The organism is Anthropogastromicrobium aceti (genome assembly GCF_020687335.1).
Taxonomy (GTDB): Bacteria; Bacillota; Clostridia; order Lachnospirales; family Lachnospiraceae; genus Anthropogastromicrobium; species Anthropogastromicrobium aceti.
The window spans coordinates 1-57,671 of the sequence record NZ_JAJEQN010000011.1 but is presented as its reverse complement, the minus strand read 5'-3'; the positions used below and the strand labels follow the sequence as shown (position 1 = coordinate 57,671).

The window sequence follows — 57,671 nt, the reverse complement described above, 5'->3', positions numbered from 1 at the left end:
ATGAAGCTTGTCCATATGACTATTTAAAAGATTCTTTGCCTTTTCATACTGCTTCTGCACAAGAGCTACTACGAGATCATCGATCTTTGCAGCTGTCTCCTGCGAACAGCTCATACTGGTATCTCCACCTAAGTAAACATTATTTAAGCTTTCCATTGCTACCATACCGAACTCACTCATGCCATATCTGGTGATAATTGCACGTGCAAGCTTCGTTGCCTGCTCAATATCGTTTGATGCACCTGTTGTCACATCTCCGAATACAAGCTCCTCTGCCACGCGTCCTCCGGTAAAGGTTGCAATCTTGTTTTCAAGTTCTTCCTTTGTCATCAAATACTTTTCGCCTTCATCAACCTGCATTGTGAAGCCAAGCGCACCTGATGTACGCGGGATGATCGTAATCTTCTGCACTGGTGCAGAATTTGTCTGCAGCGCTGCTACAAGCGCATGTCCGACCTCGTGATACGAAACGATCAGTTTTTCTTTCGTTGAAAGAATACGGTTCTTTTTCTGATAACCAGCAATAACTACTTCAACACTTTCCATTAAATCAGTCTGTGTTGCAAATTTTCTTCCATCACGGACGGCACGAAGTGCTGCCTCATTAACAATGTTGGCAAGCTCAGCACCAGATGCACCTGCTGCTGTTCGCGCAATTGCGTTAAAGTCAACATTATCTGCAATCTTAATCTTTGCCGCATGTACCTTCAAAATATCCTCACGACCCTTAAGATCAGGCAGTTCAACCGGAATACGGCGGTCAAAACGGCCTGGACGAAGAAGTGCAGGGTCTAGAGACTCCGGACGGTTTGTCGCTGCCAAAATGACAACACCCTTAGAACCATCAAAACCATCCATCTCTGACAGCAGCTGATTTAACGTCTGCTCACGCTCATCATTGCCGCCGATTTGACCACTCTCTCTTTTCTTTCCAACTGCATCAATCTCGTCGATAAAAACAATACATGGAGCCTTTTCATTGGCCTGTTTAAACAGATCTCTTACTTTTGCGGCACCCATACCAACGAACATCTCAACAAATTCGGAACCTGAAATGGAGAAGAACGGAACATCTGCTTCACCAGCTACTGCTTTGGCAAGCATTGTCTTACCAGTTCCAGGAGGGCCTACAAGAAGCGCACCTTTTGGCATTTTCGCACCGATCTCACGATACTTTTCCGGATTATGAAGGAAATCAACGATCTCCTGAAGAAGTTCTTTGGCTTCCTCCTCTCCGGCAACATCTTTAAATTTAATACCATCAACAGACTTTACATAAACTTTGGCATTGCTCTTGGAGCCGCCGCCCATGCCAAAGGTCATCATGCTCTCTCCATCGCCCATCTTGCTCATCATTTTTCTGGAAAGAAACCATCCCAAAAGAGCAAAAAGAGCAATTGGAAGAATATAGCTTATCAACATATATTCAAGCATGCCCATCTGCTGAACAATTGGCTTACTAAATACAGCACCAGCTTCCTCAAGACGATTTACAAGATCAGGATCGTTCATTGTTCCTGTCTTGTAAATATGCTCACCACTCTTGTCTGAGAAGGTAATCTGCGTATCTTCTACGCTGACTTCTCCAATGTTCTTTTCCTCGATCATTTGGAGAAATGTGCTGTAATCCGTCTGCTCTACCTGTCGTCTAAACAGATTCGGAAATACAAATGTATTTAAAAGCAAAAACACAATGATGGCAATGACCCAATAGGTCAGCATCGGTTTTTTTGGCCTGTTCGGCCTGTCATCTACTTCCATAAGCACCTCACATTCTGCCTTGGATTTCCAAAGCTTTTGGCATATTTTAGCCTATTCGTATCATACCCCTTTTCATTAGCACTGTCAAGGTGAGAGTGCTAAATTTTGTGTGAAATAAATATGAATTATTCTATTTTTCCGACTGTTTACGTGCTTTTTTTGAATGATCTGTGGCCATTTTTCTTTCGTAATAAAACATATATTGCTGCATGACACCGGCAAATCCTTCGTATTTTTCTACTGGGAAGCTTCCATTATAATAGGTTTTCTGGATTCGGTCAATCCATACATCTACCGGAAATGCACCTATACGATGATATCCAAACAGCGCCACACAATTTGCAACCTTTTCACCAACGCCATAACATGAAAGAAGTGCTTTATGCAAGTCGTCATCACCAAGCATAGCCCATTTTTTTATGTCTAATTCCCCGGATGCTACCTTTTGGGCAGCTTCATACACATATTTTGCCCGATATCCCAAAGAAAGATCCTGCAGATCAGACAAGCTTAATCCTGCTAGCTGCGTTGGCGTTGGAAATGCAAAAAACTTATTTTCCTTATCTATACATGTTCCGCATGTCGTCGATAAGCTTTCCACTGCCTGACGTATTGCTGGAATATTTTTTCTTTGTGAAATTATAAAGGTGATGAGCATCTCCCATGGATCCTGGTTCAAAATGCGGATACCTTTTCCATATGCAAATGCAGACTTTAGATAATTGTCATCCGCATCAATTGCCTTTTCATAACTGCGGTAATCAAAATCCAAATCAAAGTAATGACACCAGAACTGCTTGTATTCCTCTTTGCTGCAAAAGAATATCAGATGGACACCATTCTGGCAAACAAAAACTTTTTTATCTGCAGCCATGACTCGATACCATGCCATGCTTTCACAATTCTCCAAACCCTTGCTTTTGCAAAGCTTTTCCTGCTCCTGCAAAGAAAGTTTATAAATTCTGAAGCATTGTCCACTCTCCATGATCTGTTCAAGGTCAAAGCAATCTGCCTCAACATGAACACATTTTGATTCTATATACTCACATAAATTTACATTCTCACTCATTGATACATTTCCTTTCTGCATGCGACTTTTCACATACAATACCATGATAAAGCAAATGCAAATATATGTCAATTGTGTTACAAACGAAGGGCACCGCCCCTGCATTTGTCATTGCCGAGGCGGTGTCCTGCTTATTAGCAAACTTTCTTTACTGCGTGATTTGTTATGCCTTTTTGCTGCGCAGATACAGCCAGATCAGTGCTGTAAGCATAATTGCTCCGAATCCAGCTAGTGCCATACCAATGGTTCTGCTCATGTCTTCAATACCAAGAATTACTCTTTCAGATGAAGGCGTTGTTGTCGGCGTTTCACTAACCGTTGTTTCCGCAGCAGTTGTTGTTGTATTGGCTGCTGGAGTGGTAACTTCTGGTGTTGATTCTTCATCATCTGGTGAAGGCAATGTTGTTTCTTCTTCTGAAACAGTTGTCTCTTCCTCAGAAACAGTCGTTTCTTCTGGAGATGTTTCTTCCTCAGAAGTCGTTGTTTCCTCCGGTGTTGTTTCTTCCTCAGAAGTTGTTGTCTCCTCTGGTGTTGTTGTCTCAGACTGATGAGGATCTGTCGGTCCATCAGGTTCTGTTTCTTCTTCCTCTTCAGGGTTTCTGACATCGCGAATAAGGTAAATCACATTGCCTGCCTCATCTACTACTTCTTCAATTACATTCTTGCCATTCTCATATTTCCAATCCTGACCTTCTGTAATTTGAATCTTTCCATCGGCAGTCACATTAAACAGAATGTCTCCCGGAATCTTATGATAACCACCAGTCGCCTTATCTTCTCTTAAGATGTATGACTTTCCGCAAGAGAGCTTTAATCCAAAGTTATGAACTTCCTTCCATCTGGATGTCCAGCTATCTACAAGAACCTCACCTTCATCTGTAATTTCATATACACTCAGAATGGTATCATACAATTCATGATCATCTGTTGCACTTACCTTATTTACAATAAAGTCGATGCGACGGGTATCTTCTACTAATAAGACTCCTTCTTCACTTACTGTTGTCGTTGTCTTCTCTGTATCGATACTTCCATCTTCCTTAAGTTCAAAGGTGGTATCTGATGTAATGCCATAACCTTCCGGTGCTACTGTCTCTCTTAGGATGTATGTCTTTCCTGTTGTAAGACCTGTTACTTCGTGGGCTTCATTTGTCGATGTCCACTCTTCTACAACTTCTCCTGTCTCCTTATCGATGAGCTGAATAGTTGCTCCTTCCAGTTCCTCTCCATCGGCAATATCTACCTTGCTGATCTTAACTGATGTGATTGTATTAATCAGGTTGGTTTCACTTACAGTTGTGATATAGCCTTCTACTGGCTCTTCATCTACTGTATAGGTGTAGGCTGTTGATCCATCTTCGCTGTATGCTGGAAGTTCTGTAAACTCATAGCTCCAGTCGTCGGCTGCCGTTACTTTCTTTCTAGCAACTGGCTCGTCGTTACGATTTAGGATTACTGTGATGCTTTCTGGAAGTTTGGTTCCTTCTGGCACTCTCCAGGTCTTGGTTCCTGTGATTTCAATCTTCTCACTCTTTGTGTTGATCAGATCGTATCCATCTACTTCCTTATTGTATCCTGCTACTGGCTCTTCATCTACTGTATAGGTGTAGGCTGTTGATCCATCTTCGCTGTATGCTGGAAGTTCTGTAAACTCATAGCTCCAGTCGTCGGCTGCCGTTACTTTCTTTCTAGCAACTGGCTCGTCGTTACGATTTAGGATTACTGTGATGCTTTCTGGAAGTTCGGTTCCCTCTGGTGCTCTCCAGATCTTGGTTCCTGATACACTTGTGGTTCCTGTGATTGTGTTAATCAGGTTGGTTCCACTTACAGTTGTGATGTAGCCTTCTACTGGCTCTTCATCTACTGTATATGTGTAGGCTGTTGATCCATCTTCGCTGTATGCTGGAAGTTCTGTAAACTCATAGCTCCAGTCGTCCGCTGCTGTTACTTTCTTTGAGTCAACTGGACTTCCGTTACGATTTAGGATTACTGTGATGCTTTCTGGAAGTTCGCTTCCCTCTGGTGCTCTCCAGGTCTTGGTTCCTGATACACTTGTAACTCTGTATGTATTCGTTACAACTAAGGCTCTTACATCACTTTCAACTTCAGGTATATCTGTCATCACAATGTTATAATATACAGATGCTGTCAGCTTGCGTTCAGCATTCATAGATACCACTACTGTTACTAGGTATTCTGTTTCATCATAACTCATTCCAACAGTTGAACCCTTGGTTTCCTTTACAGTGTAGTAATATACGCCTGTATCCGTATATGTGATTGATCCGAAGCTTCCAGTTTCACCTGCCTTTATAGAAACCTTATTGCCAGTTTCTGTTGGCATTGGTGTACCTTCTTCTGCTGCACTTAATGTAAATTCAAAGGCTTCATCTTGATTGTAACCAGTTCCGTCTACTATCTTCTGTACAGAGATAACTGCACTCGTCTCTGGTATCTCATAGATATTGGTCACAGTTACATTTACCGCTACAGTACCTGCTTCTTTGTCAATTGTTCCTGTTGCATTTGTTGTAAGTCTTGATGTATATTCTTCCTCTCCAGTTAAAGCTGTTCCATCAAAATTTACCTCTTCCACAGTATACTTCGTTCCTAATGGAAGACCTGTAAATGTAATAGTTGCATCCTTTACAAGCTCATAGATAGCTGAACCATTTTCAAGTCTTATTCCATTGAAGCTTCCCGTTAAAGGCTTATCTGCTGCATCTGTAAGAGTAACCTTGATATAATAGTGCATACCCTCTTCCATTTCGTATCCTTCAACCTTTTTAGTAATAGAAAGAATACCTGGGTACTTACCATTCTCAATTATATATGCACCATCACTATTTGCCTGCAAACCATGCGCATCAACTACACAATCATTATTTACTGTAATTCTCCATGGTTCACTTGGTGTTACATATCCCGTCGGAGCACTTGTCTCATAAAGTAAGTATTCACCTGGAATCAGTCCTGAGAATGCAACTCCAGTTCCACTAGCATTACTAATTGCTGTTGCAATTGGTAAACCAACTCTAATAAACTGATTCTGGTCATTCTTCACTGCACGGTATAGTGCAAAACTTGCTCCTTCAAGTGGCTGTGGCGTTGACGTTGATGCATCCACCTTGTTGATACTAAACGAAGCTGTTTTCACTTCCTCATCTGCCTTATTTATTACAACAATTGGATTTCCTCCAACACCGGCTAAAACGCCATTATTCTGATAAGAAATAGTATAACCATACAAACTAAACTCTGTTACATAGTAATAAATATCTTCTCCGTCATTTTCCTTTGTCGGTAAACCAGATACTACTGCTGTCCAGTTATTATGACTATCAATAGTTACATTCTGAACAAATTCCATATCACCTGCGGCTAATGTTGCTATTGTTCCATTAACCTTGCCTGGCTTGCTACCATCCAAAATTGAATTATATGTATTGGCTGTAACTACGATACTAATCTTATTCAGTGTGCTACTTACAATCTCGCTATGCGTTACTGAATATACATTTTCAATATTCAGCTCACCGCGATCATCTCCATTGATATACAAACGTGCTGTCATTTGTGTTGAAGCAAAATCCCAGCCTCCCCAGTTCTTTCTCCAGCCTTCATTTAAATATCCTGTAACTGTCAGCTTTGTACCAATCCTATAGTATTCAGTACTTGCAAAAGCAAGCTGCGGACTGCTCATTCCGTTTCCTTTATAGGAAACTTCAACTTCAACTGGCTGAGCATCTGTATAACGATGATGTGTCTTATACAATCCCACTGATATACTGCTCTCAGATGCCTGCATTTCACTGCCATCATGATTCAGCCATACTTTCTGGATTCTGACTGCTCCATCTTCAATCTCATTCTCGATATTTACAATTGCATTTGTGTTGGCAAAATGTACATCGTCTACTGTAATGTCTGCTGTCTCTACTGCTTTTGCAACTGCAGCTTTTAAATCCTTGATTGATTTTCCGTATGTACCTAATGCAAAGTAAAACTTTTCATGTCCTGCTTCAATCTTATATCCACTTGGAGCCTGGACTTCTTCAAGATAATACAATACATTCTCTTCAACTGCAATATCAGTTGCAGCCATCATGTCTTCATCTGTTTTATCAGAAACAAACTTACATCCAGTAACAGGAATTTCAATGTCATTCTGAATCAGTGAAAAACTACCATCATTATATTTATAGAGGTTAAATTTTGCACCACTCAGTTTTTCATCTTCATTTCCCTTTTCTACCTTATAAACAATTAAAGAATTATATTTTGCAACTGATCCGCCAGCACTCTGATTCTTCCACTGTGTACTGATTTCTTTTTTGTAAGAACCGACCAGTTCTACATTATTCTTAATCGTAATTGTTTGTCCTGCGTAATTTGATGTAAATTTAAAACGATATGTATACTCTACAACAAACGCTTCTGAATCAGGAAGTATCATACTAATATTATGTGTTTTCTCATTATACTGGTATGTATAAAAGTTTTTGCTTACAGGTGCACCCTTACCATCAGGTTTGCTCGCATCATATTCATACACAGAAACTATATTTCCTACCAGTGTAATGTCCTGAATCTTCGACTCATCTACATCACATTTCAAAACATCATTCAGTGTAATCTTATTCACATTTGGAATCAGATCTAAACGATTTTTGTTTACTACAATTGTATAGGTGATGTCACTGTTATTCTGGAATCCCTTCTTATCAATAACATCGTCCTCTTCAATTTCTTTTTCCTCAAACAGCACTGGAACAGTTACACTTGCTTTATCTTCACCAGAAGTTGCTGTATTTGTAAAGTATACAAGCTCCTGCTGTGAACCTGACAAGTTTGCGTTGGAAATCTGAATTGCATAATGAATATACAAAACATCATGCTTATAGCTTCCATCTTCATTGACATATACTTCCTTTGGAATAGTAAAAGTCAAAGTTCTGCCATCTTCACTGACACTCATCTGGTTCAATGTTGTCGGACTTGCATTAAATGAATCTTCAACATAAACTGCACCCTCTGGAAGTTTATCTGTAACAGTAAATGTATCGTTCAAATTTCTCTCAGCTGGCTTTATTTCTAACTCGTAATAAAGCTTGCCATCTGTCAAATCACTTTCTTTTACTTCATCAATGCTCGTTTGATAACCACTTGAATATCTTGATACCTTTTTCAGTAAAAATGCGTGCTTTGTATATGTATATGAATCTGTCTTTGTCTGATTGATTGAGCCACTGGCGAAAACTGCTACATTATCATACCTAAATGTTCCGGCCGGATAACTTGCAAACTCAGCTTTTACCTTGTACTCAAAGTTGATCTTTTGTGCCTTTTCAGGTGTAATCGCCTTAAATGTCACCTTAAAGCCAATCATTCCTTCTGCAAATTCATTAACTAATACTCCGTCTTTACCTAAATATTGAATTGTATAATCAGATGCTTCTATACCGTTTACAGTAACTGGTGTTAATAACGACTGTATATGATCCTGATTTAGTGTATCAGTAAGCGTTGCTCCTTCTGCAATACCATCATTCACTGTTACTGTGACTAAATATGGAACTTCAACATATCCGTCTTTCTTAACAACCTGATTTTCATCATGGGTTTTATCAAGATAGCCAATGATACCAATGGTGTCTTCTACTTCTCCCCAAGTATTAGGACCAATTTCTATGCGGTTTACAAGTTTCTTCTCAGCATTTGTTTCATTAGCCAACGGATAATACCTATATGTAATCACAATTTTGTTATTAAAATCGTTCTCAAATTTATATCCGGTACTAAAGAAATTTTCCTTTGTGATTCCAGGATTGCTTCCGCCCTGCACATCAACATAAAAACCTTCAATATCATTGATATCAATTACTGTGCCATCTAACTTAAAAGTATCTTTTATAGTAAGACCCTTTAAATTTTCCTGACTTTCATTGATAGTGACAGTATACTTATAACTTCCATCTTCTTGTTTTTCAGAAGTCTTTTTAATAACATTTCTGCTATATTCTGCTTCTGCATATGAACTATGCTCATTTTTGCCGCTTCTTACATAGAAAGTATTTCCATTCAGCTTAAGCTTTGTTGTAGCTGATGTTGAAAGCAGCTGCTTATTTACTAATGCTACACACGTTATTGTATATTTTTGACCTGCTTCCAACTTTGGAAGTGTTGTCACAAAGCCACCATTTCCATATTGCTCAAATTGAATATTTTCTACATAGTTACCGTTGTTATCCCAAATATAAATACGATCCAGCAAAATAACCTGTTTCATCTGACTGCCTACAACATTATCATCTGAAAAGTAATCGAAAACCTCAATATCTTTGCCTGTTCCCTTTTTAGATGAAATGGTCATTGTATAAGTTACATACCATTCACCATCTCCATATTGAACTACTTCACTCGCCGTTTTCGTAGTCTTTATATCAAACGCTAAGGAAGACGGCTTTATAGTAAATGTTACCTCTCCTTTTCCTGGAAAGCTAAATGTTACCTCTTCTTGAGTTTTCCTTGAACCTACTTTACATTCAAAGAAAAAGTCTCCGCTAAATGATTTCTCATCTTCACTAAATTCCTGGCTGTATTCGAATGTAACAAGACCATTTGCATCAATACTGAATGTTCCGACTGGCTGCTCTGAAGAATCCTTCAATACACCCTCTAATGGCGGATTATCAATTTTAATTACGTCAGGAAGCTGATACTGGATTTTACGTGACTGACTTGTAATAAGTCCCTCTGGAAGGGTATACTTCAAATCAATTCTCGCATTATGGCCTGATGTAATTTCATTCACCTTGACCCATGAGTCTCCTCTTCTCTTACTTATAGTAACATCTTTAATGTAGTCATCTAACCTTGGAATTGCCCCTCCTGCTGTGAGCATTAACCCGTTAGCGCCCCTTAAGCCAAATGTTACTGGATCATTTGATAACAGATCATCCTCATCAGTCTCTGGCTCTGTTTCTTCTTCTGTCACGTTTTCTGTTTCTGCCTCAGTTTCTTCTTCGGTCTCTTCCACTGACAGAATAGTCTCCTCTTCGTCGGTTGTTTCGGCTTCCTCTATCGTAGTTTCCTCTACTGTTGGTTCCTCTACTACTGTTGGCTCTGGTGTAGTAGGTTCCTCTGCTACTGTCGGCTCTGGCATTGGCGCTTCTACTACTGTTGGCTCTGGTGTAGTAGGTTCCTCTGCTACTGTCGGCTCTGACGTTGGCGCTTCTACTACTGTTGGCTCTGGCGTTGGCGCTTCTACTACTGTCGGCTCTGGCGTTGGTGCCGCTACCACTATCGGCTCTGGCGTTGGTTCCTCTGCTGCTGGTGCCACTGGTGCAGGTGCTTCTGCTGCTAGTGCCGCTGCTATAGTGGATTCGACTGTTGTCTCTTCCTCTGGTGTTTCCTCTGATAGCTGACTGGCAATTTCTGTCTCATTGGCATCTGTAATCACAGTTGAAAATCCTGGAATACTGACATTCAAACTAGATACGCCAACAAAAGCTGCTAATGCCGCTGCCGCTATACGCCTTTTGATTGACATTTTTTTCTTTTCTTTCCGCATACTTTTTCCTCCTTTTCCAGCACCAAGGAGTTTCTCTCTGTCACATCATCTAATTTCCCATAAAGACGACACATAAAGAGTCTCCTAATGGTTACTATATTTTATACTGCTCAAACGAGTGTTTCATGTTAAATTTTTACACGTTTTTCATGAAACCTATTCTAATTTTAAGTATACGGTCACTTACACAAAATGTAAATCATACCAAAGTATGAAAAAAGAGCGCACTTTCGTGCGCTCCTTTCAATAATCTAGTTATTACACCAGTTTTTTTATTTTTATATCTGATTACTCTACTGTATATGGCATAAGTGCGATATGACGAGCTCTCTTGATAGCTACGGTCATTGCTCTCTGATGCTTTGCACAAGTTCCGGTAATTCTTCTCGGAAGGATCTTTCCTCTCTCGGAAACATACTTCTTTAACATTGCAACGTTCTTGTAATCGATAACGCCGTTGTTCTCTCCACAGAATACGCAAACCTTCTTTCTTCTGCGAGGTGCTCTTCTCTTCATGGAGGAATCAGTTTTTTCTGCCTTATTGTAAGCCATGTTCTTCTCTCCTTTTTGATTTTCAATCTATCAAGCGATTTTCGCTTTGATTATGGACGTTTTCTCCGTCTGTCTTTGACATCATTAGTTAAATGGAAGTCCTTCGTCTTCTACGCCGTCTGGGATGTTCATAAATCCGCTTGCAACTGCGCTTGCCGGCTCTGGTCTGGACTGAGACATTGCCGGTCTGTAACCGCCATTGTCTGAACCTGCACTTGCTGACTTGCTCTCTGCAAACTCCTGATCCTCAACAATCACATCTGTCGTATAAACTTTCTGGCCATCCTTATTGGTATAGCTGCCGGTCTGAATGCGTCCGGTAACCACTAGCTTTGTTCCCTGATGAAAATATTTCTCAGCGAACTCTGCTGAACGGTCAAATGCTACACACTGAATAAAGTCAGCTGTCTGCTCACCATTGGATGTATTTGCGCGTCCTCTGCGATCTACAGCCAGTGTATATCTTGCAATAGCCATCTGGCGTTCTCCCTGTGAGTAACGAACTTCTGGGTCTCGGGTAAGTCTTCCCATTAAAATAACTTTATTCATAGTTAATAACCATGCCCTTTCTAAAATGCTTAAGCCTGATGCCTAAGCGCCCTGCTTACGCTTCCTGCTTAACGCAAAGATATCTGACAACCGGTTCCATAATGCGGATGTGTCTCTCAACTTCACCTGGACACTCTGCATCACCATCAAACTGGATGAAGTAATAGTAAGCCTCTTTAGACTTCTGAATCTCATAAGCCAGTCTCTTCTTACCCCAATCATCAACGTTGGTAACAACGCCGTTGTAACGGGTGATGTAGCCCTGTACCTTCTCGATTGCTGCAGCTCTCTCTTCTTCCTCAAGCTTTGCACTTAATACAACTGCTAACTCGTACTTATTCATGTTTTCTACCTCCTTCTGGTCTCTGGCCCTCCACCTACTGGAGAGCAAGGATATGATATTACATCACAGTTTTCAACTTTACCATATCTGCAAAGAAAATGCAAGCACTTTTTTATAAAAAAGTTCACTCGTTCAGATGTGTTCGTACAAATCCCATGCTTGCATGAGGATTGGACGAATCAGCTGAACGAAGTGAACGCCCGTTAATGAACAAAACAAAGTTTCGAAGCAACGAAAACACGTTAGTGCGGTTTTGTGAATGGGCGTTCCGTGAACTTTTCTTGGACTCTCATTCCGCCTTTTTAATACTTTTCGTGTTTTTCTCTACAAGCTTTCTAGGCACCATGATCTGGTGATCGCATCCACAGCAGCGAATACGAAAGTCTATTCCAACACGCAAAACTTCCCATTCCTTGCTTCCGCATGGGTGCGGTTTTTTCATGATAATTCTATCTCCAACCTCAAAATCCATTTTCATACTCCTAAGACAGGCCTGTAAAAGCTTACTCTACTGCCTCTGAAAGTGCCTCTCCTATCTTTCTTTTTATAATCAAATCTGCTATGCCATCCCTCACTGTCGCTGCCATATTGATTAAAACAAGCTTGTTTCCCCGGTAATAATCAATCAGTCCTGCTGCTGGGTATACTGTCAGCGATGTTCCGCCTACAATTAGCATGTCAGCCTGACTAATATAGCGCACAGATTGCTCCAATGTCTTCTGATTTAGACTTTCCTCATACAAAACCACATCCGGTTTAATGATTCCTCCGCAGCTACACTTTGGCACTAACTCTTTCTTTTCCATAAGATCTTCCAGGCTATAGAATCTGCCGCAGTGCTCACAATAATTTCGAAGTACGCTTCCATGAAGCTCTAGCACTTCCCTGCTTCCTGCCTTTTGATGCAGACCATCAATGTTTTGTGTGATCACTGCCTTTAATTTTCCCTGCTGCTCCAGCCTTGCAAGCGCTTTGTGCGCTGCATTTGGCTGTGCATTTGGAAACAGCATTTTGTTTCGATAAAACCTAAAAAACTCCTCTGGCTTTTTTTTGTAAAAGCTGTGACTAAGAATTGTTTCAGGCGGATAGGCGTATTCCTGATTGTACAGACCGTCTGTGCTTCTAAAATCCGGGATATTGCTCTCGGTTGACACGCCTGCCCCTCCGAAAAATACAATGTTTTTGCTTGTCTTTATCCATTCTTTTAAAAGTTCCATCTCGTCTGCCATAAAATCACACCTTTCTTAAATCAGACCTTAATTTAACTTAAATCCCTTAAGCAATGCGCCAAGACCTGTTGCTGCTGCACCGTTATCCTCGTACTCAGCTGGTCCTTCCTCCTCTACCTCACGGCTTGTAAGCTCAGCTGCCTCACGGATACTTAAGGAAATCTTATTGTTCTCGATCTTTATAATCTTTACCTTAACCTTATCGCCTTCCTTTAATACCTGACTTGGATGCTTTAATCTTCTGTCACTGATCTGTGAAATATGAACCAGTCCTGTAATTCCATCACCAATATTTACAAATGCACCGTAATCCTTTAACTGTTCAACTGTTCCTTCCATAACAGTGCCAACTGTATACTTGTTGATCTTCTTGTTCTTTTCTTCCATAACTTTCGCCAAAAGAAGCTCCTTTGCAGACAGAACTACTCTCTTTGCTCCCTCATCCACTGATATTACCTGAACATCAAGCTCCTTATTTAAGTAATCTGCCGGCTCCTCTACATATTCTAATGCAAGCTTTGATGCCGGGATGAATCCGCGCACGCCTTCTACATAAGCTACACATCCGCCATTTACAGCACCTGCCACCTTTACATGGTAAACCTTCTTTGTTTTCTGTGCTTCCTGCAGTTTATCCCATGCCAACTCCTCAGCTGCATCCTTACATGAAAGAAGCATATTTCCGGCACCATCATCTGTCTTTACAACTGTTGCAGTAAGTGTATCACCAACTGCGACATTTTCCAGTACATGATATGTTGGATCATCACTTAACTCAGTCACTGGGATTCTGCCTGGTGCATAGTAATTAAAATCAATTGTCACATCCTGATCATTTACATCGATAACTGTTCCTGTCACGATATCACCTGGACGGATTCTGCGATAGGATGCCTCAAGTGCCTCCTTGTAATCCTCCATTGTTTCAGTTGTTCCCATAGTTGTATTCTTTTCTTCCATGATCTATTCTCCCTTATTATTTAATTGGTAATTATTCAAACCAGAAATAACTAATGCCCATAACACCCTTCATAGAAAGCTTCAATGTAATGATTTCATCCACATATCCCCAGACTGCCATTTCCTCAGAAAGGTTTATGCAAACCTCCTGAATCATGCCCTGCGTGTTTAGCGCAAACATCTGTGAATCTTTATCATTTATGGTGATTTTTAACTTACTGCCTTCTATCGCATAAAGCTTCAAATGAAGCTCGCTGCCAAGGCTGTCATTATCACCCATTGTGTACTCCATCATCGCTTCCTGCGCCTTATTGCTGATGCAGACAACTTGAACACCCTCCCGTTTTGAGATTCTCACATTTCTGCACTCATCATAAAGCCAGGCTCCTGTAATATTGGCAAAATCACGACGAATACGAATATCACCCTCAAGGCAGACAATAGCCTGCGCTGGACGCTTAGTGCCATCACTTTCTATTATCTGTGCCTGTGTATCTGCATCCTCTCCTATCCAGATTCGATATCCGCCATCGGAAAGCATCATGCTTTCTGTAATCACATCATAAATCATCAGCTCTCTAAATGGAATTTTAATTGTCACTTCCTTAGCTTCATTTGCATGGAGCATAACAAATGCAAAACCGACAAGCTTTTTATCTGGTCGTGTAAGTGACGCTTCCTCCTTTGCCGCATAAATTTGGATAACCTTTGCACCATCACAATTTCCAGTATTTCGCACACGAAGCACAGCCTTAAGCTGCTCCTTTTCCTGCTCCACTGCGAAAATATCATATACAAACGAGGTATAGGACAATCCATATCCAAACGGATATTGTTTTTTGCCTCTATAATATTGATAAGTCTGGCGCGTGCGAATAATATCACATTCATTTTTTGCCGGAAGATCTTCAAATGATGAATACCATGTCATATTCAGTCTTCCTGACGGATTATATGAGCCAGACATAACATCTGCAATAGCTCTTCCCAGTTCCTGACAGCCAGACGGCGTAAAGAGAATGGCTTTTGCTTCCTGTAACGGCATCAGATCATGCGGATAGTTGCTTACAACAACGACGATCACCTGCTCATTCACCTTTTTCACAGCTTCAAACAATGCTATCTGAGCACTTGGAAGTCCATACTTCTCCCTGTCCTGTCCTATCTGACCATTGATCACTGGATTTGTTCCAAGTACAATAACTACTTTATCAGCCTCTGATGCTAAAGTCACTGCACGAGCCGTACCATCCCAAGTCTGCTCAATTCCAAATAATGCACGATTTTCGCCTGGCCAGCCAATGCCAACCTGCTCATCTGTTGCTGCACGAAGCATACCCTCGCTGTCCCAATACACATCACGTCCACGCCATGTTGTCAGGCGAAAACGTCCATCTGACAGCATCTCCACACAAAAGCATTCTTTTACATGACGCCCAAACGCTTCACTGCGGTTTGCAAATAACTTTCCATTCTCATCTACGCTTGTCAGATAGCATCCTGTCGATGCCGCCTGCAGATTCATTTTTCCCTGTCCCCAGTCAGTTATAACAAATTCCTCAGCCTCTGAGCGCGAACCCAGCGCCAGTCGTCCTTCTTGCGTCAGACAGACAAACCTCTCTCCACAACGAAGACAAAGACGCTTTTTTCCATCTGTGTAAGTCACACAATCTTCACCAAATGCATCTCTTATTCCTTCATACGGTGAAATACGATATGGCGGGATACCTCCATTCCAATCCTTAAACCATTCATTTGCCAATGGTCCTATCACTGCAATTTTTTCTTTTTCTTTTGGAGAAATAGGCAATATCTGTTCTTCATTTTTCAAAAGTACAATTGCCTCTCGTCCAGCCTGACGTGACAAAGCAGCATGATCACTGCCGCCTAAAAGTGATTCATCTGGATTTGCAAATGGATCGTCTTCTTTTTTATTAAACATACCAAGACGAATCCTTGTCGCAAAGCTGCGGCGCACCGCCTGATTAATGTCCTGCATTGAAAGAAGATTTCTGTCGTAAGCACCGCGCACCGCTGCTTCCACAAACTCAGGCTCATCAGCAAAACAATCCACGCCTGCCTTTATTGCAAGCGCTGCTGTCTTTTCCCTGTCAGAAAAACGCTCATCCTGACACAGTTCTTCTAGCGAACATTCATTTCCAACGATATGACCGCTAAAACGCCACTCTTTACGAAGTACCTCCTGTAAATGATCGCCAAAAAGTGCTGGTGTGCCATTGATTGCATTACTTGCTGTCATAACGCCTTCCGCACCGCCTTCTATGATGCACCTGCGATACGGCTCCAAATAATATTCATAAAAGCTGCGCGGATCAATTGATACACGAAGTGGCCGATCTTCTGAATTATAACCGGTAAAATATTTAAGCGTAGCTGCTGTTTTTATATAGTTAGGATTATCACCACGCATCCCCTTTATATAAGCAGATGCCATTTGACCACCCAAATGGGGATCTTCGCCAAATCCTTCTTCTGTCCTTCCGAAACGGGGATCACGCTCTGGCTCCGCCATCGGTGCCCAACGACATAGACCGCCATGTTCACCCTCTCGATAATAGAGGATTCGTGCCTCATCTCCAACGGCTGCCCCCATTTTTTCCATAAGCTTAGTATCCCAAGTCTGACTCATACCAAACGGCTGTGGAAATGTCGTTGTAGGCTTCGGTGCTCCCCAGTTTACGCTTCGATCATGCTTTGCTTCCACACCATGAGCAGCTTCTTCACCCAGATAAGTACTTCGGATTCCAAGACGCGCCACTTCTGGTGTAAGCGTCGATAACATCCTGCATTTTTCATCCAGATTCAGTGCCTCAAGCAGCCAGTCTAACCGTTCATTGATGTCAAGCGAGGCATCCCACAATGGTGTATTCTGGTTTTCCATAATTCTTCAGATCCTTTCACCTCAATAAATGAGAAAGATGCCGCAGGGAACTCTGCAGCATCTTCTTACTTCTTTTCAAGCTCCTTTATCGCAGCTACAACCTCAGCTGCATTCTTCTTTGAAATTCCTTTAGCCAAGCATGCATACTGCACCAGTTCTTCGAGAGATCCGTCAAACCAGAAATTCATGAATTGTTTTACCTGTGCTTCCAAAAACTTCTTATCATTGATTGCTGAAGAATAGTAGAACACACGTCCTTCTCTTCTTCCATTTACATAACCTTTTTCAATCAAATGTGCAATAAATGTACATACCGTTGAACGTTTCCAGTCCTTCTGGTATTTCTTTTCAAGTTCATCCATGATGCCAACCAGACCAATTTCATTATCAGCTTCCTGAATACATCGATAAACTAGCATTTCACAATCCGTAATATCCGAAAACAGCATAACTTCTCCCTCTCTTTCTCCTAATTTATTGCTTAATGCAGGCTAAACTTCATAAGAAGCACAAAAACAAGAGCAAAACCAGCTAAAAACAAAATCGCCTTAATTTTTCCAACTTCACCGCCTACGTAGAACAAAATACCAAATACGATAATCGCCACCACACATGCAAGCAGCAGGTACGCACCTGCAAATGTAACAATAATAGGTGAAATTACTGCACTAAGACCTATCATAAGCAATAATCCAAGATTTCCAGTAGCGAGTGTCAAATGCATTGATACTGGTTTTTGTGTGTTCATCCAGTACTTTCTTGCTACACGCACATACTCTGGAAGTACAAGGCCTACGCCGATCACAGCAACACCAAGCACACCCTGCTCTATGTTCAGCGCATGGGTAAGCGCTGCCGTATTATTCATAAAAAGAACACCGCCAAGACCTGCCAGTGCAAGTCCCACAAGTGTAAACACAATTGCCGGAACAAAATCCGTATCAGGACGGCGCTGAAGCTTACGGTTTTTTCCCATAAAATAAGGAAGCATCCACACAGTAAACGCTACTGCAAGAACACAAAGAAAAAGACCCATTCCCCTAGAGATCGTGCTTGCTGGATGACCTTTACTCCAGGTGTAGTTAGTACAAACAATCAGAAGCACAACGCAAACAAGAAGAAGCACAAGATCGCGAAGTGCATTGCCTGCGAGACGGTACGTTCCAGTGATTCCAAGCATTCCATAGATCAAAAGAAGCTGCAGTACACCAGCTGTCAGCGCTGCTGTAAATACCATGTTCCCAAGACCTAATACACCACCTGAGATTGCTATGCTTAAAAATGGCATCAAGCTAAGTGCAAACCAGGAAAAAATTCGCTCCTGCGCATCGGATGTCGGTCCTTTTCTCATAATAGAAATTCCGCCTCCATTGACTAGCTTTGTACTAAATAACAGTAGAACATATCCTAATACCAATAATAAAATATTCGTTATCCCCATAGAAATAACCACGCCTTTCTGTACACATATATACTTATTCTACCTTTATCTACTATTGATTGTCAAGTAAAAAAGATAGCTGTCCGAAGAATTTTCGGACAGCTATGCATTCTTTTATATTTTATTAAGTATTCAGAAGCACATTCACAATCACTTTTGTTTTTAGATTTCAAACAGAAGATCGCCATATGTTGGCATCGGCCATACCTTGCGCTCTACTAATACCTCAAGCTTATCAACTGGTGCACGTAGCTCATCCATTGCTTCCTTTACAACATCCTTATAATAGAATGCCTGCTCTTTTCCTTCCATAGCAACAGCCTTTGCGTGAACATCACTTAACTTCTTTAATGCCTTATATGTTTCACCAAGAAGCTCGGCAATCTCATGAAGCATACCCTCCTGAGTGGAGATGTTTGCTGCTGCGTATGCAGACTTAATAGTATTTACAGATGCAGCCAGATTGTTCTCATACTTGATAACAGCCGGAATGATCTTCTTTGTTACCATATCAATCATTGTACCTGCTTCAATATTTAAAGTCTTGCTGTATGTCTCATAGAAGACTTCTGCACGAGCCTCAAGCTCTCTCTTTGTTAAGATGTGGAACTTCTCATACATCTCTACTGTCGTTGGCTCTGTAACAGACTTGATGGAGTCAACCCATGTCTTTACATTTGGAAGACCACGTCTTTCGGCCTCTGCAACCCACTCGTCAGTATATCCGTTTCCGTTAAAGTAGATATCCTTGTTCTCACGGATAAACTCTGCAGTCACTTCGCGAACAGCAACATCTGTGTGCTTACCTTCTCTAAGCTTTGCCTCAATTGCATCTGCTGCATCAGAGAATGCTTCTGCCATCATTGCATTTAATACAATGTTTGGCTCTGCAACGTTGCAGGATGAAGCAACCATTCTAAACTCGAAACGGTTTCCGGTAAATGCAAATGGTGATGTACGGTTACGGTCGGTCGGATCCTTATCAACAGCCGGGCACTCCTTTACACCAAGATCAAGCATTCCAGCTGGAATAGATGAATCTGCATATCCCTTCTCGATAATCTGATCAACTACACCACCAATCTGATCACCTAAGAAGATAGAAATAATTGCTGGCGGTGCCTCATTTGCACCCAAACGATGATCATTTCCTGGGTTAGAAGCAGCGGTACGAAGAAGAAGTGCATGCTTTTTCACTGCCTTCATAACGCAGCCAACAACTAACTGGAAGCGAGTATCAGTCTCTGGCTTCTTGCTTGGCTTAAACAGATTAATACCATCATCTGTGGAAAGAGACCAGTTGTTGTGCTTACCAGAACCATTTACGCCTGCAAATGGCTTCTCATGAAGCAAACATACAAGACCGTGACGTGTTGCAACCTTCTTTAAGGTATCCATTAAAAGCAGGTTGCTGTCTGCTGCAACGTTTGTCACAGAGAAAATCGGAGCAACCTCATGCTGTCCTGGCGCAACCTCGTTATGCTGTGTCTTTGCAGTGATACCAAATCTCCACAGCTCTTCGTTTAGCTCCTTCATAAAGGAACCAACACGCTCCGGAATTACACCAAAATACTGATCATCGAGCTCCTGTCCCTTTGGAGCCGGTGCGCCAAACAGTGTACGACCTGTAAATACAAGGTCATCTCTCTGTAAATATTTATCTCTGTCTACAATGAAATACTCCTGCTCAGGTCCAACACCTGCAGTCACCTTTGTAGATGTAGTGTTTCCTAACAGACGAAGAAGTCTGACACCCTGCTCACTTACTGCGTCCATAGAACGAAGAAGCGGTGTCTTTGCATCAAGTGCTTCACCTGTGTATGAGCAGAATGCTGCCGGGATACAAAGAATGGTTCCAATTGCATCCTCCTTTACGTAAATCGGTGAAGTCATATCCCATGAAGTGTAAGATCTTGCGCGAGAGGTATCACGAATACCACCTGACGGGAAGGATGAACCATCTGGCTCGGACTCACACAATTCTTTTCCGGTAAAATCCATCATGACCTTACCATCTTCATCTGGAAGCGAAACGAAGGAGTCATGCTTCTCTGCAGTAAGCATTGTCAGTGGTTCAAATACATGTGTAAAATGTGTTGCACCTTTCTCAATTGCCCAGTCTCTTACTGCCTGTGCAACGATGTCTGCAGATCCCTTATCCAGCTTGCACGCCTTCACTTCATTATAAACCTTCTTCGGAAGACGAGCCTTCATCTCAGCATCTGTAAAAACATTGTTGTTAAATAACTCTGTAATTCTGCCGCTCATGTTTTCAACCCTCTCATTCTATACTGATATAACGCTCTGTCTGCTGCCTTTTCTTCTGTTAAGCTATTCTGCAGAGCCACCTGACTGAACTGATATATTATCGACCACTTTACTATGATAAAGTAAAAGAAAGAGCGCCCTTATCAACTAAGATAAGAACGCCCTTGTTCCAGTCAGGTCGTGATTGTCTGTTTCAATCACTGATGACAATAAAATACACCTTTTCATTCAGAAAAGCAAGTGTTTTTCCAGAATCGTTTCACTTTTGTGAAATGTTCCTCTTTTTCACGCTAAACCTGAACGATAATTGTCTTATTTGTTTCAAGCCTTACCTACAGAACCGAACAGCTCCATCTTTTCCTTAACGGTAGCCTTGATTGCCTCAGCACCTGGTGCTAACAGCTTTCTTGGGTCAAAGCCCTTACCCTTCTGATCCTTGCCAGCCTCGATATACTCACGAGTAGCTGCTGCGAAGGACAACTGGCACTCTGTGTTTACATTGATCTTGGAAACGCCCAGAGAGATTGCCTTCTTAATCATGTCAGCCGGGATACCTGTACCACCGTGAAGAACAAGCGGCATATCGCCAACCTTCTCGCTTACTGCTGCCAGTGTCTCAAAGCTTAATCCCTTCCAGTTAGCCGGATATACACCGTGAATGTTTCCGATACCTGCTGCCAGCATGGTTACACCAAGATCAGCAATTTTCTTGCACTCTTCTGGATCTGCACACTCGCCCATACCTACAACGCCATCTTCCTCGCCGCCGATAGAACCAACTTCTGCCTCAAGAGACATTCCCATGCCCTTGCATACAGCAACAAGCTCCTTGGTCTTCTCGATATTCTCTTCGATCGGCAGATGAGAACCATCAAACATGATGGAGGAGAAACCAGCCTTGATGCACTTATAGCATCCTTCATAGGTTCCATGATCCAGATGCAGAGCAACCGGAACAGTGATGTTCATTTCCTCAATCATAGCCTTTACCATAGCTGCTACTGTACCGAAACCGGTCATATACTTACCAGCACCCTCGGAAACACCAAGGATAACCGGGCTCTGCAGTTCCTGTGCGGTTGCAAGGATTGCCTTGGTCCACTCCAGGTTATTGATATTGAACTGGCCTACTGCATACTTGCCGGCCTTTGCTTTCTTAAGCATCTCTTCAGCTGTTACTAACATTGAAGTACCTCCTTTAATTGCTTGTGTGATTATTTTTTCACAATCTTCTGTAAGTATAGCATCTTCGCCGATAGATTTCAACTGGATAGTTACAAAAATTTAATGATTTCCTGTTTGCAGCACTTATTGACTTTTATACATAGGCACGGTATCATTTTAATTAAAAATAATATTCGCAGAAAGGCAATGATATGAAATTCAGCATGAAAAAGGATTCTCCTTTTCGCAACAACATTTTTCCGTGGCTTATCTACGGCTTTGGCACAGGCTTCTATATCATCCTATTACTTGTAAAGATGATTAAGCGTCCAGAACTGCTTTCCCCATGGATCACCATTTTACTTGCGGCTGCCGGCATAGCGCTTGGTGCAGTCTACATGATGTATTTAAAAAAGAAAGTGACAAACCGCCGTCCATACCTTTCTTTAAAACAGGGTATGATCATCGTGTGGGTCGTAGGTCTTTTATGTATTCTTTTGACTCAGATTTCCCACTGGACCTATTGGCTCTGTATTTTCCTGTCAGGAATGAGTGTCGGTTACTTCTTTATTTATATTCCTAAATTCATTGAGATCAAAAATTACCTGACGGATTTGATGAAAGACTATGAAACAGAAAAGTAATGCTTCAGTAAATTTTTCAAATCGGTATAAGTCATAAGCACCGTTTTTATAATTTACTGGAACAGTACTGGCTCTGGCCTATATTCGATTTTAATGACCGCGTATGGATAACTGATATTCGCAGGTTCTTCTCCTTCCGGACCAAGCAATACACTTGTTACAACAATATTCTCTTTTGTCAGATATACGTCTGGAAACTGAATACTGTATCCGCCGGTCAGCTGTTTTCCATAACCAACCACTATGTAGAGTTCATCCTGATCAGCATAGGTCAGTTTGAACTCTCCTGTTTTTTTCTGATCAATGATTGTCTTTAATTCTTCTGGAATCTCATCATCATCCACTACTGTAAAATCAATCTCCTGCAGACGTTCTTCCTTTTTTGATGTACAGCCAAAAGACAGGCAAAAAAGAGCACACAGGCAGATACTAATGACTCGGCAAATCAAGTGATACATATTTCGATACTGATTTCGATATTGATTTCTTTTGTTGTTCATTCTTAAATTAGCAGCAGACATAAAAAGCCTCCATAAATATGATATCTATCTCATATTTATGGAGGTTTTTCTTAAATATGCCAATCAAAGCATTATTCATTCTTAATTGCTCGGAATCTCTTCGCCCTGCTTTACATAACTGCCTGGATTTCTCTTATATGTAACAGTCTGTCCTTTTTCTGGATACATCATGCCTAGCTCGTTGACTGCGTAATCGTAAATACGCTCATAATCAACTGACCCTTCAATTTCACTGCTTTTAGCGTTATTGTCCTCAACAAGGGAAGCATATGTTTTTTGCAATGACGCAAGCTTTGTATTGCTTTGGTTTAACTTTGCCTGCTGACCTACGTAAAAAATACATGCAAATAAAAGCACAGCACACAAAACACCGACTACTGATGCCTCAGCAAAGGTCAGTGCATTTGCTCTTCTTCTGCGCTCTTCAAATTCCTTCTGTACTGCACGTTTGTGAATCTGTTTTTCCCAGCGTTTCTGACGCTCCTGCTGACGCTCAAGCTGTTCCTGCTGGTAGCGATCCAGATAAGGAACTGCCTTGCGCACGGTATTATCGCCGGACACTGCTGTATTAAATTGTCTTTTAAAACTTGGCCAGATTATATTGTCTTTTGGCTCCATGGCGTCCTCATCTCTTCCTGTATATTTCTCGTTCTCACAGTCGTTTCACCGCCATTTCAAGCCGCAGCCCCACGCCATGATCACAAAATTAGTCCATCTTATACGATAAACTATTGTACTCCATAAACGTGAGCTTGTCAATGAAAAGATTACGAAATCCATTCGCCTTCGGGCTTTGCTGTAAAATTAAGCACTAACCTTCCCGATAAACTCTCTTACGCGGGCATTTTCAGATGAAAACAGTTCATCTGGCGTTCCTTCTTCCACGATCACTCCCTGTTCCATAAAGACGATGTGATCGGAAACTTCTTTTGCAAACTGCATCTCATGTGTGACAATAATCATTGTCATATGATTTTGAGCTAACTGGCGGATGACCTTTAACACCTCTGCTGTCAGCTCTGGGTCTAGCGCAGAAGTTGGTTCATCAAAGAAAAGAATCTTTGGCTGCAATGCAAGTGCTCGTGCTATTGAAACTCGCTGCTGCTGACCGCCGGAAAGCTGGCATGGATAGGCATTTTCTTTATCAGAAAGCCCTAGCTGCGCAAGAAGCTTTTTGGCCCGCTCTTTTGCTTCATTTTTACTCACATGATTCACACATACAGGCGCATCGATGATGTTTTTCATAACAGAGTAATGCGGAAAAAGATTAAAGCTTTGGAAAACAAGACCGAAATAAGATCGAATCTGCTTAAGCTTATCCTTTGGCGCATAGACGCAGCGCTTTTGCCCTTTTTTATCATCCTGCTCCCACGCTGCCTTTTCGCCAAGATAAATCAGCTCTCCTGCATCCATCTTTTCAAGAAGCGTTGCACAGCGAAGCAATGTAGACTTTCCAGAACCGGACGGTCCTATAATGGAAACCACCTGACCTTCTCTCACTTTCAGAGAAATATCTTTTAAAACACCACTTTTGTCAAAGCTCTTTTTTACATGCTTCATCTCCAGAAGGACTGTGCCTTCCGCTTTATTATTTTGAACTGCCATATTTTTACCTACCTATAATACGAAAGCCGTTTTTCGATATACTCCATCACTGTTGCCACAATCAGGTTAAATACATAATAGAAAATACCTGCTGCCAAAAGCGGCATTACGCTTGTCTGTGCTGCACCAATTTGCTTGGCGACAGTGAACATCTCTGCAATTGAAATCGTAAATGCAAGCGATGTATCCTTAACAAGTGTAATAGTCTCATTTGTGATGGATGGAAGCACTAGTTTAATTACCTGCGGCAGAATAATGCGAATGAAAGTCTGCGCTTTGTTGTAACCAAGCACCTGTGCTGCCTCGTACTGTCCATTTGGCATGGATTCTATACCAGAACGATAAATTTCTGCAAAATATGCTGCATAATTGATAACAAATGCGATTATAACTGCCGGAAAACGGTAGCTAGGTCCCATCTTCATACGAAACATATAATATGGTGCAAAATATACTACGATAATCTGCAGCATCAACGGTGTTCCTCTCATAACAGAGATGTAAAGCTTTGCAATCAGCTTTATTATTTTGCATCTGGACATGCGCCCAAATGCCACCAACATGCCAAGCGGCAGAGAAAATAAAAGCGTAAGCACAAATATTTGGACAGTCACAAGAAAGCCTTCCGCAAGCTGTGCTGTCATTGCCATTATATCCATAGTCGTTGCCTTTCCAGCTTATGTATTATTTTCCGAGGCAAACACTGTCTGTAAGTCCCCACTTTTCTGCAATCTCTGCAAAGGTTCCATCCTTTACCATCTCATCAAGTGTATCCTGAACTTTATCGCGAAGCTCTTCATTTCCTTTTTTGAAGCCAACTGCATACTGCTCAGATGCTAACTTGTTGTCATCACCTGAAAGCATTACATAAGCGCCCTCTTCTCTTTTATCAATCTGATACTGTGCAACACCGATATCAATAGCAACAGCCTCAACTGCTCCCTGCTCAAGATCCATAAATGCTGTATTATAATCAGCATACTCAATAAGCTGTGAGAATGAATCTTTCAGCGCAATATTGTCCTTATTTTCTTCGTCATTAAGTGCTGCCAGTGCGGAAGAATCCTTCTGAACGGCCACTACCTTTCCTGCTAAATCTGATTTATTTTCAATTCCTGAATCTGCTGCAACAACAAATACCTGACTGTTATCAATATATGGATCAGACCATGTGTAATCATCCTCACGGCTATTCATTGTGAATCCATTCCAGATACAATCAATTGCACCAGTGGACAGCTCCATATCCTTAGAATCCCAGTCAATTGGCTGCTTTACTAACTCCCAGCCCTGTCTGTCACAAACCTCTTCCGCTAAATCAAGATCAAAACCAACATACTCTCCGCTCTCATCGCGATATCCATACGGCGGAAACTCTGCATCAAATCCTACTGTAAAGGTCTTCTGATCAGAGGTGGATTCGCTCTCTGCCTCATCTGATTTTGCCTTTTCTGTATCTGCTTCATCTGCCTTAGAAGATACTTCCTTAGTCTTTTCTTCTGTAGATACAGCCTCAGTATCCTTCTCTGTCTCTTTTTCTGTTGCTTTTTCTGTTTCTTTTTGAGTTTCCTTTGATACCTCAGCAGTTGCCTTTGTCGTCTCCTTTGACTCACTCTTTGAACTAGAACATCCTGTTACTGTCATTGCTGCCATTCCTACAGCAAGTGCTGCTGCCACGATTTTTCTCATAATAATAATCTCCTTTTCTTGGCCGCAGAACGCTGCAGCTGCTTTATTATGCTAACGTATTAGCACTGTGTTATAGTAGCATATAGAATTCATTTTGTCAATCACCTAAAAGCCACCCGGGACAGTAAAAGAGCCAGCGTACCTGTCCCGAAAAAAAACCCCGGCAGTCAAACACTGCCGGGGTTTTAATTTAAGATATTCTCTCTTTAATTACCTTTAGTCTCGTGAACTCCTCACGCTCCTTCTCTTCAAGCGCATTTGTAATGTTCTTTACAATTGCTTCGTAGGTCGGAATCGTGATATTCTTTAACGCATTTGCACGCTTCTGCGTCTTTTTAATGTTTGTTGCCAGACGGATCGCTGACGTCTCTATCGTGGAAAGCTTAATGGTTAGCTCTTTAACACGATTGAATGCCTTTTGCGCCTCATCCAGGCTGACTCTGGTGCTGTAGAACGCATAATTCGGCGTTCCTTCGCTAGCCTCTTTATCATACTCCACAAGCGGAATTTCAGTACCCATGATGCTTCGCGTCTTGATCTTTACAGTATTTTCCACTGGAACTGTCTTCGCGATGTCCTGCACCATATGAATACCCATCTCGATATTGGCCTGCTGCAGCGCTTCATATGCTGCACGGAAAGTCGTATCAATTTCAGTCTGAATGGTGGACGCCTGATCCACAAGATCCATCATTTCTCGCACCAGGATGTTTCTCTTTTTGTCCATCAGGTCATAACCCTGTCTGGCAAGCGCTAACGAGTTCTTGGCTGCGATCAGATTTCCCTTTGTAGGGAACATATTAATATTCATAGCGCCTTCCTCTCTACAGCTTATGCCTGCTTTTTGTCACTGTCTGTATCTGCATCCTTTTTATCGTAATAAACATCGAGAATCTTAGTGTCAATACGGTCGAGTTCTTCTCTCGGCAGCATACGAAGCAGATCCCAGCCAATTTCAAGCGTATCAATGATGCTTCTGTTTTCCTGATCACCCTGTCCTACAAAATGACCCTCAAATGCCTTACCAAATTCCAGATACTTCTTGTCAAGATCAGAAAGCTCATCCTCACCGATAACACTTGCTAAATTTCTGGCATCTCCTACCTTTGCATAACAGGAGAACAGCTGGTTTGCAACAGACTGGTGATCTGCTCTTGTATAGCCCTCACCGATACCATCCTTCATCAAACGTGACAGAGACGGCAATACGCTGATCGGCGGGTAAATATTGTTTCCAAAAAGGCTTCTGTCAAGAACAATCTGACCCTCTGTGATATAACCTGTCAAGTCTGGGATTGGGTGGGTAATATCATCGTTTGGCATAGTCAGAATCGGAATCTGTGTAACTGAACCATTGATTCCGCGCACAATACCAGCACGCTCATAGATAGTAGCAAGCTCAGAATACAGATAACCCGGATAACCTTTACGAGAAGGAATCTCGCCCTTTGAAGAGGAAACCTCACGAAGAGCCTCTGCAAAGGAAGTCATATCTGTTAAAATAACAAGGATATGCATATGCTGCTCAAAAGCCAGATACTCTGCTGCTGTCAGCGCCATACGAGGTGTGATCAGACGCTCTACAACAGGATCATTTGCTAAGTTTACAAACATAGTAACATGTTCACTTACGCCGCTCTCCTCAAATGTTTTGCGGAAGAACTCAGCAACATCATACTTAACACCCATAGCAGCAAATACGATAGCAAACTTTTCATCAGAATTATCACCAAGTGATGCCTGCTTTACAATCTGTGCTGCCAGCTTATCATGCGGCATACCATTTCCAGAGAAGATCGGCAGCTTCTGTCCACGAATCAGCGTGGTCAGTCCATCGATTGCAGAGATACCTGTACGAATATAGTTACGCGGATACTCTCTCGTTACTGGGTTTAACGGCAGTCCGTTTACATCACGCTTAATTTCGGCGTTGACAGGACCCAGTCCATCAATTGGACGGCCGATACCATCAAAAGTACGTCCCAAAATATCTGGTGAAAGCGCTAACTCCATTGGATGACCGGTCAGGCGGGTATGAGTGTTAGTCAAAGACATGTTCTCAGAACCCTCAAATACCTGAATCATCGCCTTATCCTCATAGCAGGCAACGATACGGCCAAGCTTTTTTTGCTTTCCATCTACTACAATTTCAACAACTTCATCATATGCGGCATCCTTCATGCCCTCAATGGCAATCAGAGAACCGTTGATCTGACTTAAACCTAAATATTCAATAGCCATAACGGCTCCTCCTTACGCATTTTTCTCGATGACTTCATCGTAGAATGTATCAATATCTTTCATATACTGATCAAACATATCAAGACGATCATTCGGCACATCATACTTGATATTGATGACACGGTCAAAGATGTTGCTCTGCTTTAAGACGCTCATCGGATGACCCATCGTTACTAGTGATCTAGCACGGTCGTATAAGTAGAGAATGACACGCATCTGCGCTGCCTGCTTTTCAATCGGCACGCATGTATCATCCTTGTGGAATGCATTCTGCTGCAGATATCCCAGACGAACAACTCTTGCGATCTCCAGCGTCAGCTTCTGATCATCAGGAAGTACATCAGAACCGATCAGCTTTACGATTTCCATCAATGCACTTTCCTGATTTAAGATTGCCATCAGGCGATTTCTGTTTGCAATGAAATCCTTTCCAGCCTTTGCATTATACCATGGTGCCAGATCCTGTACATACTCACTGTATGAGGTCAGCCAATGGATAGCCGGGAAATGTCTTGCATAAGCAAGAGATTTGTCCAGTCCCCAGAAGCAGCGCACAAAACGCTTTGTGTTCTGTGTAACAGGCTCTGAGAAATCGCTTCCCTGCGGGGAAACAGCGCCGATAATAGTAACACTTCCGACACTTCCATTTAAATTGTGCATCATGCCGGCACGCTCATAGAATGCAGATAGCTTTGATGCTAAGTAAGCTGGGAAACCTTCCTCGGCCGGCATCTCCTCCAAACGTCCTGACAACTCTCTAAGAGCCTCTGCCCAACGTGATGTAGAGTCTGCCATGATGGCTACATGGTAACCCATATCTCTGTAATACTCAGCCAGTGTCAGTCCAGTGTAGATACTTGCCTCACGCGCTGCAACCGGCATGTTGGATGTATTTGCAATCAAAACAGTTCGATCCATAAGTGGATTGCCGCTCTTTGGGTCAATAAGCTCTGAAAACTCCTCCAGAACCTGAGTCATCTCGTTTCCACGCTCACCACATCCAATATAAACAATAATATCGGCATCAGACCACTTTGCAACCTGATGCTGAGTCATCGTCTTTCCTGTTCCAAATCCACCAGGAATAGCTGCGGTACCACCCTTTGCGATTGGGAACAATGTATCAAGAATACGCTGTCCTGTAATAAGCGGCTCTGATGCTGCATAGCGCTTATTAGTTGGTCTTGGCACACGAATTGGCCACTTCTGAGTCATAGACAGTTCTTTCTTTGTTCCATCATTCTGAATGATCGTTACAATAGTCTCATCAATGGTGTATTCACCATCATTTGCAACGCTCTCTACTGTACCCTCAGTGTCAGGCGGAAGCATACACTTGTGTACAATCATTGGTGTTTCTTGAACCTCAGCGATTACTGTTCCGCCAAATACATGCTGTCCTGGCTTTACTGTAATATGTGCCTGCCACTTTTTGTTGCGGTCAAGTGCGTCTACACTTAAACCTCTTGTGATATACATACCACCGGCCTTTGCGATCTCGCTCAGCGGTCTCTCTATACCATCAAAGATGTTATGAAGGATACCAGGTGCCAGTGTTACAGAAATTGCTGCACCTGTTGAATATACCTCATCGCCTGGCTTTAATCCTGTTGTCTCCTCGTAAACCTGAATGGTCGTTCTTGAACTGTCAAGACGAATGACCTCTCCTACCAGTTTCTGCGGTCCAACATAAACCATTTCACCCATACGAAAAGCAGTCTTTCCTTTAATATAGATAACTGGTCCGTTAATACCGTAGATGATTCCTTTTACATCAGCGGCCATCGTATTCACCTCCGTCAAACTGGAACTCATTTCTAACCTCAGCAATTCTTGAATCCATTGAATTGTCTATGAGTATGCTTCTTGCTGGAATGACAGCTCTCATGCCGCCGCCAAAGGAATACTCGCTCATCGTCAAGGTGCACTTTGTTTCCTCTTCAAGGTCATGCTTTTTAGATGCATCAGCTGGATCCAGATAAATAATAATGTCATCATTTTTTGCAAATGATTTTGCATCTATAATCTGTTTTTTGATCACCTGAACATACTCAGGTGTCTTTTTATAAGCTTCTACAAGAGCAGCAACCTCTTGAAACAGCTTATCTTTAAATTCGGTTTCCTTCTGGCTTAACGCACGTTTATTAACCAGATGCTCATGTGCCAGTTTCTGATTTCCCTGTCTCTTTACAGCTTCCACTTCAACCGCAAGATCTTTCTCTTCCTGAGAAAGAATCATAGCTTTTCGCTCCTCAAACTGCGCATCAAGCGCAGCCTGATATTCCTTAAGCGAGGCATCCATTTCCATTGTGGCATCCTGAACAGATATTTCCATAAAATGGTTTAATTTTTCTTCCAGTGTCAATTAAATCACCTTCCATTCTTTTTCACATTACATCATACTATGGATTATAACTTTAATCCTATTGCTTCGTTTACGTAGGAAGTAATGAAATCTGGCTTGCGGCCTGTTCCATGACGATCAGGAACCTCAATGATCAGAGGCAGCTTGTGATCCAGCTTCACTTTATTGATCAATTCTGGATACTCTCTTCCGAACTTTTCCGTCAGCAGCAGGATTCCGATCTCCTTATCTTCCAGCGCATGGTCTATTGCTTTCTTTAATTCACCCTGTTCGTGAACGACGCAGCCTTCAATTCCGGCCAGACGCATGCCCACAAGGGTATCTACATTGTCACTGACCAAATATATTTTCATATTGAATATGCCTTTCCTGACGTTGTTTCTACTTCTTTACAGCTGACCAAGAATCATGAAGGAAATGATCAAACCATACAGGCAGACACCCTCTGCCAGACCTACGAAGATCAGGGACTTACCAAGAATAGAAGAATCTTCACTGATTGCACCTAATGCTGCGCTTGCTGCACTTGCTACGGCGATACCACCACCGATACAGGAAAGACCAGTTACAAGAGCGGCTGCCAGATAACCCATACCAGTGGAAAGACCGCCTGCTGCCTGTGCTGTCTCTGCTGCTGCCTCTGCTGCCTGTGCGTTTCCACTGAACATAAAGCCGCATGCTACTAACATGATACCGAAGAATGCTGCTGCATTTGTGCCAATTGTGAGCTTATAACGTGCCTTATTCTTTGTTCCGCTTAAGAAATATGCAAATGGAACGACGATGCTTAATAAAAGTGCTGCAAACAATGTAATCTTAACTAACATAATAAAATCCTCCTCTTATCTTTGCTTTGTATTGTGTTTTTTTCAAAAATGTCTTATATCCATGACTGCCTTTGCAGTCTTTTGGATTTCTATTTTTACTGCTTTGTGTTATACGGTTCAAACTCTCTTCCATCACCTTTGTAGAAACGGGAGAACATCTCGTAGTATTCCAGACGAAGTACCTGAATACCAACGATCAAACCTTCCATACCGCATACAAAGAGATTTCCAAGAATAACAACAAGAATATTCGGTGTGCCGCTTTCTGCACCTGCAAGCATCATAACAACCTGCATCATAGCTGCATGGCTGACAGCAAATGCTCCGATACGGACAAACGAAATAGTATTTGAAAAGTAGCTAAGCAGTACCTCGATTAACTCAAACAGTGCCTGAACAACAATCATAACTGGACCTGTTTTCTCCGCTGGCTTTTTCTTCTCACAAAGATCAGTCAGCTGCTCCTTAAATGCAATACACAGAAGCGGTATAATAAACAGTACCGCAAGCAGTGCACCGCCTGGAATGCTGTGACCTGTCATCAGCATTACGATGGCAAATACAAGCAGTCCGTAGAATACAAGACCGGCAATTCCGTTTGTATCAAAGCACAGATCACCGAGACTGTGATTTTTTGCCGCATTGATAATGTGGATTATCATTGTCAGAAGAATCATTCCCATACCAAATGCAACTGCTACAATAAATACCGTATTCAGTCGTCCGATCATAGGAAGATCAGTCATCTTTGACATTGGTCTTAGCCAAATCGGTTCTATTACATCCTCAAAACCAAAGATACTTCCGAACATAAATCCAAAGAAGGTGGAGAATACACCTGCCATACTTATGATGGCTGCAAGATTCATCTTCTTAAAGTGATACAGCAAAAATCCTCCGATTACGAGCACTAAGCCCTGTCCGACATCTCCAAACATCCATCCAAAGATAAAGGAATATGTCAGTGCAACGAAGATGGTCGGGTCAAACTCATTATAATTTGGAAGACCATACATACGAATATACATCTCATACGGCTTAAACAGCTTTGGATTGCGAAGCTTTACAGGCGGCTGTGAAACACGATTTTTGTTGTCATCATGGATAAGACAAATCACATTTGGATCACTTTCAATCTCTGCCTTAAATTTCTTTGCGTCACGCGCTGTCATCCAGAAGCATATAATATAGAAGTTTTTCTTATCTGCACCTGTAACAGCTGCCAATCTTCTTATATCAAAGTTCTTTGAAAACTGCTTAAGCTTTGCCACTGCAGCAAGGATCTTTTCCTTCTTTGAAGAAAGCACATGATCAATCTCGCTCTGCTTTTCCTTTATCTTAGCATCAAGCTCACCAATATGCTTTGTCAAGAGTGCCAGTGCCTCCTCTGGAGTACCCTCATACTCATCCGGAAGGCGAAAACGTTCAAAGTGAAGTGCCTTATAAACAGCATCAATCTTTGCAATCTCATTCTTTGGGCTAAAATATACGCCCCATACATAATCCTGATCCTTTTTGCATTCGTAAAAGATCGTATTGACATTATCGTACGTGTACTGCATAAGCTTTTCCACGTAATCGACTGGGATTCGTCCGAAGCGATACTTTACAGACTTAAATGCAAGCAGCTTGTGAACATCATATCCCAAATTATTAAATGGAACAATCTGATCCACTAATGCCTGCAGCTGTGTCTTTTCCTTGTTCAGCGCTTCAAGAGACTTCTCTGCTTCCTTGATCTTAGCATCTGCATCATCAATTAAAGCTACAGCCTCTTTGACATCCATAGAACTATCCGTCTTTGTTTCCTTTGCTCCCATTGCGGACATAAGCTGTGTAGCTTTGTTTAAGGTCTCGCGGTACGGATTGATCTCAATGAACGGCTTAAGTCCAGTTGTCTCAGAAAGCTCTGTCATTGTACTTTCCAACTGAAACTCATACTTTGACAAATGCTGTTCAATTGCTCTGTCAATATCATCTTTGGGTCCCGTAATGCTTAAGAATTGCATTTTTTCTATCATGGTTACCCCTCGACTTTCCTAAATAAACTTACTTTCTGCACAAAAATGACAATCACTGCGTTACTGCGTATTTCATCAGTTTTGCTGTTGGGATTCCATAGCGTATTCCCTCGATAATTGATGTAATACGTGCAATTTCATGCTCTTTGCGGTACAGCAGCGCATTGAGCGGTGCAACTGAGTATGGATTTTTTCTGCCGGCAAGCTCAAAAATATGCTCTACCAGCTCAGTGTACATCTTTTCCACAAAACGAATCTCAGCAAAATCGTCTGCGTACTTCTGACCATAGTAGCCGTTTACAATGAGTAATCTCGCTTCCTCATACGTAGGCGCCTCTACAATAGCCGTGATGTCATCTGGTTTTAAATGGTAATAGCTAGGAACAACCATCGCATACAGCTCAGGTGCTGTCATTCGGTAGTTTTTCTTTGCACGCATCAGCCACTGGATATTCAGCAGATCGATTCGTCTTCCATAACTATCCGCAATGATCTGTCTTTCTTTTCCCTTAAGAAGCTTATCTTTCTGTTTCCAGATATAACTGAAATAATACACGTCAAGGCTGCCCTCATAGTCGAACAAACTTGGCTCTTCAGTATGGCGTATGGCGTCAAGCGGATGATAAAACGGTGTATTTTTTAATGCATCAATCAACTCATCCACCGTTGTGCTATTCTCAATCGCATCTGTATCCAAATGCGAATGACGCGCAAAAAACGCGCTGCGGTATGCCTGATCCTCTTGGATACTCTGACCTGAAATGACTTTTCGAAGACAACCCTTAAGATATGCCGCCTCATAGTGCAAAAAGTAAAAATCCAAAAACGCTCTTTGCTCTCCTCTGGCGAAACTGTACAGACGATTGTAATCATTGTAAAGCGATCCCATAAGCGTCGCCTCAATCATTCCTCTGTGACTGTCATGTTCATCAAAGTCCCTCAGCAGCGGCTCATATTCGGAAAACTGTCTCAAATAGCCAACTGCTTCACCGACACTCGCACAAGATGCCAGCTGTTCGTACTGCTCCTTCTTTAAGAGCTTTCCTCCCATGGCACGGGCTTTTGCACTGATACCGCTGTAAGATAAGATACCAGAAATAATAATCACCCCTTTTCGTAAGATTTTTTTGGCACAACACTAATGATACCATAAAAGTTATTGCGCCACAATCTTTGCCAGCAACTGTCTGGCGATCGCCGAATGGCTTTCCTCATAAATACGGTCCATATGAGCAAGCTGTTTTTCAAGCTCCTCCTTCTGAGCCTCAAGTTCTTCAGCGATCTTTTTTTCAAGCTCTGCCTGCTGAGCGCTGATTTTCTTTTGTGTCTCTTCATGAACCTGCTTTTCAAAGGCTGCAATTCTGGCATCCTGGTCTTTGGCCATCTGCTTCTTCTTTGCACCTGCCTCCTCAATAATTGAAGATGCTGCAGTTTCTACTTCACTTAATCTTTGAATAATCTGATTCATCTGCATGCCTCCTTTTTCGCACATTCATTATAGTATGATGATACAAAATTGTCATTGGCGAATTGTTTTAAAAAACTCAAATAAATTTCATATTTTTTTTGTTAATTTTTTGTCATACTGTGACGTTTTTCCTCGTTTACGATCGTTTTTGGCGCGTTGACTTTTTAGTAACTATCATATATACTTCTTATATAAGAAGCTTTGTGGTTTGCAATTCCATTGTTTTTTGATTTGCAGACCACTGCAATTAAGTTTGAGGGAGGTTGGAATATGAAACATTTTGCTGTTACCATTACCAGAACCTGCGGTGCCGGTGGTACTTCCATCGCAAAGATTCTTTCCGCTCATTATGGAATTGAATACTATGACCGCATGCTGCTTCGCCTGGCTGCCGGAAACAGCGGCATCAATGAAGCAGTCTTTGCTGCAGCCGATGAGGATACAAAGAAAAGCCCACTATTTAACGCCTTTAAGAAGGTCTATAACGGCGAGCATATCCTTCCGGAAAAAAGCGAATATGCGACAAATGATGACCTGTTTGCCTATCAGGCAAAGGTTATGAAAGAATTAATCAAGGAGAACTCTTTTATTGTAATCGGAAGAGGCGGAGATTATGTATTAAAAGATTATCCGTATTTAGTTCGTGTATTCGTTCACTCTCAGTATAAGGATTGTCTTGCGCATGAAATGGAAATTATGCAGTGCAGTGAAAAGGATGCTGCCGAGCGCATCGCAAAGACAAACAAATACAGAAGTGATTATTACAAGCATTTCACCGGAAGAGAATGGATGGATGCAAGAAATTATGATCTTGTTTTGGATACAAGCCGCTACACCTATCAGCAGTGTGCAGAGATGATTGAAGCAATCGTTGCTGAGCGCATGAAAGACTGAGAGGTCGGAGATGAGATTACGCAACGTCAGAGGCGCACGTGAGGAAATGCTTGTAAATCCCTACGTGATTCAAGAGCCACAGCAGTACAAAGGACATGTTGCTGTTCAAATTTTTGGCAACAACAATCCGATCTTCATTGAGGTTGGAATGGGCAAGGGACAATTTATCACATCACTTGCTGCACTTCATCCAGAAATAAACTACATCGGAATTGAGAAATACTCTTCTGTTTTGATCCGTGCCATTGAAAAGCAGGAAGAGCTTCAGCTTCCGAATTTAAAGTTTCTTCGCTTTGACGCAGAATATCTTCCTGATATTTTTGCACCAGGCGAAATTGCTCACATTTATTTAAATTTTTCCGACCCATGGCCAAAAGACCGACATGCAAAGCGCCGTCTTACAAGCAGCCGATTTTTAGGGCTGTATGACCAGATTTTAGCAGACGGCGGTATTGTCGAATTTAAGACCGATAATCAGCCGCTATTTGATTTTAGTCTGGAATCTGTAAAAGAATCTGGCTGGACACTTCTTATGCAGACACGCGATCTTCACCATAGTGAGTTTGCTGAGGGCAATGTCATGACAGAATATGAAGCAAAATTTTCTGCCATGGGAAACCCAATCTATAAATTAGAAGCCGTTCACGATAAAAATGCTTAATTATGCAAATGATCACAAAATGCTCCTGCCGCATATCTTGTGGCAGGAGCATTTTATTTGGAGGTCTCCATGCATTGTCATCATTTTCGCAAATTTATTATTCGTCACAGCTGCTGTCCTTTTTTCGACTGCACTCTGTTACATTTATATCGCTGTTTTCAAACTGCCGCCAAAGCCTGTGCCCACTCAAAGAAAAAATGTTCTTCAAAGCGGCCTTGAAAATATTTTTAATTTTTTTTTAAAAAACTGTTGACAAATCAATTGAGCTATGATAGTATATAGGAGTCGCGTGAGTGACAAATAAAAAAGAAGCGCCTCTAGCTCAGTTGGTAGAGCACCTGACTCTTAATCAGGGTGTCCAGGGTTCGAACCCCTGGAGGCGCATGATTAGAAGCATCCGAGTTAATCGGGTGCTTTTTTGTGCTATCGCAAAGCGTTCAGTTTCAAGACGTAAAAAAAGATGGCACAGCTACGTACCATCTCTATTTGATTAAACCTCATCTTCGTTTGTCAGCACATCCTTCTCTATAAAAATAGGACGCTGTTTTCCCTGAATATACATTCTTGCTATATATTCTCCCATAATTCCCAAAATTAAAAGTTGGATACCTCCAATTAAAAGAATCAATGCGACAATTGTTGCATATCCCGGCACATCTACACCGCAGATCAGCCGCTGCAAAACAACCACAATAAAATAGATAACAGCAAGAAGTGACGTGAATGATCCAAGCACAGTTGCAATTTTTAACGGTGCAGTTGAATAACCAATGATGCCCTCCACCGCATACTTAAACAGTTTCCAGAAACTCCACTTTGTCTTTCCTGCATGACGCTCCTCGGCAACATAAGGAATATAGTAAGTATCAAAGCCAACCCATGAAAAAATCCCCTTTGAAAAGCGATGATATTCTGGCATGCTTAAAATTGCATCAACCATTTTTCTTCTGCACGTGCGAAAATCACTTGCTCCATTGACAAATTCTACCTCGCTCATTTGATTAATCAGGCGATAAAATTCGCGTTTAAAGAAAGACAGACCTCTTCCTTCATTTCGCTCTTTTTGAAAAGCGGCAACACAGTCATACTCTGGATGCTCATCCAATATCTGAACCATCTCGCGCACAATTTCAGGACGCTGCTGCAAATCAGCATCAATCAATGTTACAAGATCACCCTTTGCATGCTTCATTCCTGCCAGGATTGCTGCTTCCTTTCCAAAATTACGTGAAAACTGAACGATTGTGATCGGTGTTTCTTCTCTTTTCTCATAAAACAGCTTTTTTAACTCAATCCCGGTATTATCCCTGCTTCCATCATTTACCATAACAAGCTCATACTCATAACCACAGCCCAAAAACGCATTTACAGCTGCATCATAGAATGCTCGGACATTATCCTGCTCGTTATAGCATGGAACCACCAGTGATAATTTCATCCTACTACCTCCTGTCTTGCCTACTTGTCTTTCATATTTAAAAACCAGATTTATCATCCATCGCAATCTGGTCGGATAGCCCCACTTTTTTGCTTCATCGCCTACTATAACACAATTATGCCCTATTGGAAAGTATATTTTACGTATTTCCTTTTCTTTTCAGCATTTTTATGTTATGATAAAGGCCAGTCTGACTGACTTATCAATGTTTCACGGTGCAAAACTGTGCCCATTATGGAAAGGTGTGAATATTGTTTATGAAAACTGTTTTACGTTCTTCTTTTTCTTTATGCCTATGCATATGTCTTCTTTTACTGCCATGCCATGCCACAAGTGCTGCAACAAAGGCTGAAATTGACACCATGCAGGCACATCTGCCTGACGAATGGCCTGATGCGCCTGAAATCACAAGCGAGGCCGCAATCCTCGTTGATATTGATACTGATACAATCCTATACGCAAAGAATGCGACAAGCTCCATGTATCCTGCCAGCACAACTAAGCTGATGACAGCCTATCTGACTCTGTCTAACACTTCTTTGGATGATATTGTCACATTTTCAAAGAACTCTATTTATAGTCTTCCAAGCGGCAGTAGCCACATTGGTATGCATATTGGGGAATCCTTAAGCGTTAGAGACTGTCTGTATGGTCTTTTACTTCCTTCAGCAAATGAAGTAGCAACTGCACTTGCTGAACATGTCAGCGGCTCTGTATCTTCCTTTGTGGAACTAATGAATAGTACTGCTGTAAGTCTTGGCTGCGTAAACACAAACTTTGCAAATGCCAATGGCCTTCAGGATCCAAACCACATGACATGCGCCTACGATTTGTATAGAATTATGCTAGGCTGCCTGCAGTATTCTGATTTTATCTCTATTTCATCCACACCAGCTTATTATAGAAAGGCCGATTCCATTCTAGACCGCGATATTCCTATGGGCACTACAAATAAGCTTATTAAAAAAGATTCCGACTACTACACACCGTTTGTTGTCTGTGGAAAAACTGGCTGGACCGAGGAAGCTGGACGCTGCCTCGTTACGTATGCTTCAAAAGATGGACGCAATTTAATCTGCGTTACAATGAACACAGAAGATCCAAATCAATATAAGGATACTATCCAGCTTTTTAATTACGGATTTGACCATTTCAGTGTGGCAAAAGCTTCTGAGCAGGATCTGACCTACAGCACACAGGCGCTTATCTCTAACAGCCCGCTTGGTCTTTCTGAGCAAAATTCCTCTTTTCTGACACTGGACAGCGCTTCACGCGTCACCGTGCCAGATACTGTTTCACTAGATGACCTGACACGCCGTCCCATTACAAATGAAGATGGCACACATATGCTCTCATATGAGCTTCATGGATATCCACTTGGAACTGCAATGATTATCAACCAGGTTGCACAGGACACAAGTGACCTCTATGTGGCAACTGTCAATTCATTGTCCGATGTGCTTCAGACAAAACCTTTCCACGAAATAAAAATCTGGCTTGTTGCATGCATGCTTGCCGTCATCATTTTGATTATTCTTCTTGTTGTCTTTTTGATTCATTATAATAAGATGAACAAAAGTAAACATCCGACACCGCCAAATCACCAATATCGTATGCAATAAACATTTTATAATACATGTAATTAATCAGAAAAAGGGCTGCGCATTAGCTTGTGCGCAGCCCTTTTTCTGCCGCCTTCTCCATGCGGCGTTTTTTCATTAATTCTGATTTTGCCTTAATCTTTCTGGCTCCCTCTGCATCAGTAAGCTTCATTGTTTTTATCATAAAAACCTGTCCGTCACAGTGCTTTACCCTGATTTTTCCTTTTAACCATCCGTGTCTAGGACAATATGCCAAGCCAAAATACTTGCGGTTGTTATCCGAAAACCAGTTCATTCGTCTTGTGACATTTCGCCCGCATTTATAGCAGACCATTGAACTGACATTTCTTGCTTCCATTGCTTCCTCACGGCTTGGATAAAGCTGTGAGACAAACTTTGAATAACGCTCAAAAACAAGATATATCTCCTCCTGTGCATTTGTCGGAGGTCTATAATAATCTACTGATACCATGCTCTGCCAGCTCTGCTTTTCAAGCTGACTTAACACGCAGCCTGTATAAGCTGCATCATACACAGCACGGTGAAACGGCCATTTCTTTGGCAGTGCCAGCGTCTCAATCACACTCTCAAGAGATGCACGCGCGTGACCATCCAGACAATACAAACTGTAAAGCTTTTGAACATCATAATAAAACAAAGGGAATGCAAACGGATTTTCCATTCCAAAATAGGCAATGTTTCGCTGCAGCTCCGTCAGATCCATGTCGCCCCACGTAAAGAACACAGGATCCTTTCCACACCATTTCCAGAAGCGTTCCATCGCGTCCAAAAACGGTATGCCTTCAGCTTCTAGCTGTTTCATGCTAATGCCAACCACTTCCCGCACGCGGTAAAACAATTCTGTGTACACGCACGGCCGGATCAGGCAGCTAAAGCTGTCTGTCTGGTTTCCGTGCTCATCTAGGCGTACCGCGCCAATTTCAATCACCTCAAACGTAAGTCCTGGTGCTTCCCTATCACGCGTCTGTGCCTGATTCCATTCTAAATCTAATACAATTGAATTCATAAATAATAAATCTTTCTAATATATCCCTTATTATAGCCTTACAGTTAAGCCTCTGCGCCTGGCACAAGCATTTCCAAGCCTTCTACTCCTTCTACTGCATCGCTTATGGAGCTTGCCACATGACGAAGCGATACAAGTCTTGAGTAAAATTTTGCGTAGCCTGGCTGAACCTCACAGCCGCGGCGGCCATAAAAATAACTTCTCATCATCTCCTCTGCAGCCAGTGTGATGCCGTTTCCTGCGGCCTGATCCATCGCATCCAAATATAGCTCTTGATCTGTCTGTGCCGCCAGGCCAAGGAGATATTCACCCACTCCATACATTCCGCAATACTCTGCACACAAAATGCTGATCGTATGCTGCAGATTTTTTCTTTCCTTTTCATCTAATGTCTCAGATAGCACCTGATGCAGCTGATTCATTTGTGCAAGAATCTCTGTTACTGCCGGCACCATTGCCTCATAAATCTTCTTTCCATTCTTCTCACTTGCAAGAAGCGGTGCAAATACAGCCATCTCAAGCATTGCTGTGCTTGTAACGTCCTCACCTGCAATCTGTTCACACCGTTTTTTTACCTTCGTTACAGCAGCCTCATCAAAATGATTCAGATATAGTGCAGCCAGTTCCTCGAAACCATCCTCCAAAAAACCACACAATACATTTTCCATCAGCTTTGCCGTATCATTCTCTCCATTTTTTTCCATATCAAGATCAGGATGTAAAAGCGGCAGCAATTCATCTGTAACCATCTGTGTATTTAATGAATCCTGTGCCTGAAGATATTTCATCACGCGTGAAAAATTCAGATACAGATATAAAAAGCTTTCCGTTAACAGCAGATGCTTTGCTTCCAAAATATCTGGCTCGTAGCCGCTGACACTATTTTGATCTGTCACCTGTGACACAGGTGCAAACTCCCAATAAGACCGTAAATGAGGGAAATCAAGTCCCTGCTTTTCACGATACTGTGCCTGTGGCAAACGCCTCGATGCATCACGGCGCATCTGCATCAGATTTTCACGATATTTATCTGGCTGGCCAAAACACTCTTCCTCAAAATAGTCGAGCACATCGGTGATTCGGTCATCACTGATATCAGCAGCCTCATTGCTGTAAAGCCATACAAAATCACTTACAGCATCTTTTAGACGGTGCATAGAATGCTGTGCATGCTTATACATCACCTGATCTAACGCAAGCTTCAGTACAACAGCAGCCTTCTCATAATTCCCCTTTGCAATCAGTCTGTTTCCCTCTTCCTGAAGTGCACGAAAGTCCCAGTTTTCATCATTATACTCCTCGTACCACAGATCTGTCTTACAACTGGGACAAAAATGAGGATTTCCCCAAAAATGTGTATGGCAATTCCTGCATCTTCCCATTTGTATCACTTCCTTTCTTATTTCTTCTTTACCTTGAATAGTCACATTTTAGCACAAATGAATAAAAATAGCAATGCAGGCACTTTCTATTTAAAACGGATTGTGCTATTATGATGACAGTTCATATGTCAACCCATTAAGATGTCAATTTGACATCAATTTTAGGAGGTAAATTATGCAATTGAAGGAAATTGAAAAGCTGGCAGCTTCTGTCATGGAAAAGGCAGTTGATGCAAAAGAAGTAGCTGGTGTCAACCTGCTTGTTTTAAAAGACAAAGCGCCTGTATTGTCGCTTCAGGCTGGCTACGCTGATCTGGAAAATAAGGTTTTAATGGCAGACGATACTATCATGCGCCTGTACTCCATGAGTAAACCAATTACAGCAGCCTGCATGATGATTTTAATGCAGCGCGGTCTTGTTGATTTGAATGATCCGGTATCAAAATTTATTCCGGCTTTTGCAAATCAGACTTACGTAAACGGCAATGCACTTTCCCTTGTACAAAGACCGATGACCGTGCATGATCTTTTATTTATGACCTCTGGCCTTTCCTATGGAAGCGATTCTGCTGCTGGAAAAGCGACATCTGATCTTTTTGCAGAGATGGATGCACGTCTTTCTACAAAGGATGCTATGACAACACGTGAGTTTGCCGACCGCGTTGGAAAAAATCCACTCGAATTTGAGCCGTCCTCTAACTTTATGTACGGTATTTCCGCTGATATTCTTGGTGCACTGATCGAGGTAATCTCTGGAATGAGCTTTGCTGAATTTTTAAAGAAAGAGATCACAGATCCTCTTGAGATGCCAGATACAGGTTTTTTCGTTCCTGCACAAAAGCAGTCTCGCCTTTCTAAGGTTTATGCACGCACAGAAAATGGATTAACGCTTTATACAGGAGATCATCTGGCAATCAAAAATAAAATGGATACCCTTCCGGCATTTCAGTCAGGCGGTGCCGGTCTTGTTTCTACATTAAAGGATTACGCAAATTTCGGCACCATGCTGCTTAACGGCGGAAACTTTAAGGGACGTCAGATCTTAGAGCCAGAAATTGTACGCTATTTCACACAGGGAACACTGCAGCCTTGGCAGCAGGAGTCACTGTCTCGCGGCTGGGGCGGTCTTGAGGGCTATAGCTATGGCAATCTGATGCGCGTTATGAAAGACCCTTCTAAGGCAATTATGTACACAACACTTGGCGAGTACGGCTGGGATGGATGGCTTGGACCTTATTTTTCCAATCATCCAGGCTGCAATATCACTTTCCTTGCTGGTATTCAGCTTACAGATGCCGGTACTACACCAACCGTAAGAAAGCTTAGAAATGTCGTTTTACCAAATCTTTTGAATAACAGGTGATGGAACCTATGAATGAACTGATTTCACAGGCTGCTGATTTTATTAGCAGCCTGCTGCCGTTTCTCAATAGTATAAATATTGTCGGTCTTCTTTTATCATTTGTCTCACTAGTATTATCGGTACTTTTATGCTTTTGGGGCTATCGCCTGTTTACCTGCTTTGCAGCCGGCATAGGCTTTGTAACCGGCGCCTTTTTAGGATTTTTCCTGTCTGGTCATTTTACAGATGAGTTATGGATTATTCTTTTAAGCGCACTGATTCTTGGTCTTATACTTGGCTTTTTAGCAACCAGGCTAATTCTTTTATCCACATTTTTTGTCGTCTTTATTCTTGTTTCAGTCTTTTCATGCGGTCTTCTTGTTTCATTTGTCACATCACTTTCAAACGTGATGGCCGGCATAATCAGCTTGATTCTTGGAATTGTCGCTGGTGTGATCTGTATAAAACTGCAAAAACCTATCATAATTCTCGTCACTGCCTTTTGCGGTGCACTCGGCACGGTACAAATTTTATTTCAGCTTTTAAAATTTGAACAGATTACAATCTTTTACGGTGCTTTCTTATCACTTGCTATGATCGGAAGCATTGTCCAGTTTTTAAGTACAAGGCGAGACGCATAAAAAAGTGCGCGTAAAAAATGATTTTTTCATCTTTTACACGCGCTTTTTAATATTATAAAATCTTTTAATCTTTTTCCAACAAATATCCTACATTTCGCACTGTGCGGATCATCGACCCTTCCTCGCCAAGCTTTTGACGCAGCGTTTTAATATGCATATCAAGTGTACGGGACTCTCCTTCAAAATCAGTTCCCCACACACGTTCCATAATTACCTCTCTTGTCAGTACCATGCCACAATTAGCCATAAGAAGCTTTAAAAGCTCATACTCTTTAAATGTAAGCTCGCAGTTTTCTCCATTTACCGTCACGATATGACGCTCATCATCTAATACCAGATTTCCAACCTCAAGACGCTTTGTCTGCGCACCTGCACTACGGCGAAGCAATGCCTTCACACGCGACAGCAGTTCCATAATGCCAAATGGCTTTGTCATATAATCATCTGCTCCTATGTCAAGCCCACGCACCTTATCAAGCTCTGTAGTCTTTGCCGTTACCATCATAACTGGCAAATGCTTTGTCTGCGGCATTGCCCTAAGCTTCTTTACAATTTCTAAGCCATCCTCATCCGGCAGCATAACATCAAGCAAAAAAAGATCTGGCGTTTTCTTTTCCAATCTCTCGTAAAGTGCTTTTGCATCCTCAAATTCTTCAATTTCAAAACCGCCGCATTTAAGTGCATATGCCTCAATCTGACGAATATCATTGTCATCCTCTACAATAAAAACTAGTGCCATCTTATTACCATGCCTTTCCGCAAAATTTTGCTTGTCTTTTGTGCTTTTTCTATTTTACTTTGACATCATTAAGTCACTACTATACTGCTTCTTTTTTAATTCTACATCTTTTTTATGTAAATTCAATGTAAACTTTCCATCTTATTATACATTACTTTGAAAGACCTGCTTCAAATGTCTCCTCATGAAATCCATTAACCTTAGGGTCTTGTTATAAATATTTAGTAGCGTGAACTGTAACTACGGACATCAGCCCTTAAAATGTAACTCCCGTATGAATGCGTGAAAAGTGCGATGGTCGGAAGAAATTTGTACACTGCACAAAGCGTGTTTGGCTGTATGAGGTATTTCCATTTGTCAGTGTCAAATGAACCTCTATGATATTATCTGGTTCTTCTTCTGTTCCATTCCACCGAAATGAAAGATCCTCTATCCAAAATCCCTGATAAAAATTTTCATCAAATGTCCAGTTTGTGCCTTGTGACGAACTATCCTTCACAGGATAATAATATAGCGAAAAACGTCCCTTTCCATCACCAGAAGCTTCACTTTCCATGCACACAGGATTTCCATTTGCTGAGTAAAAGCATATTGTTTTCCACCAATCATCACCACTTGATTCACCCCCCAGACAAAGCAATGCTCCATCTGCACTTGCTAATGAAAGCTCTCCTTGTGCCTTATCAAGAATTGTGTCACTGACTACAATTGCCCTTGATAAAGATTCCATCCTGTAAAACGCATTCATTGCAGCAGAAACTGCAGTTGTTGCTGCCAGTAAAAACATACCAATCAGCGCAAATGTAACAATAACCTCAACAAGTGTGCTTCCACGCCTATTGTCTTTTATCTTCTTCACTGCTCATCACCTCCATCTGACATGGCTGATGAACGATTTTCATATCCAGTTGTTCCATCTCCAAAGTAAAAGATTGATGCATTTTGCCTGCTGTAGCTGCTCCATTTAGTATTTAATGTAAAGCTGCCGTCTTCTCCAGAAAAAACACAGCTTACAGATTCCGTATTTGTCGGGCTAGTCCTGTTTTTATAATAGTCTCCTATTAGCTCCTGTTCTTCTTTTCGTATATCTACAGAACGTGCAATAAGATTTCCCGAAACTTTCAAAGACTTTTGAAACATCAGCATTATTATCATCAGCAGCAAAAATGCCACGATGACGCCTACTAAGCTTACACCCTTTTTATTGTTTACGCATCTTTGACTTAGTCGTTTATACTTAGTCTGCCTTCTGCCTGTCATTTTTTTAATCATATCCCGCATCACCTACCTTCGCTCTGAGCGGATCCAATAAAGAGTATCCTGCACATCCTCATTTTGATTCTCATCATCCGCTGCATAAGCAGTATAAGCATTATAGATTGTAGTAACAAAAAATGGCATGTTATGATATATGCAGTGCACCGTTATATAAAGTGATGCATCCGTATAGCCATTTTCTCCCTCCTCCCAGCTAAGCGTTGCCTGCGCTGACAGCTCATTTGCCTGATTCAGTGCACTGCTGTCCAATGAAAATGTCTGTTCTTCACCAGATGGCCAGCTTCCTGAAGTGATCTTGCTGTTGACAAATTCTAAGATAGTTCCACTAGCCTGTGTTTTTTCCTGCTGTGATGGTGTCACCGTTAACTCTTTTTCCAGCTCATCTGCAAGCGATACAGCAAGTATTCTTGACTGCTCCTGATCCTTTACTCGTCCCGCATTTTGTGTCATAACTGAGGAGGCCAGAAGAAGTGCAAGCGACATCATAACAAGAACTGCCATGATACACACCACAATAATCATCGCTATTCCCTCTTGTCCATTTCTTTGTCTGTGCTGTTTCATGGCAGTCTCCTTCCCCAAGCTTGTATATCGGTATCTTACCACTATAAAGCATCTGCTGTCAATCAATCCACATAAACGCAAATAAAAACCAGTGGGGACAAACAAAATATTACTGTTCTTTGTGTTACACCCACTGGTTTTTCATGCTATTTAGTTTTCTTCTACGTTTTTCGCGGCAATATACACACTTGCTGTCTGCGGTCCTACAGTCACATGAAGAATACCATCCTCGGCACGCTCCATAACTTCACCGATATTGTAGGTTGACTGTGTTGTCTGGATCACACGCTTTAAACATGCATTTTCCAAAATACCAATCTGCCATATTGGAAGATCTACTGTAAGCATCTCTCTTCTATTATTAATAAGAATAACTGCCTGCAGCTTTTTATTAAATCTGCCATAGCAAATCCAGTGAGAACCGCTTGCAATCGACTTATAGGAACCACTTCTAAAGCACTCATATTTTTTGTGGATACGAATCATATCCTTATGAAACTCTATAAGTTCCCAGTCTTGTTTTCCCCACGGATAAGATCTTCTGTTGTCTGGGTCAGTCCAACCAACCATACCAGCCTCATCTCCATAATAAACAGTTGGTGCGCCTGGCCAAGTCATCTGCATGACAACTGCCTCTCGAAGAATGCACTTTTCCACATTTTCATTTGCGGCTTTAGCGCCCTTTGTCGCAATACGTCCGACAGTGCTGTTTGTTCTTGTAAGGAAACGAGAATGATCATGATTTGACAGCTCATTCATAGCAACGTCTAGTGACTGGCGTTGGAACTTGCTCATATTGTGTTCCATTGTACGGAAAAACTTGTCTCCATTTCCATACCATTCAGCCTGAAACTCATCACTGTGCTTTTCCATACCTGTCAAAAACCATGTGATTGGCTCCATAAACGCATCATAGTTCATGACTGTATCCCACTGATCACCGCGCATCCAGCTGCTTGGATCACCATAGTGCTCAGCCAAAATAATTGCCTCTGGATTTGCTTTCTTGACAGACTTTCTAAAATCCTTCCAGAACTGGTGATTAACACCAATACTATGACCAAGATCTGCTGCCACGTCAAGACGCCAGCCATCTACATTATAAGGTGCACTGACCCATTTTTTTCCTATACGAAGAATATAGTCATATAACTCCTTTGAACCCTCATAGTTAAGCTTTGGCAGTGTATCATGTCCCCACCAGCCCTCATAATTCTTATTATACGGCCACACGCCTCCAGTAAAACCAAAAAAGTCGTGATATGGGCTTGACTCAGATACATATGCACCTGGCTCATATCCTTTTTGTCCTTCATAAATACACTCTCTGTCAAGCCATTTATTGAAGGAACCACAATGATTGAATACACCGTCAAGAATAACCTTCATGCCTCTTGCATGAATTTCTTTTACAAGCTCTGCAAAATATTCATTTGATGCCTCTAAATTTTCTTTAGAGGTAACACGGCAGATATAACGACTTGCCTTTTTGTTTTCCTTCTCATCCTCTTTAAGAAGCTCGCCATCATCCTTTTTGATAACTGCAAAATGCGGATCAATATAATCATAATCCTGAATATCATATTTGTGATTAGACGGAGAGACAAACAGCGGATTAAAGTAGATGACCTCAACGCCAAGCTCCTGCAAATAGTCAAGCTTTGCGCGCACACCCTGAAGATCACCTCCATAGAAACGTCCAATATCAAGATTTGCCGGAAGACTATCCCAATCAGTTACGCGCTCACTCTGTGATCCTACATAGTAATACTCACCTGAGAGAACATCATTGGAAGGCTCTGCATTATAAAAGCGATCCACATAAATCTGATAAAATACTGCACCCTTTGCCCACTCTGGCGTATGAAAGCCCGGTGTGATTCTAAATGCATACTTCTGGCGCAAATTCGTTGTACATCCTAATTTATTATAATAACAGATATCCCTGCCTTTTTCGATCTCGAAGTAATATAGATAAGACGTACTTCCAACGCTTATCTGTGTCTCATAAAAGTCAAACAAACCTTCTGTTCTGACCTTTTCCATTTTGATTTCACTTTTTCTTGAAATCAAATAGACATTGTCCACGTTATTGGCCAATGTCCGAAAGCGGATGACAACAGAGTCGCCCGCCTCCGGCTCTGCCGGAGTACGGTAATCTTCTGTTTCATCACAAAATAATGCATTTTTTACTAATATATCACTGAACTGCATTTTTTTCGTGGCTCCTTTAACCGTGCGTTATTATCTGCCTTCTGATGGCATACCTGACATGAGAGATGTCTGCTCTGCACCCGGCTCTGGAAGCTCCCTTCCATCAAAGATCGCCTCAAACTCCGCGTTTCCAATTTTTTCACGCTCGATTAATACCTGCGCACAGCGGTGAAGCACGTCCATATGCTCAGTAATAATCGTCTTTGCCTGTGCATATGCCTCATCAATAATACGCTTCACTTCTATATCAATTTCTCTGGCAACATCTTCACTGTAGCTTCTTGCATGTCCCAGATCTCTGCCGAGGAATACTTCTTCCTCACCGCTGTCCTCATAGTTGATGGTTCCAAGACGTTCTGACATACCATATTTTACAACCATTGCACGGGCTGTCGCTGTCGCCTGCTTGATATCCTGTGATGCTCCTGTTGTGACATCGCCAAATATCAATTCCTCGGCAACACGACCACCAAATGCTACGATAATATCTTCTTCCATGCGCTTCTTTGTCATAAACATCTCATCCGCCTCTGGAAGCGGCATTGTGTAGCCTGCCGCACCCATTCCAGTTGGAATAATTGAAATGGTGTGTACCTGACTTTCATGCGGCAATACATGGAACAAAATTGCATGGCCTGACTCATGGTATGCTGTGATGCGCTTTTCCTTGTCGCTGATGACCTTAGAGTGCTTCTCTGCACCAATTCCCACCTTAACAAAGGACTGCTCTATATCGCGCTGGCTGATGTAGCCCTGTTTGCTCTTTGCCGCATTGATCGCAGCCTCATTCATCAGATTTTCCAGATCTGCTCCGGTAAATCCTGCTGTTGTCTGCGCAACACGTCTTAAGTTTACATCTGAGCCAAGCGGCTTATTCTTTGTGTGTACCTTTAAAATTTCTTCTCGTCCCTTTACATCTGGACGTCCTACTGCCACCTTACGGTCAAAACGTCCAGGACGAAGGATAGCCGGATCAAGAATATCGACACGGTTTGTTGCTGCCATAACGATGATTCCCTCATTGACACCAAAACCATCCATCTCTACAAGCATCTGGTTTAATGTCTGCTCTCTCTCATCATGACCGCCGCCAAGACCTGTTCCTCTTCTTCTGGCTACGGCATCGATCTCGTCAATAAAAATGATGCAAGGTGCATTTCTCTTTGCCTGTTCAAACAAATCTCGTACACGTGATGCACCGACACCAACAAACATCTCTACAAAGTTTGAACCAGAGATTGAGAAAAATGGCACGCCTGCTTCACCGGCAACTGCCTTTGCAAGCAATGTTTTTCCTGTTCCCGGAGGGCCTACTAAAAGGATACCCTTTGGGATTCTAGCGCCAAGGCTTGTGTACATATTTGGATTTTTAAGAAAATCCACCACTTCCTCAAGTTCTTCCTTCTCCTCTTGAAGACCGGCAACATCCTTAAATAAAACTTTCTTGGAGCCGCCTGTTTCCATAACAGCTCTGCTTCTTCCGAAGTTTGCCATGCTCTGACCGCCTCCGCTGCCACCTCCCGGTGCTGCCATACGGCCTGTCATTGCTACGAACACAAAGCTTATTCCTATGACTAAAATAAGTACAGGAAGAAGTGTATTTAGAAAATAATTTTCTTTAACTGCTGTCAGGGTAACTTTTATACCGTTATCCTGCAGACGGTCTAACTCAGCATTGACATCTGATACGAATACACGATATTCTGTCGATGAACCACTGACAAAAAACAACACACTGCCCGTCGGCACCTTCGCATTTTGTTCAATCTGTGCCTGAGCGATTTTTTCTTCTTCCACAAATGAACGATACTGCGAGTATGTTACATTAGTCTGCGTATAAAGAGAACGCTGAAAGAAGAAAATTAATGCAATTACAATTGCAATAATAATGGTATATGCGATTATTCCATTTGACTTTTTCAATTTACTCCTCGTTTCTGCAAATATTTACTCAGTCTCAACCACACCTACATACGGCAGATTGCGGTACAGCTGATCATAGTCTAATCCGTAGCCAACTACAAACTCATCCGGCACCTGAAAACCTGTATAGTCAACATTTACATCATCAACCTCGCGACGATCTGGCTTGTCAAGAAGAGTACACAGACAAATGCTGGATGGCTTTCTCTCGTTTAAGATCTTCATCAGATGGCTGAGTGTTCTTCCAGAATCAATAATATCCTCAACTACCAATACATCTCTTCCCTCAATAGACTGATCCAGATCCTTGACAATCTTTACGATACCGCTTGACTTTGTACCAGCACCATAGCTTGATACGGACATAAAATCCATAGTTACTGGAACGGTAATTCTCTTTGCAAGTTCACACATAAAAAATACGCCGCCCTTTAATACACAAATCATGTGAACCGTCTTTCCCTCATAGCGTTTGCTGATCTGCTCTCCCAGCTCGCGGATTCTCTTGTCGACTTCTTCTTCAGAATACATTACACGAATCTTATCTCCCATTTTTGCACTCCTCTGCTTTTTTATTTTTATAGTTTTGAGTCAATTTTCTGACTATCGTATGCGATGATCACTGCATTGTTCTAACTTCAAGCACCAGCCTTGTATGTTTGGTGATTTTACAATCTTCGGCCATGCGAACTCCTGCAATCCACAAAACACGGCTTCCAGATGCCAGAATAGGAATCTGATCCCGCTTTACAGCAGGAATTTTAGCATTAATCATGCAGTCGGAAAGCTTTTGCGTATTACCCTTTGCATCAATGCAAATACGGTCTTTAGGCCTTCTTTTACGCATAAGCAACCCTTCTTTTATTGTATCATAATCGAACCAGTTTACACAACAAGTTTGTGGAATTTTTTTCTCACAAACGGGGAAAATTGAGTAAACAGCCTTACCAATTTTGCTGTTTGGCGATTGTAAATCCTGATTTTCTTCTTTATGCTCTGAAAAGCTCTCTTTTTCTATGATTAAAAACTCATATTGAATACGTGCCTTACGTCTTTGCGGCAGATTTACCATGCTTCCTGTGCGCTTTGACAACAGCCCTATAACAGATTCAATATGTGTCCTAGTTATATCTTTTACGCCTCCTGTATGCGAAATTGCCTCCTGAATCAGATATCGCTGTAAAATTGGTTTTTGTAATTTAAGCTCTTTGACAGGAAGCATCATTTGCTTATGCAAGACACAATTCCATGACGAAAAAAGTGCTTGTGCCTGATCTCTAAGATATTCCTCTGCCTCAGAAAAATCACCCGCAGCACATGCTATGTGCTCAGCAGCCTGCGCATTATATTCACTTGAAAGAAGCGGCAGAAGCCTGTTTCTGATACGGCTTCTGAGATAGTCATCTGTCAGGTTTGTCTCATCAATGCACCATTCCTGCCCACTTTCTATAAGCCATGCTTCAATCTCCTCTCTTCTCATACCTAAAAGCGGACGCACGACAACGATATCTCCCTTGTCTGACAAGCTGCGCTTACAAGGTATTCCGCTACATCCACGAATCCCGCTTCCTCGCAGCAGATTCATTAGCACTGTCTCAGCCTGATCATCCATATGATGTGCCACTGCAATTACAGATGCACCGCGTTTTTTTGCTTCATACTCAAATGTTTCATAACGGACACAACGCCCTGCCTCCTCCTCAGTCAGATGATACTTCGCTGCAAGAGCCGGCACATCACATCTTTTTTCAACAAACTCAATTTCTTCTTTTTCGCAAAGCTGTCTTGAAAACTTAAGATCATGCTCTGCTGACTCACCACGTATGCCGTGATGAACATGAATTGCTGTTATTGAAAGATTATATATTTGCTGCAATCGTTTTAGTACCAATAAAAGACAGACAGAATCTGCGCCTCCTGACAAGCCTATGATGACATGATCACCGAAGGAAAACAGCTTTTTTTCATCAATGTATTGCTTGATTTTATCTATAAATTTATCGTGTGGAATCATTTTTATCTCCTTTATTTTTTCCAGAAACCAGCTACAAGCACTGTTCTGTCGTCTCTGGCATTTTTTGTATTTCCTGCAAATGCCAAGATTTTTTTTGCAATCTCCTTTGGATTGTTTTCTTCTAGCTTTTCACAAAAGCGGCACATCGTCTCCTCCTTATCGTAGCCAGGTATTTCTTCTAGCACACCATCGCTAACCATAATAATAATATCTCCATCCTTTAGACGAAGTATTTTTTCCATCGGTGCGTGCTCCTGCAATATTCCTGCCGGCATACTGTCTGCACCAACCTGCATCGTCTGTGTGCCGCGCTTTAAAAAAGTGACGGCTGCACCGGATTTTGTAAGCTCGCATATACCGTTTGCACAGTCAATAACTGTTAAATCAATTGTGACAGGATGTTCCTTTGCTTGAATCATCAGTGCACTGTTAATCACACGAATGAGAAGTGACGGCGAATAGCCTGCCTCGCAAAGTGATTCTGCAAGCTCTGTGACTCCCGCACTTTCCTTTCCTGCAACACTTCCGCTTCCCATTCCATCGCATAAAAGAAGAACCTTTTTTGCATTTGACAGCTCCATGCACGAAAAGCTGTCTCCTGAAATATCATTTCCGCTTTTACAGCTAGATGCAGTGCCAAAAAGCACAAAGTATGGACACTCCTCTTCAAAACGAACCCAACGCGTCACTGATGATACAAGAAGCGGCTGATTTGCACACAGCACCATGCGTTTGCCAAGAACCTCTTCAATGCGCTCGCAGACAAGCTTCATTGAAATACAGCGTGCACTTTTGGCACTGAGCGCCATAATTAGCTGTCTGGCTCCATTTTTATTTTCAGTCATGTAGATTCGCTTTGCCTCTACACCTGCCCATAGCAGCTTCTTTTCCAGATTCTCACGCACAGCTCCGGACAACTCTTCTTTTTCCTGCATCTGCCCGACTGTTTCCAAAAGCATCTGCGCACACTCAAAAAATTGTTCTGACAAAAGCTGACGCAGTTCAAGATAACGCATGCGCCAGTCAGTTTCAAATGGATCCTTTGCTACATCTTCTTCTCGATACATAGAAGAAAGCTGCGAAAAGGTCTGCGCCAATGCCGGCAATCCTTCTCCTGCCATATCTTCTACCGCAGCCTGCCATACTGGTATGCTTTCTTGTTCATTAAATCCACAATCTTCCTTAAGCAAATTTTGTTTTTGCGGACATGTAAGTTTTTCAGGAAGCAATAAAAATACAACACCAACTGCCAAAACAGACTCCATCGTCTGAAATAAAATAGCCGGAGAATATACAATTCCAACGCCAAAAGCTGCCGCTGCACATGCTGTCACGCTAGCCATCCTGCCTAAACTACGAAATGCGCCGGAGAAAATGCCAAGAAGACACAATATGCCAATCTGCGCTGCCTCACCGCTCACAAGAGAAAGCATAATTCCACTTATGCTTCCAGCAATTGCACCTGCTCCTGGTCCAAACCTATATCCAAAAAAGAGTGCACTAAAAAGCAGTACTACCTGTATGACCAGATATGTTGCCTGCCCACTTCTTAACACAACAAAAAGCATTCCGCCGATCATAAAAAAAATTAGGCCAAGTCGCCCTATGCCCATTTTTTTCATCTGATTATTTTGCCATCTTTCCAGACCTTCCACTTGCTTTCGACCTCCATTTCTGAAAACACAATTGTTTATCAGCTGCTCTTTTTATCATAGCTTAGTTTTTTTGAAATGTCTGTCGAAAAGACGGTGCGATTAAAAAAAGTGCCGCTTCGCGTTTCCACGATACGGCACATCATTCACCCTTAAATATGATCTCGTTTTTATGGATCAAGCCTAACTTTTCCTTTGCATACCATTCAGCAAATTCATCGGTTTTCATGTACTCGCTGTACTCATCGAGTTCTTTGCTTCGCGCCTCTTCCTCGGCAATCTTTTCCTCGAGGAGCTGCTGCTGTGCCAGATTCTGGGCGTTTTGCTCTGCCAAACTGTTTCCACCAATCCAGGTCATCACGCTTAACAGTACTACTGTCACAAGTGCCAGTGCGATCCATTTGCGATTGGCTCTCCTTCGGGCTGCCATCTTTCCTGTCAATATTCTCACCTCTCTTATTGCGGCTATGTTTATCCTTTTCTTTTATCATACTTTCTTTTTGTGTCTTTTTCAACCTCTTTTTTTCCATTTTTCGCCTCTCCAGACGTTTTTTTCGCCATGCGTGGCATCTTCTTTGCATTTTAAGTCGTTTTTTTCTAATCTTACAAAACAGACTGCCTGTCAGCTTTGCCGGACCAAGCTGATACAATGCCATCCCAGCTGCAATTCCAATCAGAGAAAAAAGTCTCGGTGTTCCATTATTCTCCCGAAATAAAAGACCAAACATCAAAAAACTTCCAAACGTCCAAAACAATACATCCTGCACGTCCAAAAGAAGCTTTGGCTGACGAAATACACGGCGAAAAAAAATAATCGGCTCGTAGCCAAGCCGCATCAAAAATCCTAGCAGAAATGACCGCATAAAAAACACAAGCTCGCCTGCAACACCTCCGATTACCTTAGCAGCCTCTTCCAAAATGATTCCCCCTGACTTTGGCCTTTTTGCTCCTGATATTCCAGACTGTTCACACAGCCCTCCACCTCAATGATCCCCTTGTCTAATGCCAGCTGCTTCATATGAAGACCATCACCACGTATTTCTAGTGCCTTGTCTGTCGTATTTATTTGTATGATATGTTCGTCATACGCAATCACATCAGTTACACCGGTGATTTTTAAGCTCCTTCTGTGCTCTAAAATCAGACAGTGTTCGCGCTCAATATATTCCTGATCTTGATTTTGTTCCAAAAAAAGACCCCCTAACAATCGGATTTTCCGGTATACCGGTCTATTCCAATATATTAGGGAGCCGCTGATATTATGCTATTGCTCTTAAAGATATTCAAACATTTCCTTTGCATCTTCTTTACGGATTGTCTCCTGCACACTCGTGATACGCACCTTAACTGTTTTATTACCAAAGGCAATCTCTATAACATCTCCAACCTTCACGTCTGCGCTCGCTCTTGCCACTTTATCGTTAAGCATAACGCGTCCGCTGTCACAAGCTTCATTAGCTACCGTTCTGCGCTTAATGATGCGAGATACTTTCAGATACTTATCCAAACGCATATCAATCTCCTTCTAGTTAAAATTCCCCCTACAACGCAAATGCATTTTAGGGGGAATTTTTGCACGTTTTTCGCTCAGATTTTAAAAATCATTACGCGTTAATTGCATCCTTTAATGCCTTTCCAGCCTTAAACTTCGGGTTCTTAGATGCTGCGATAGTCATGGTCTCACCACTTCTCGGGTTTCTTCCCTCTCTCTCTGGACGCTCTGCTACCTCAAAAGTTCCAAAGCCAACCAACTGCACCTTATCTCCAGCCTTTAATGCACCTTCTACTACTGCAGTGAAAGCCTCAATTGCCTTCTCTGCGTCAACCTTCTTTAATCCAGCCTGCTCTGCAACTGCTGCTACTAATTCCTTCTTGTTCATTTGAAACTCCTCCTTACATCTCACACGGTAAGACTAGCAAAATATCCTTTAGCTAAAACTGACTTTTGCTTTCTCTTACACGCTTTTTTCCTCATTTTGCATATCTTTTTTAATGCTTTTTTACTGTAACACACGTTATAAGGTTTTTCAAGTCCTAAAAGAAAAAAGTTATGCAACGGTTCACCTTCGGTGCCTCACCCCTCCATTTGCTTTCCCAAGAAGGAAGCGGCGCAGGCAGCTGCTTTATATTCTGTCTCGCTAAAATGAGTTTGATTTTCGCGGCTATATAAAATGACAGCACCTATACAGTCTCCCTCGCAACAAATCGGATAGATGGCCTGTGCACTGTAGCTGTCTTCGTCTCCGCTTATCAGCGGAATTGTCTTTTTATCTAATCCGGCCTGGATGCTGTTTTCGCGATTGATGATCATTTCTTCGAGCTGCCTACTTATTGTTTTTCCAAGAAGTTCTCTTTTTCCGCCGCCTGCCACCGCAATGATCTGATCGCGGTCAGACACTGCTACCTTTTGATTCATGGTCTGCGCAACAGACTCCGCATATTGTTTTGCAAAGCTGCCTAACTCCATCATTGGAGAATATTTTTTTAGAATAATCTGTCCTTCCCTGTCTGTAAAAATTTCAAGCGGTGTGCCTTCTGCAAGACGCATAGTTCTTCTGATTTCCTTAGGGATCACCAGTCGTCCAAGTTCATCCACACGGCGCACAATTCCTGTTGCTTTCATATCTTCCAATTCCTCCTGATTTGTATTTCTAATCATTTTAACTATTCCATATTTTGCGTTGTATGGGTAGTATATGGAAAGCAGGAAATTTTATACGCAGCAAAAATTACATTGTGTTCATGCACTTCTTACAAAATCATTCTAGCAGATCCTCTGCCTTACAGCCGAGTACTCTAGCTAATGCAAACAAGTTACCTGCACTTGCTTTGTTTATATCCTTTGCCCGCTGTTCATACTGCTGAATCATTCGTAGTGTTACTCCTGATTTTTCAGATAGCTCTTTTTGCGAAAGGCCAACTGCTTTGCGTACAGTCTGTAATTTTGTTGCTATGTTTTTACGTTTCAGTATAGAGTTTGCTACATCAACAAACTTTTCCTCTGACGCTTCATGCAACGTGGGATATAATTTTTGAACAACCCCGCCCGACGGGTCGGACGAGGATTCCGTTGCAGCCGTCAGGATTTCTCACATTGGGATGCATTGGA

At 41.9% G+C, this 57,671-nt stretch carries 53 protein-coding genes and 1 tRNA gene (1 of these 54 running past the window's edge); 7 read left to right on the top strand and 47 right to left on the bottom strand.

From position 1 onward, the window contains the following. From ftsH (LKD48_RS06040) to fba, 14 genes are all read right to left on the bottom strand, one after another. Window positions 1-1,761 carry the 5' portion of an ATP-dependent zinc metalloprotease FtsH gene (ftsH, locus tag LKD48_RS06040; protein ID WP_262536249.1) on the bottom strand. 93 nt of this gene lie to the left of the window's left edge, so 1,761 of the gene's 1,854 nt are visible here — the first part of the coding sequence; its start codon is at window positions 1,759-1,761; its stop codon lies off the left edge, out of view. 130 nt (window positions 1,762-1,891) lie between these two features. Then, the gene (locus LKD48_RS06035) at window positions 1,892-2,830 is read right to left on the bottom strand and encodes a DNA-3-methyladenine glycosylase family protein (protein ID WP_308731515.1); all 939 of its coding nucleotides are present in this window, start codon (window positions 2,828-2,830) and stop codon (window positions 1,892-1,894) included. 163 nt (window positions 2,831-2,993) lie between these two features. After that, window positions 2,994-10,403, bottom strand: coding sequence for a Cna B-type domain-containing protein (locus LKD48_RS06030; protein WP_308731514.1), 7,410 nt, complete (start codon window positions 10,401-10,403; stop codon window positions 2,994-2,996). Window positions 10,404-10,691: 288 nt separating this feature from the next. Next, on the bottom strand, window positions 10,692-10,955 hold the full coding sequence (gene rpsR, locus LKD48_RS06025) for a 30S ribosomal protein S18 (protein WP_066561531.1): 264 nt from the start codon (window positions 10,953-10,955) through the stop codon (window positions 10,692-10,694). A gap of 84 nt (window positions 10,956-11,039) precedes the next feature. Continuing rightward, complete coding sequence (locus LKD48_RS06020; RefSeq protein ID WP_066561530.1) at window positions 11,040-11,504, bottom strand: single-stranded DNA-binding protein; 465 nt, start codon at window positions 11,502-11,504, stop codon at window positions 11,040-11,042. 55 nt (window positions 11,505-11,559) lie between these two features. Beyond that, window positions 11,560-11,847: a 30S ribosomal protein S6 gene (rpsF, locus tag LKD48_RS06015; protein WP_118612583.1), complete on the bottom strand. Its 288-nt coding sequence runs from the start codon at window positions 11,845-11,847 to the stop codon at window positions 11,560-11,562. A gap of 289 nt (window positions 11,848-12,136) precedes the next feature. Beyond that, window positions 12,137-12,325 carry a DUF951 domain-containing protein gene (locus tag LKD48_RS06010; RefSeq protein ID WP_118612584.1) on the bottom strand — a complete coding sequence of 63 codons (189 nt, stop codon included), beginning with the start codon at window positions 12,323-12,325 and terminating at the stop codon, window positions 12,137-12,139. Window positions 12,326-12,350: 25 nt separating this feature from the next. Beyond that, complete coding sequence (locus tag LKD48_RS06005) at window positions 12,351-13,076, bottom strand: NAD-dependent protein deacylase (RefSeq protein WP_308731513.1); 726 nt, start codon at window positions 13,074-13,076, stop codon at window positions 12,351-12,353. Window positions 13,077-13,103: 27 nt separating this feature from the next. Next, window positions 13,104-14,036 (bottom strand): S1 RNA-binding domain-containing protein, encoded by a 933-nt coding sequence (locus tag LKD48_RS06000; protein ID WP_308731512.1) that lies wholly within the window; start codon window positions 14,034-14,036, stop codon window positions 13,104-13,106. Between the two features lie 31 nt (window positions 14,037-14,067). Then, the gene (locus LKD48_RS05995) at window positions 14,068-16,938 is read right to left on the bottom strand and encodes a glycoside hydrolase family 3 C-terminal domain-containing protein (protein WP_308731511.1); all 2,871 of its coding nucleotides are present in this window, start codon (window positions 16,936-16,938) and stop codon (window positions 14,068-14,070) included. 65 nt (window positions 16,939-17,003) lie between these two features. Beyond that, complete coding sequence (locus LKD48_RS05990; RefSeq protein WP_118612588.1) at window positions 17,004-17,387, bottom strand: BlaI/MecI/CopY family transcriptional regulator; 384 nt, start codon at window positions 17,385-17,387, stop codon at window positions 17,004-17,006. A 32-nt stretch (window positions 17,388-17,419) separates the two neighbouring features. Continuing rightward, complete coding sequence (locus LKD48_RS05985; protein WP_308731510.1) at window positions 17,420-18,379, bottom strand: hypothetical protein; 960 nt, start codon at window positions 18,377-18,379, stop codon at window positions 17,420-17,422. Window positions 18,380-18,541: 162 nt separating this feature from the next. Next, a complete protein-coding gene (locus LKD48_RS05980) occupies window positions 18,542-20,647 on the bottom strand; it encodes a glutamine synthetase III family protein (protein ID WP_227101940.1) in 2,106 nt (701 codons plus the stop codon). Window positions 20,648-20,968: 321 nt separating this feature from the next. Further along, complete coding sequence (gene fba / locus LKD48_RS05975; protein ID WP_066561515.1) at window positions 20,969-21,832, bottom strand: class II fructose-1,6-bisphosphate aldolase; 864 nt, start codon at window positions 21,830-21,832, stop codon at window positions 20,969-20,971. 191 nt (window positions 21,833-22,023) lie between these two features. Between fba and LKD48_RS05970 the strand changes: the two genes are divergently transcribed. After that, window positions 22,024-22,455 carry a hypothetical protein gene (locus LKD48_RS05970; RefSeq protein ID WP_262536237.1) on the top strand — a complete coding sequence of 144 codons (432 nt, stop codon included), beginning with the start codon at window positions 22,024-22,026 and terminating at the stop codon, window positions 22,453-22,455. Window positions 22,456-22,508: 53 nt separating this feature from the next. Here LKD48_RS05970 and LKD48_RS05965 read toward each other — a convergent pair whose 3' ends face one another. From LKD48_RS05965 to LKD48_RS05900, 14 genes are all read right to left on the bottom strand, one after another. Next, the gene (locus tag LKD48_RS05965; protein WP_262536236.1) at window positions 22,509-22,976 is read right to left on the bottom strand and encodes a protease complex subunit PrcB family protein; all 468 of its coding nucleotides are present in this window, start codon (window positions 22,974-22,976) and stop codon (window positions 22,509-22,511) included. Between the two features lie 81 nt (window positions 22,977-23,057). Next, window positions 23,058-23,594 carry a septum formation initiator family protein gene (locus LKD48_RS05960; protein ID WP_118612593.1) on the bottom strand — a complete coding sequence of 179 codons (537 nt, stop codon included), beginning with the start codon at window positions 23,592-23,594 and terminating at the stop codon, window positions 23,058-23,060. Window positions 23,595-23,780: 186 nt separating this feature from the next. Further along, on the bottom strand, window positions 23,781-24,581 hold the full coding sequence (locus LKD48_RS05955; RefSeq protein ID WP_227101938.1) for an amino acid ABC transporter ATP-binding protein: 801 nt from the start codon (window positions 24,579-24,581) through the stop codon (window positions 23,781-23,783). An 8-nt stretch (window positions 24,582-24,589) separates the two neighbouring features. Further along, complete coding sequence (locus LKD48_RS05950; RefSeq protein WP_308731509.1) at window positions 24,590-25,240, bottom strand: amino acid ABC transporter permease; 651 nt, start codon at window positions 25,238-25,240, stop codon at window positions 24,590-24,592. Window positions 25,241-25,265: 25 nt separating this feature from the next. Further along, window positions 25,266-26,270 carry an amino acid ABC transporter substrate-binding protein gene (locus LKD48_RS05945; RefSeq protein WP_308731508.1) on the bottom strand — a complete coding sequence of 335 codons (1,005 nt, stop codon included), beginning with the start codon at window positions 26,268-26,270 and terminating at the stop codon, window positions 25,266-25,268. Between the two features lie 190 nt (window positions 26,271-26,460). After that, window positions 26,461-27,081, bottom strand: coding sequence for a V-type ATP synthase subunit D (locus LKD48_RS05940; RefSeq protein ID WP_066557673.1), 621 nt, complete (start codon window positions 27,079-27,081; stop codon window positions 26,461-26,463). Window positions 27,082-27,101: 20 nt separating this feature from the next. Then, window positions 27,102-28,511, bottom strand: coding sequence for a V-type ATP synthase subunit B (locus tag LKD48_RS05935; protein WP_066557674.1), 1,410 nt, complete (start codon window positions 28,509-28,511; stop codon window positions 27,102-27,104). Between the two features lie 12 nt (window positions 28,512-28,523). Next, window positions 28,524-30,296 (bottom strand): V-type ATP synthase subunit A, encoded by a 1,773-nt coding sequence (locus LKD48_RS05930; RefSeq protein ID WP_118612602.1) that lies wholly within the window; start codon window positions 30,294-30,296, stop codon window positions 28,524-28,526. Further along, complete coding sequence (locus tag LKD48_RS05925; protein WP_118612603.1) at window positions 30,286-30,876, bottom strand: V-type ATP synthase subunit E; 591 nt, start codon at window positions 30,874-30,876, stop codon at window positions 30,286-30,288. The genes LKD48_RS05930 and LKD48_RS05925 overlap by 11 nt, the downstream gene beginning before the upstream one ends. 44 nt (window positions 30,877-30,920) lie before the next feature. Continuing rightward, window positions 30,921-31,229, bottom strand: a complete 309-nt coding sequence (locus LKD48_RS05920) for a V-type ATP synthase subunit F (protein WP_066557684.1) — start codon at window positions 31,227-31,229, stop codon at window positions 30,921-30,923. A gap of 36 nt (window positions 31,230-31,265) precedes the next feature. Continuing rightward, complete coding sequence (locus LKD48_RS05915) at window positions 31,266-31,703, bottom strand: ATP synthase subunit C (protein WP_118612604.1); 438 nt, start codon at window positions 31,701-31,703, stop codon at window positions 31,266-31,268. Between the two features lie 95 nt (window positions 31,704-31,798). Continuing rightward, the gene (locus tag LKD48_RS05910; RefSeq protein ID WP_227101934.1) at window positions 31,799-33,724 is read right to left on the bottom strand and encodes a V-type ATP synthase subunit I; all 1,926 of its coding nucleotides are present in this window, start codon (window positions 33,722-33,724) and stop codon (window positions 31,799-31,801) included. Between the two features lie 52 nt (window positions 33,725-33,776). Further along, window positions 33,777-34,832 (bottom strand): V0D/AC39 family V-type ATPase subunit, encoded by a 1,056-nt coding sequence (locus LKD48_RS05905; protein WP_118612606.1) that lies wholly within the window; start codon window positions 34,830-34,832, stop codon window positions 33,777-33,779. Between the two features lie 48 nt (window positions 34,833-34,880). Then, on the bottom strand, window positions 34,881-35,192 hold the full coding sequence (locus LKD48_RS05900; protein WP_227101933.1) for an ATPase: 312 nt from the start codon (window positions 35,190-35,192) through the stop codon (window positions 34,881-34,883). Window positions 35,193-35,462: 270 nt separating this feature from the next. Between LKD48_RS05900 and LKD48_RS05895 the strand changes: the two genes are divergently transcribed. The 3 genes from LKD48_RS05895 to LKD48_RS05885 all read left to right on the top strand — a co-directional run bounded on the left by LKD48_RS05895 (window position 35,463) and on the right by LKD48_RS05885 (window position 37,131). Next, entirely contained in the window at window positions 35,463-36,086 is a 624-nt protein-coding gene (locus LKD48_RS05895; RefSeq protein ID WP_227101932.1) for a cytidylate kinase-like family protein, read from the top strand. Between the two features lie 10 nt (window positions 36,087-36,096). Then, on the top strand, window positions 36,097-36,747 hold the full coding sequence (gene trmB, locus LKD48_RS05890) for a tRNA (guanosine(46)-N7)-methyltransferase TrmB (RefSeq protein ID WP_308731507.1): 651 nt from the start codon (window positions 36,097-36,099) through the stop codon (window positions 36,745-36,747). Window positions 36,748-37,058: 311 nt separating this feature from the next. Next, window positions 37,059-37,131: transfer RNA gene (locus LKD48_RS05885), tRNA-Lys, on the top strand. A 106-nt stretch (window positions 37,132-37,237) separates the two neighbouring features. On the opposite strand, the gene LKD48_RS05880 is transcribed toward LKD48_RS05885, so the two are convergent. Next, window positions 37,238-38,185, bottom strand: a complete 948-nt coding sequence (locus tag LKD48_RS05880) for a glycosyltransferase family 2 protein (RefSeq protein ID WP_308731506.1) — start codon at window positions 38,183-38,185, stop codon at window positions 37,238-37,240. Between the two features lie 257 nt (window positions 38,186-38,442). Between LKD48_RS05880 and LKD48_RS05875 the strand changes: the two genes are divergently transcribed. Further along, window positions 38,443-39,807 carry a D-alanyl-D-alanine carboxypeptidase family protein gene (locus tag LKD48_RS05875; protein ID WP_308731505.1) on the top strand — a complete coding sequence of 455 codons (1,365 nt, stop codon included), beginning with the start codon at window positions 38,443-38,445 and terminating at the stop codon, window positions 39,805-39,807. Between the two features lie 43 nt (window positions 39,808-39,850). Here the strand turns inward: LKD48_RS05875 and LKD48_RS05870 are convergent, their stop codons facing one another. Both LKD48_RS05870 and LKD48_RS05865 read right to left on the bottom strand, forming a co-directional pair. Next, entirely contained in the window at window positions 39,851-40,813 is a 963-nt protein-coding gene (locus LKD48_RS05870; RefSeq protein ID WP_308731504.1) for a 3'-5' exonuclease, read from the bottom strand. Between the two features lie 44 nt (window positions 40,814-40,857). After that, a complete protein-coding gene (locus LKD48_RS05865) occupies window positions 40,858-42,195 on the bottom strand; it encodes a hypothetical protein (RefSeq protein WP_308731503.1) in 1,338 nt (445 codons plus the stop codon). A gap of 175 nt (window positions 42,196-42,370) precedes the next feature. On the opposite strand from LKD48_RS05865, the gene LKD48_RS05860 reads away from it, so the two are divergent. Continuing rightward, window positions 42,371-43,558, top strand: coding sequence for a serine hydrolase domain-containing protein (locus tag LKD48_RS05860; RefSeq protein WP_308731502.1), 1,188 nt, complete (start codon window positions 42,371-42,373; stop codon window positions 43,556-43,558). 8 nt (window positions 43,559-43,566) lie between these two features. Then, a complete protein-coding gene (locus LKD48_RS05855) occupies window positions 43,567-44,178 on the top strand; it encodes a TM7S3/TM198-like domain-containing protein (protein WP_227101924.1) in 612 nt (203 codons plus the stop codon). 64 nt (window positions 44,179-44,242) lie between these two features. On the opposite strand, the gene LKD48_RS05850 is transcribed toward LKD48_RS05855, so the two are convergent. The 16 genes from LKD48_RS05850 to LKD48_RS05780 all read right to left on the bottom strand — a co-directional run bounded on the left by LKD48_RS05850 (window position 44,243) and on the right by LKD48_RS05780 (window position 57,579). Then, window positions 44,243-44,917 carry a response regulator transcription factor gene (locus tag LKD48_RS05850; protein ID WP_227101923.1) on the bottom strand — a complete coding sequence of 225 codons (675 nt, stop codon included), beginning with the start codon at window positions 44,915-44,917 and terminating at the stop codon, window positions 44,243-44,245. Between the two features lie 256 nt (window positions 44,918-45,173). Then, window positions 45,174-45,776: a prepilin-type N-terminal cleavage/methylation domain-containing protein gene (locus LKD48_RS05845; RefSeq protein WP_308731501.1), complete on the bottom strand. Its 603-nt coding sequence runs from the start codon at window positions 45,774-45,776 to the stop codon at window positions 45,174-45,176. Then, window positions 45,773-46,189 carry a hypothetical protein gene (locus LKD48_RS05840; protein WP_147366047.1) on the bottom strand — a complete coding sequence of 139 codons (417 nt, stop codon included), beginning with the start codon at window positions 46,187-46,189 and terminating at the stop codon, window positions 45,773-45,775. The genes LKD48_RS05845 and LKD48_RS05840 overlap by 4 nt, the downstream gene beginning before the upstream one ends. Before the next feature lie 12 nt (window positions 46,190-46,201). Continuing rightward, on the bottom strand, window positions 46,202-46,759 hold the full coding sequence (locus tag LKD48_RS05835) for a hypothetical protein (RefSeq protein ID WP_227101921.1): 558 nt from the start codon (window positions 46,757-46,759) through the stop codon (window positions 46,202-46,204). 150 nt (window positions 46,760-46,909) lie between these two features. Next, window positions 46,910-48,973: a glycoside hydrolase family 13 protein gene (locus tag LKD48_RS05830; protein ID WP_308731500.1), complete on the bottom strand. Its 2,064-nt coding sequence runs from the start codon at window positions 48,971-48,973 to the stop codon at window positions 46,910-46,912. Window positions 48,974-49,003: 30 nt separating this feature from the next. Beyond that, entirely contained in the window at window positions 49,004-50,896 is a 1,893-nt protein-coding gene (gene ftsH / locus LKD48_RS05825; protein ID WP_066559095.1) for an ATP-dependent zinc metalloprotease FtsH, read from the bottom strand. Window positions 50,897-50,920: 24 nt separating this feature from the next. Beyond that, window positions 50,921-51,448, bottom strand: a complete 528-nt coding sequence (gene hpt, locus LKD48_RS05820; RefSeq protein WP_227100740.1) for a hypoxanthine phosphoribosyltransferase — start codon at window positions 51,446-51,448, stop codon at window positions 50,921-50,923. Between the two features lie 67 nt (window positions 51,449-51,515). Continuing rightward, window positions 51,516-52,910, bottom strand: a complete 1,395-nt coding sequence (gene tilS / locus LKD48_RS05815) for a tRNA lysidine(34) synthetase TilS (RefSeq protein ID WP_308731499.1) — start codon at window positions 52,908-52,910, stop codon at window positions 51,516-51,518. A gap of 11 nt (window positions 52,911-52,921) precedes the next feature. After that, the gene (locus LKD48_RS05810; RefSeq protein ID WP_308731498.1) at window positions 52,922-54,565 is read right to left on the bottom strand and encodes a SpoIIE family protein phosphatase; all 1,644 of its coding nucleotides are present in this window, start codon (window positions 54,563-54,565) and stop codon (window positions 52,922-52,924) included. A 139-nt stretch (window positions 54,566-54,704) separates the two neighbouring features. Then, a complete protein-coding gene (locus LKD48_RS16620; RefSeq protein ID WP_408628571.1) occupies window positions 54,705-54,896 on the bottom strand; it encodes a hypothetical protein in 192 nt (63 codons plus the stop codon). After that, complete coding sequence (gene yabQ, locus LKD48_RS05805) at window positions 54,805-55,479, bottom strand: spore cortex biosynthesis protein YabQ (protein WP_308731497.1); 675 nt, start codon at window positions 55,477-55,479, stop codon at window positions 54,805-54,807. Before yabQ ends, LKD48_RS16620 begins: the two co-directional genes overlap by 92 nt. Continuing rightward, window positions 55,458-55,751, bottom strand: coding sequence for a sporulation protein YabP (yabP, locus tag LKD48_RS05800; RefSeq protein WP_066559106.1), 294 nt, complete (start codon window positions 55,749-55,751; stop codon window positions 55,458-55,460). Before yabP ends, yabQ begins: the two co-directional genes overlap by 22 nt. Before the next feature lie 84 nt (window positions 55,752-55,835). Next, entirely contained in the window at window positions 55,836-56,075 is a 240-nt protein-coding gene (locus LKD48_RS05795) for an RNA-binding S4 domain-containing protein (RefSeq protein ID WP_118612628.1), read from the bottom strand. A 91-nt stretch (window positions 56,076-56,166) separates the two neighbouring features. Next, window positions 56,167-56,466, bottom strand: a complete 300-nt coding sequence (locus LKD48_RS05790) for an HU family DNA-binding protein (RefSeq protein ID WP_227100745.1) — start codon at window positions 56,464-56,466, stop codon at window positions 56,167-56,169. Window positions 56,467-56,636: 170 nt separating this feature from the next. Beyond that, window positions 56,637-57,185 carry a stage V sporulation protein T gene (spoVT, locus tag LKD48_RS05785; protein WP_066559122.1) on the bottom strand — a complete coding sequence of 183 codons (549 nt, stop codon included), beginning with the start codon at window positions 57,183-57,185 and terminating at the stop codon, window positions 56,637-56,639. A 136-nt stretch (window positions 57,186-57,321) separates the two neighbouring features. Continuing rightward, window positions 57,322-57,579, bottom strand: coding sequence for a helix-turn-helix domain-containing protein (locus LKD48_RS05780; protein WP_308731496.1), 258 nt, complete (start codon window positions 57,577-57,579; stop codon window positions 57,322-57,324). Window positions 57,580-57,671: the final 92 nt, after the last annotated feature.

What these genes read in the sequence shown, in the direction of transcription:
- LKD48_RS05920 (WP_066557684.1), bottom strand. Translation starts at nt 31,229, where the DNA reads ATGAAAATATATTTGGTCAGTGACAATGTAGATACCCTTGTGGGCATG.
- spoVT (WP_066559122.1), bottom strand. Translation starts at nt 57,185, where the DNA reads ATGAAAGCAACAGGAATTGTGCGCCGTGTGGATGAACTTGGACGACTG.
- LKD48_RS05950 (WP_308731509.1), bottom strand. Translation starts at nt 25,240, where the DNA reads ATGGATATAATGGCAATGACAGCACAGCTTGCGGAAGGCTTTCTTGTG.
- LKD48_RS05830 (WP_308731500.1), bottom strand. Translation starts at nt 48,973, where the DNA reads ATGCAGTTCAGTGATATATTAGTAAAAAATGCATTATTTTGTGATGAA.
- LKD48_RS05940 (WP_066557673.1), bottom strand. Translation starts at nt 27,081, where the DNA reads ATGAATATTAATATGTTCCCTACAAAGGGAAATCTGATCGCAGCCAAG.
- LKD48_RS05960 (WP_118612593.1), bottom strand. Translation starts at nt 23,594, where the DNA reads ATGGAGCCAAAAGACAATATAATCTGGCCAAGTTTTAAAAGACAATTT.
- LKD48_RS05980 (WP_227101940.1), bottom strand. Translation starts at nt 20,647, where the DNA reads ATGAGCGGCAGAATTACAGAGTTATTTAACAACAATGTTTTTACAGAT.
- LKD48_RS05850 (WP_227101923.1), bottom strand. Translation starts at nt 44,917, where the DNA reads ATGGCACTAGTTTTTATTGTAGAGGATGACAATGATATTCGTCAGATT.
- LKD48_RS05795 (WP_118612628.1), bottom strand. Translation starts at nt 56,075, where the DNA reads ATGCGTTTGGATAAGTATCTGAAAGTATCTCGCATCATTAAGCGCAGA.
- LKD48_RS05935 (WP_066557674.1), bottom strand. Translation starts at nt 28,511, where the DNA reads ATGGCTATTGAATATTTAGGTTTAAGTCAGATCAACGGTTCTCTGATT.
- LKD48_RS05855 (WP_227101924.1), top strand. Translation starts at nt 43,567, where the DNA reads ATGAATGAACTGATTTCACAGGCTGCTGATTTTATTAGCAGCCTGCTG.
- LKD48_RS06030 (WP_308731514.1), bottom strand. Translation starts at nt 10,403, where the DNA reads ATGCGGAAAGAAAAGAAAAAAATGTCAATCAAAAGGCGTATAGCGGCA.
- LKD48_RS05995 (WP_308731511.1), bottom strand. Translation starts at nt 16,938, where the DNA reads ATGGAAAACCAGAATACACCATTGTGGGATGCCTCGCTTGACATCAAT.
- LKD48_RS05900 (WP_227101933.1), bottom strand. Translation starts at nt 35,192, where the DNA reads ATGAATCAGATTATTCAAAGATTAAGTGAAGTAGAAACTGCAGCATCT.
- LKD48_RS05865 (WP_308731503.1), bottom strand. Translation starts at nt 42,195, where the DNA reads ATGGGAAGATGCAGGAATTGCCATACACATTTTTGGGGAAATCCTCAT.
- LKD48_RS06035 (WP_308731515.1), bottom strand. Translation starts at nt 2,830, where the DNA reads ATGAGTGAGAATGTAAATTTATGTGAGTATATAGAATCAAAATGTGTT.
- rpsF (WP_118612583.1), bottom strand. Translation starts at nt 11,847, where the DNA reads ATGAATAAGTACGAGTTAGCAGTTGTATTAAGTGCAAAGCTTGAGGAA.
- LKD48_RS05930 (WP_118612602.1), bottom strand. Translation starts at nt 30,296, where the DNA reads ATGGCCGCTGATGTAAAAGGAATCATCTACGGTATTAACGGACCAGTT.
- LKD48_RS06005 (WP_308731513.1), bottom strand. Translation starts at nt 13,076, where the DNA reads ATGGCAGACGAGATGGAACTTTTAAAAGAATGGATAAAGACAAGCAAA.
- trmB (WP_308731507.1), top strand. Translation starts at nt 36,097, where the DNA reads ATGAGATTACGCAACGTCAGAGGCGCACGTGAGGAAATGCTTGTAAAT.
- LKD48_RS05835 (WP_227101921.1), bottom strand. Translation starts at nt 46,759, where the DNA reads ATGAAACAGCACAGACAAAGAAATGGACAAGAGGGAATAGCGATGATT.
- LKD48_RS05875 (WP_308731505.1), top strand. Translation starts at nt 38,443, where the DNA reads ATGAAAACTGTTTTACGTTCTTCTTTTTCTTTATGCCTATGCATATGT.
- fba (WP_066561515.1), bottom strand. Translation starts at nt 21,832, where the DNA reads ATGTTAGTAACAGCTGAAGAGATGCTTAAGAAAGCAAAGGCCGGCAAG.
- LKD48_RS06010 (WP_118612584.1), bottom strand. Translation starts at nt 12,325, where the DNA reads ATGAAAATGGATTTTGAGGTTGGAGATAGAATTATCATGAAAAAACCG.
- LKD48_RS05970 (WP_262536237.1), top strand. Translation starts at nt 22,024, where the DNA reads ATGAAATTCAGCATGAAAAAGGATTCTCCTTTTCGCAACAACATTTTT.
- LKD48_RS06020 (WP_066561530.1), bottom strand. Translation starts at nt 11,504, where the DNA reads ATGAATAAAGTTATTTTAATGGGAAGACTTACCCGAGACCCAGAAGTT.
- LKD48_RS05990 (WP_118612588.1), bottom strand. Translation starts at nt 17,387, where the DNA reads ATGCTGTTTTCGGATATTACGGATTGTGAAATGCTAGTTTATCGATGT.
- hpt (WP_227100740.1), bottom strand. Translation starts at nt 51,448, where the DNA reads ATGGGAGATAAGATTCGTGTAATGTATTCTGAAGAAGAAGTCGACAAG.
- LKD48_RS05945 (WP_308731508.1), bottom strand. Translation starts at nt 26,270, where the DNA reads ATGAGAAAAATCGTGGCAGCAGCACTTGCTGTAGGAATGGCAGCAATG.
- LKD48_RS05860 (WP_308731502.1), top strand. Translation starts at nt 42,371, where the DNA reads ATGCAATTGAAGGAAATTGAAAAGCTGGCAGCTTCTGTCATGGAAAAG.
- tilS (WP_308731499.1), bottom strand. Translation starts at nt 52,910, where the DNA reads ATGATTCCACACGATAAATTTATAGATAAAATCAAGCAATACATTGAT.
- LKD48_RS05840 (WP_147366047.1), bottom strand. Translation starts at nt 46,189, where the DNA reads ATGATTAAAAAAATGACAGGCAGAAGGCAGACTAAGTATAAACGACTA.
- LKD48_RS05880 (WP_308731506.1), bottom strand. Translation starts at nt 38,185, where the DNA reads ATGAAATTATCACTGGTGGTTCCATGCTATAACGAGCAGGATAATGTC.
- LKD48_RS05915 (WP_118612604.1), bottom strand. Translation starts at nt 31,703, where the DNA reads ATGTTAGTTAAGATTACATTGTTTGCAGCACTTTTATTAAGCATCGTC.
- LKD48_RS05895 (WP_227101932.1), top strand. Translation starts at nt 35,463, where the DNA reads ATGAAACATTTTGCTGTTACCATTACCAGAACCTGCGGTGCCGGTGGT.
- LKD48_RS05985 (WP_308731510.1), bottom strand. Translation starts at nt 18,379, where the DNA reads ATGGGGATAACGAATATTTTATTATTGGTATTAGGATATGTTCTACTG.
- rpsR (WP_066561531.1), bottom strand. Translation starts at nt 10,955, where the DNA reads ATGGCTTACAATAAGGCAGAAAAAACTGATTCCTCCATGAAGAGAAGA.
- LKD48_RS06000 (WP_308731512.1), bottom strand. Translation starts at nt 14,036, where the DNA reads ATGGAAGAAAAGAATACAACTATGGGAACAACTGAAACAATGGAGGAT.
- LKD48_RS05955 (WP_227101938.1), bottom strand. Translation starts at nt 24,581, where the DNA reads ATGGCAGTTCAAAATAATAAAGCGGAAGGCACAGTCCTTCTGGAGATG.
- LKD48_RS05910 (WP_227101934.1), bottom strand. Translation starts at nt 33,724, where the DNA reads ATGATAGAAAAAATGCAATTCTTAAGCATTACGGGACCCAAAGATGAT.
- LKD48_RS05965 (WP_262536236.1), bottom strand. Translation starts at nt 22,976, where the DNA reads ATGTCTGCTGCTAATTTAAGAATGAACAACAAAAGAAATCAATATCGA.
- LKD48_RS05870 (WP_308731504.1), bottom strand. Translation starts at nt 40,813, where the DNA reads ATGAATTCAATTGTATTAGATTTAGAATGGAATCAGGCACAGACGCGT.